Here is a 54,756-nt window from a genome sequence, read left to right on the forward strand (position 1 = left end):
CTGCCTGACCCGCTTTTTGTAATAGAACAGCATCGGTATATTCACGGAGTATTCGGTATCGACCTTTTTTTCCGGCTGCTGAAAGCTTTCTGCCTCGGTATTCCATTTATCCTTGCCGAGGCCGGAACGGATGATCTTCGATACGTTATCCATCGAAAGGCTGGTCAGTAAAGCGCCTGTAAAAGAGCTGACCAGATAGATCAGGTCCCACCAGGTGGTGTAAGGCAGGATCAGTGGGGATGCTCTTCCGAAAATGAGCATGCTTCCAAAGAAAAGCAGGACACCCGAAGCAAGCGGCAATAAAATATCCCGCCTCGGGTTGATCTCCAGATCCTTCTTTGCCAATGTGCCGATGCTGACCAGGCAGATCAGTGTAAATGAAAAAAGCTTGCTGTTGAGCAAGCTTTTGTAAATGATCAGTCGGGGTAGCTTATGCAATGGATCGGAAAATATCCCCCATTGCGGCAGGTCACGATAAATGAAAACGGCGGCTTCGATCATGACCGATATATATATTGCGGCCCGTAGAAAGTTATGCAGCTTTTGCTGCTCCCTTGTTTCTTCCATAAATGTTTGTGTAAAGTGAACCCCGGTCGCTATTGACCGACCAGGACCGTTTCATTCCTGCAGGTAAATGGCCATGGTGCTTCGGACCTCTGCCATAAGTGCTTTATCATTCGCCCGGAGGCCTTCCAATAAAGGGCGGCAAACCTCAAAAAAGCTGGAGAGTTCGAACCTGAGCGCGCCGTTCCTGGTCAATTTCCGGTAGTAGGCAGGAAAATTGGCTGCCATGACCGAGCGCAGGTAAACGTAAGCGGTTGTTTCGGTCATAGCTCAATTATTCGACAGGTACGATATCTGCCTGAAGCAGTTTTTTGTAGCTTACCGGTATCGTGATCACACGGCCTGATACAGGTTGCTCGCTCAACTCAATATTCAGGACCTTGTTATCGGGGAAGGTCATTTTTCGAAATACGAGGATATTCCGGTAGCGGGTAGCGAATGACGGGGTACTCATTAAGCGGTAAAGAGGTTTAATTTCTATGGATTGGACATTGGAGGCCTTGGTCACTTTTTTATCATCGATACTGAACCTGATACCGGCGATGTCGTATTTTATACGCGTTCTATTCCTGAAGCCAAGGTCAATGAACATATAATCGCCAAGGGTGTACAACCTGTTGACCTGTGCTGTCATGCCAAGATCGCTTACCTTTTTGACAGGATGTTTTTCGGAGCTGGTGATCAGTCCGAGGCAGATCTTTCGCAATTGATCTTGCGTCAACCCGGGACTCGTAATATCCAGCGGCCGGCAGTTTTCAGGTCCTATCTCGATCATGGCAGGGCTTTCGTCCGTCCCGGCAACAATGCGGTATTGCGCGATAAAATCCTCTCCGGTGATCGTGACGACCGCATCTTTGAATGAACTGACCGTATCACGGAATTTTAACCGTAGGATATTTGGCACCGGCAGGTCACCAATAATGTCTTTTGATGAAATATCAACGTATTTGACAGGCTGCGGGGAGATAAAATGCGCCGTCGAATGCAATGGCAGCGCAATTTGCGGTAATGTATTTTGTCCATAAACGGTGTGCGCCAGCAACATGGCCAGCATCATAATGATCTTTCGCATATTAATAGGATTTTTGAGCGTTCTGCAACGCCTCGTTATCAATTAGATAGATAAATGAATTATACTTCAGTTTAGCCTTGTTCTTTCTGATCAGTTCAGCGATGGCCGATGAGGTCGATTGGAAAAGCTTGCCCGCAGTACTCATGACGAACTGGTTATTACCGGTTCCGCCATCAATTGTGACTCCCTGGACAGAACTGCTGCCGAGTTCTTTGGTGAACTCTCGGAACGAGGAAGATGGTATAAAAAGGCCGGGCAGGCCGTCCGTATCGTAAACTTCTAATTTTACCGGTAGTATCTTGCCGGATGAAAGGATCGATGTTATGCTAAGCGTTACACGCTGCTCCGAGAACCCGGATATTTGCGCATAGAGCAAGGTTCCCTTTTTTACTGTTTCTCCACCTGCCCGGATGTCCTCCAGGAGTTTGAGCCTGAGCCTGGAACCCGCGTACCCGGTCATATTCTCATCGATCACAGCGCTGATGAAAGAATCCTCAGCTTTAGGCATTACCGTATTGAAATCAGCATTAGCGGTTGAGTACCGTGTTACCGGTAACCTGACGACCGCAGCAGCAATGGCCGCTTTTTTCGCTTCAGCCTCCTGTTTTCTTTTTTGCTCCTTGTAATCAGGATCATTCTGTTTGCCGATACTATCCACATAAGCCATTTGTTTCCGGAAAAGCGCCATTGGATCTTCAGGCTTATCACCCGTTTGCAGCACATGGCTGTTGTCCGTTAAAGGAGGCCGGAATGGTTGTTGATCGATGGCCAACTGTTTGGCTGGTTGGGAAAACGAGGCTGCTGCCGCTTTGGCAATAGAGTCAAGTGTCCTTTGCTGGCGTTCCCTGTTGGAATAAGTATCGATATAGGCGGGGTTACTTGAATTCTCACGCGGAATGGCGGTTACAGCTGTTTGGCCATAGGCTTCTTTGTAGGTGTTCCTGTAGGCATCCAGCTTATCCTGAAGCTGGCCCTTTTTTACACCCGAAGCGACCTCGCCGACAGATGGGTTTAGCCCGGCATGAGCTGCTGCCTCCGGCTTCTCCTCACTTTTGCCTGATCGCCATATATAGAAGAACAAGCATAAAAACGGCAGGATCAGCACCGGCAGCACGTACTTGGGCTGTTTCAGATCGATTTTCATGATTTTTAGATTTTATGGGTTAAGTTTTTTGAGGCTGTCCAATGCCCCGTTGAGCGCTGTAGAGTCGCCGGATGATAATTTCTGCTTGACACTCAGGCTGTCTACCAGCCGCTTATAGCGGATGGTGGTTTGCAATTTCCCGGTCAGGTCCATGATCTGACCGAAGCCATTATCCAGAGGCGAAACCGGCACTGTGGCAGGCGCTTTTTTCTCCGCCGGTGCGCGAAAAACGGTAATTGACAACACAAATGAGCCCAGTAGCAGGAAGCACATCAGGCCAAAGGTTAATTTGGGGCGTCGGTTCAATAATGCGGTACTTTTATCGCTGAGTTTTTGAAAGGCAGAGCTGAACTCTTTTCGCAGTTCGCTGAATAGCGTATCCTTCGGGTCCCGGTTAGAATGAATTCTTTTCAACATCGGATAGATCTTTATTTTCCAGGGTCTTCCATCCGGTGATGAGTACACCGTGCGGGTTATTGTCGCTCCTTGGAATATCCTTCAAATAACCGTCTGTGATCAATGACCTGATCACGGTCGAACTTCGACGGTCGATCTTCAGTTTGCCATAGTACCGGAAATACTGCTTATCCATGTCGACCGCTATGGAGTCGGTCTGTAAGGTCAGTACGGAACTGGATGACAGTATAGAATTGAAAAAACCGTTCTCTTTAAGATCATTATACTGTTGCATACCTGATTGATCCACGAGATACATGGCTTTTTTCATTTGGTGTTCCATATAGTTATCATCCGGTGTAAGCGAAAAGAACAGACTATGGAAAAGATCGACATGTGCCTTGTACTCGGCCGGCCTGTTGGTCTGCGCATCGGTCTGTCTCGCCAGTATCGGTACACCATGGTCGAGGATGTAAATGTTCTTTTGAGCGTTCGCCACCATTTGATAAGCACTGAACGCATTGATACAAACGATCACGACCGCTGTCAGCAGACTACCCGCAGAAATGAAAGTAGCCAGCTTTATTTTCGACTCAATATTTTTTATGATCATAATAGTAAAATAAAAGGCAGCCCGGATGGAGCTGCCTTCAGTAATTGCTGGTAAGCCGGTCAAAGCATACTGCCTGCCGCTTTTTTTGCTGCCGTGGTGACCATGCCCGCACTTCTGCCGAAGGTCGAGGTCGCTGAGCTTATACCCGAGGTAGATATGATCCAGGTAGAAATGCTCGGTACGGTGAACATACAGATAGCCCCGATCAGGAATACAATGATCACCGTACCGAATGACAGCACACCGTTCCCCGCGAATACGGTCATTTTGGCCAGATCGGCCGACATACCGTTCTCGCCGACGAGTTCCTTGTATTTGCTGATCTCAGAGTTTAGTGCGAATTCCTGCATCAGGCTGCACAGGTACATGATCAGGTAAGCGATCCCCGAATAAAGATTAACGGATATGAACCTGGCCACCCAGGTGCTGAAGCTATCCCGGAACGCCGGGAGGATACTTGCAGCGACCGCGAACGGTCCAAGTATGATCAGGATGCTGGAATAGATGATCTGGATCATGAAGATGATATAGGTCGCTATCCGCAATATCCAGATCCCCATCAGTTCCAATAATTGCGTAAAGAGTAGCTGCATGCCGATCTGTAGCCGGGCTTTCAGTTCCAACAATGGGGAAACTACCGTGCTGATACCTTCCTTCACCGTGCTGGTCACGGAATCCCAGGCCTGTCCATACCAGGTATCACTTTCCTTTTCGGCGACCTGGGTCTGCGCCTGAAAAGTATACAGGCTGTTTGCCACTGATAACATGAGGTCTGCCCGGTTTAGCCGTAGTTTGTTGACAAGGTTCTGCTCACTTTTGAACATCACCTCCGTTTCATTGGCCACGAGGTCGGTCGGAAAAGCTATGACCTTCACGAATATCCCCCACCATAAGATCACCATGGCTAAACCGAATGGCCGCAAGAGCGGCATGATCTCCAGTTTTTTATCACCTACCATCATTTCGTATGACCTGATGGCGAAAAAAATGATCATAAAGATGGCGGCCAGTGCTTTCGCATCGGCTATGAACATGCCGAAATGTGACCATATCGAATCCTTCAGGCCTTTCAGAAAATACATCATCCCGGATTCGTAAACACCATCTCCCTGAAGGAATTCAAGGGTCTTGGTATTATCCATACCGGGCGACTGCGCGAATGCCGCCTGGCTAACTATAACCAGGCAGAGCAATAAAAGGATGTATCGTTTCATTTGACTTTTAATAAGATCTCTTGTGCGATCTCTCTATCGCGTTGCGGCGGCCAACCACTGAAATTTACCCCGCCGCTAACACTGAGCTGGCGCTGCGCGGTCATTCTGATCGTATTGCCGGAGGCTGCGACCCGTGCCGACCACAAAGCACTCAGTTTACGGTATTCCATCAACATCCGGTGGTATGCCATGATCCTGGAACCCCGGTCCATATCTGCGGATCGGGCAGCAGTTAACCGTTCATGCAAGGAATTGACCTCAGCCGCGTACCAATCGAACACGCCTTCTTTCAACAACTGACCTGCAACAGCGGGCGAAAGCCCGGCCATAAGTGCATTGCTGTTATTTTCGGTCACCGGCCGCAATTCCCGTGCATAATAAAGATTCCATAAGGGATCAGCAGCCGACAACAGGCCAGATTGGTTAATGATCTCGGATTCTGCGGTTTTACGAACGGTGTCCGATTGTAATTTGTACCTGTCGTCGATGCTGCTCATCGCGGCAACGCTGGCCAACCGAATGGTTTGTGGCCCATCAGGCTTAAGCGGTCTCCTGTCCGTTTTGTTGTAATTCGGATGGAATAAACCCCAGGTCAGCCAGTAATACGGGTTGAGGCTAAGGAAGCCGGCCTTTGGGGTGAACTTATTTTTATCCCATTGCTGGTAGACCATTCGTTGCTGCTGATACCGTACACTTTGGTCATCGGCGTAGGTCTGTGCACCTGACATTTTACTGAACAGTAAAAAGAAAGGCATTAATATGAATGTCGTTTTCAATCTTTAAGGTATTTAGCGTTTTGAATGATCCGGTCGATCAGCGCCCGGTCCTGGCTGATGTATTCGGCAAATGGATTCAGCGAAGCGACAATGCCCCGTTGTTTTGCCCAAAACACCGCTTTCCATGCCCCATAAGCCAACCCATCAATGATCTGCAAATGTTCGGTGATCCTGCGTAACAACGCGTCACGGGCATTGTAATCGGCCAGCATATTATTGCCCTCCTTAAGTGCGAAACCGGATACATCGTTCAAAAGGGCCATAGCTCTTTGCCGCATCTCGGAAGTCATCTGACCGGCAAAAACGAGTAGGTATGGTTCGTCTTTGGAAAGAGAGATCAACTGGTTGCTGTACGAAAGTATATCCGATACGATCACACTTATGTTGCGGACCGCGATACCATTTTTCAGGGCCGAGTTCACATTCGACAAACCGTTATAGATAATGGTTTGCGCGGTCACGACCACACCTGCGTTCAGGTTAACATCTTCGATATTGTCATTGATCTTATTCAGGTAGCGTTGATGGGTCGTTTCCGCGCCGCTCCTGACAGCTGTATTCTGAACGACCGCCGCAAAATGCTGAGGGTCGAAAACGACCATTTGGGCATAACATAGATCATAGACCCATAGCAGGGCAATTAAGAGAACGGTTCGTTTCATGGCTTCAGGTATTTGGCATTCGTTAAAATGTCATTGATCAGATCTTTATCAATGTCCACGTAATCCTGGAACGGGTTCAGCGAACGGAGCGCTGACACCGCTGATGCGTTCTGCATCATGCTAAGCATATTGCCGGAGAGGTCCTGCACATTACTGAGTTCCAAAAGCGCATAGTCAAACAGGATCTTTCTGTCCGAGGATCTCATTTGGTTGATATCCCCATAGCTGATCACCAACCCGGCCAGGTACCGTGATATGCTTTCGGCTTTAGCGGAGAAATCGATGGCAGCCTGGTAGCCGATCACTACCAAAGCCGGATCTCGGCTGGCGAGCGAAATGATCTGTGATTGATTACTGATGATACGCTGTACCATAGGTCCTGCGGAATACCCTGCCTGTGCTGCCTGAAGTGCAGACCCGAGTACGTTATACCTTTGTTGAAGTTTACGATAAACGGCCTTCAGTTTTTCCAACAGGGTCAGGTTAGCCTGTTCGTTGGCTGTCGCTACCGCCTGCCTGTTTCGTGCCGTGACCTGCCGGTTATATTCCGTTTCGGATTGGGCGACGAGTTGATGAAGTGCCGGGATATTCAGCATCTTCATTTGCGCCTTAGCGGTCATCTTACCAATGACCAGTAAGGCAAGGATCAGGTAGCACTTCATGGTTTAAGATATTTAGCATTAGTGAGTACCTCGTTGGCAATACGAACATCCTGGTTCTGCCATTCGGCCCATGGGTTCAGGGACCGGAGTATCCCATTCATTTTTGCCCAATAAATGCTTCGGTTCATCCCATAAGCCAGGCCACCAAGGATATGCATCTCCGATGCGATATGGTTGAGCAATTTTCCGCGCTCCCCCGAATCCATCAGGTTCTGGGTACCTCCCTGAAGTATGAAAGTGCTGACATCCGCCGCAAGCGCCGTCGCCCGTGTCTGAAAATCCCTGGCACCCCGTTCGGCGAATAATAACAATACCGGGTTGCTTCTGGCCATCGTGACCGCGGCTTGTACATCCTTTACGATATCGATACCGCAATCCGCGATCTCTTTGATCGTGCTGAGGTTATTGATGACCGATGCGACCTGACTTAGCCCCTGATAGATCCTGTTTTGCAGATTATTGACCAGAACAAGCTGCCCGCTCACTGCGAGCTGACCTTTTTGGATCAGGTCGAGCCGGTTATTAGTCGTGTTGAGTTGTCCGTTGATCAGCGCTCCGTCGGCAACGATAGCGCCGGAAACGGCCGGGTCGACGGTAAGCGTTTGTGCGCCCGCCATTTGAAGAATGAGCAGCAAGAGAAAGGTGATAATAGCTTTCATTGAACTTTGGTTTGATTAACTCTGGTGACGAAAGCGGGCAATGAAAGGCCGCTTTGCTGATGATCGGAAACAAAGGCGTTCAGGCCTTGCTCATAAGAATTGAATTTGCTGACATAGTGCTCGACAGCTGATTTTTCGGGCTTTTCCGTCGTATAGGTCAGGTATTGATGCAGGGAAACTTCTACACCATAAACCTCTCCCGTCGAACCACGCCTGATATAGACCTCTTTGAACCGGCCCCGGCCTTCCTTATTGTCCAGTTGGTTAATGGTAAAGATCTTGCGGCGTTCTGTCTCATTGATGGATAGCAGCGCGGCGATCTCCAGGTAATTATCCTTGAATTTGGTTTGGTCAAGCAAACAGATCGTATCCGAATTATTAACGATACTGTCTTTCACAACCGCGTTGCCGATGATATCACCCAATTCCTGTGTGACCACGACGGCCTCGCCCCAGAATTTCCGAACGGTTTTGTACAAATAAAGGAGATACCCGGCCATTAAAGGACTGGCGATAGCTTTCCAGGCTTCTTCCACAACGAGCGCTTTGCGCCGGTCGGAACGATACCGCATCTTTTGGATGAAAACATCCATGATGATCAGGGTAACGATCGGGAACAGGACCTTGTGCTCTTTGATGGAATCGATCTCGAACACGATGAAGCGTTCCGTGAACAGCGAACTGTCGGCTTTCTTGTTCAGTATAGTTTCAAATTCACCACCGCGATAGAACTTTTTCAGCACATAGCGGAATTCATCAATATCAAAACTGATCTTTTCTGAGGAAATGATCGATGGTATACGCCCGACCGCAAATTCATAGAAGGAATTGAAATCCAATTCACCGCCACTCATGAACGCATCGCTGTAATATGCAGCGATCACATTGGCGACCACATCCCGTTCGACCTGGCTGAATGTGCCTTCTGCACCTTTCCATGCTACACCGATCAGGGTACAAAGGAAATCCTTCTTTTCGATATTGTATTCTTCCTCCGTGATCTGGAAAGGGTTCATCGTGATGGGTTTGGTATCCGAATACGTGATGTATTTGCCCTGGTAGTAGGCGCATAATCCCGAATAGGAATGACCGGTGTCCACAATGACCATATCCATGTTGTAGAGCATGTATTGCTCGATCAGGGCATTCATAAAAAAGCTTTTACCTGAACCGCTGGGTCCAAGGACGAACTTGTTTCGGTTGTTGATGCGGCCGGTCCTCATCGGAAGATCTGCGAGATCGATACCCACCGGGATGCCCTGCCTGTCGGTGAACCTGATCAGAAAGTCAGACGGATCATTTACCGGTAGTGATTCTTTAAAAAAGAAACACAATGCGGCATCGCCAGTGGTCAGGAACCAATCGTATGGTTTCAGCTCAACACTATTGCCCGGAAGTGCCGCCCGGAAAAGTTCCAATTGGTTATAAGCATTCTTACTTGGGATGATACCAAGCTGAAAAAGGGAACTTTCGATGTAATTCGTTGCCTTATTTAACTGATCCGGCCCGGAAACCACCAGCATATTGAAATGGCAATTGACCAATAGCTGATTTTCCCTTGCTACATCATTTAACAGGGCATCGATATCCTCCACACATAGTTGGTTGGCCGGGTCTGGTATCCCTGCGTGCCTTTTCTTCTTTTGTTCAAGCTTGCGGAGCGTTCCTACCTGGTTAGGTATCTCGATCAACTGATGATAGACGACCGAGGACGCACCGGGCACTTTGAACAGGAATGATAAAAGATCAACCGGAAATCCCCTGATCGCCTCCGTTTCATTCAATTCGATGTAAGGCCGGATATCAGGTGGCAGATCGATGGAGTCGATGTTGATCAGACTGACCGAGCGAACCCGCCGTTCACCCAACCGGATTTCATCATTCCCCGGGGCGATATTGTTGAGGACGATAGGCTTTCCGCTGAAGTCCATACTCAGGAATTCAAGGACCACCTTATTGAGTTCGGCTTCGTTCAATGGCCTGGCACCCGGAATGATATCGATGACCTTACCTATGGTCGATACGAACTCTGTAAGCACCCTGGGATCATACACAAAAAAAGCCCCCTTGCGGACCGGTTTGGTGATGGTCAGGTAAGTTCGCACGCTCAGGCTTTCACGGCCTGAAAAATGTTCGTTGTAGTGTTCTTGCAGGTACTCGGTAGCATGGCCGGGATCAAATGGTTTCCTGCTGATGATATCATGCTTTTGGAGAAGGTAATTATCACCCAATATCTTTACGATATTATTCAGCAGGCTATGGAATTCATCATATCCGGTAGCGTATGCGCAGAAACGGATGACCGGGTTGACCATACCGATGATGACGGAATATTCACCGCCCATACCGATCAGGATGTCAAATCCACCATGATGATCAATTCCGGCATATGGGATCTTAAATAAGTTTTTTGCGGGCATAATGATCGATGATTTGGATGGCGGCGTTTCGCTGTTTGCTGTATAGCCCGTCCTTCTGTTTTCCGGCTATGTACAGCAGGCCGCCAACGATAATTGAGATGAGGACGACAGCGCCTAACCACATATTGATCAGGGTCATGGTCAGTGCGCCAAAAACGAGTCCGGCAAGGAGCGCGCCGATACCCCAATAGATGAATTTCCCTTTAAAACCTTTGAAAATAAGGGGCTTTTGCAGCCCCTTATAAACAGGATACTTTCTGGCCATCTTATAGGCCGAAGAAAGCTTTGACAACCAATGCGGAAACCACCAGGAAAACGCATGAGCCGCCCCAGCCCATAAGTTCCTTGTTGATGTCCTGATCACCTGAGTTCCATTTGGAATACACGCGGATCGCGCCGACGATACCAACGATACCACCGATCACCAATGTGATATTGGTCACCGGAGCAACATAGGTCTTCAAGGTCGAGGTTGCTGTGTTAAGACCATTCACACCGCTTTGTGCGAAAGCAGGAACGGCCATGGCAAGCAGGATCACTGCAGCCAGGAGTTTTTTTGTTTTGTTAAACATTAAAAATGGGGAGAAAAAGATAGCGGAGACCTTTTGGTGCTATTCTTTGAAAGAAGAAAATAGCGGGCGTTCAGATCACGAATACGCCCTTGATCCGGCGGGACCGGTATCAATATCAAATGCCGAATAGTGCGCTGAGGAAAGCGCCGGCAAGTACCATGAAGATAGCGGCGTAGAACCACGCTGCGATCGCAGCATCGATCCTTCGTTCGCCCATCTGCCAGTTATTATAGATCTTCACTGCGCCGATCAGGCCAAGCAGTGTCGCCAGGACCAATGATAGGTCGAAGGCGGAAAAAAATGAAGCCCGCAGATCCTGGCTTGCCTGTTGCATTTCTGCGATACCAGGTTGTGCCAAAGATACCAGCGGGCCATACAATGCGATCATGCATGCCAGCAGCCGTTTCATATTAAAAACTGACCGCTTTCACATATTCGATCGCCTCATCGCGTGCCAGATTGAACATTTGTTTGAGGTTGACGCCCCCGGAGGAAAACAGTACATTTTCGCCACGGGGTTCTTCAGAAGTGCCGACCGCCACCGGTGCGACCGCCTCTGCAAGGGTCAGTTCATCCTGCTCGTCATCCTTTTCGGCGGATGATCGTTGTCGCAGGATATCCCATCCTGCGACGAGCAAATAGTAAACGATATAAATACCGCTTATCCATCCTAAAAACTTTAACCATGTCATAGTTCCGTATTTTGAATAAATTGTTTGATGATCGCCTTTAGTTCAGGCTGGCTGTCAAATAGGTATCTGACAGCGAAGGCGACGAATTTGGTCACATCGACATTGGTCGCCATCTTGAATTTTGCCATCGTATCGGCGGTCTTGGCATCGAACCGGACATGTACCATACTTTTATGATCAGCATTGTCGTATGCCCTGATCGCTTTCAGTATATCCGGTTCCGGCTTTTTCCCGTTCTCTTTTTTGCGTTCCTGGACCGGCGCTGCCACAGCCTTCGGATCTTTCTTCTTTTCCAGCTCATCCCGAAGCTGGTCAGCGAGGGACCTTATTTGTTCCATAAGCTTTTGTCGAATATTTGTTCAAATACAGGCGCGAGTACGGGCAAGAGGGACAACGGTGTTTGGTATGTCGTGATCCGCTGAAAATCTACCCTGTCAGGGATCGCGGCGGTCAATGTCCCGAATTTTTGAAGTTGCAGGTTCACTTCTTCCATAATTTCGAACTTCGCGTTCGCCTTGATCCTGTTAGGGATAAAGAACACCCTGGCTTTGGGATTCACCTTTTTGAGGACCACAGAGAACAGGATGGTCGATTCAAACGTGAACTCGTCATAAGAGAACGGGCAGATCACCAGGTCAGCCGAAGTAAATACCGGGATAAGTCCATCATCATCGAGTTTCCCGGGCAGGTCGATCAGGATCGCCGCATTCGCATTTTGCGAAAGCGCGTTGCTCAGTAATGAGTAATCTTCGAGGTTCGCCTGAAGGACCTCGTAGGGTTCTGTGTTTTCCAATAATTTTGCTTTTTGATATTTCTGCGAGATCGACTGCTGATAATCCATATCCAGGATGATCGCTTCCTTTTGCTTGGCAAGCGTCAGGTAGTTAGCGGCGCAGACGGTCAATGTGCTTTTTCCAACACCTCCTTTCTGATTTCCGATTAAAATGTTCATAGTGTAGTGGTTTATTTATCGTGTATTGGTTCTTGCTTTTTTCTTTTTTCGCCGGTTACGGCCAAGAACAGCCTCATCATCCACATCATTTGCGATCCAAACACCTGGTGTGGTGATAGCCGGCTGATGAGTACCCGCTCCGGTTGAATGTTCAGCTCTAAGCTCGCCATGATCTGTTCGGAGTTCCCGCAATGAAAGCACCTCGCTTCCCTTGAAGACCTGCATGGTCTCATGATCGATAATGGTGTATCCGTAAGGGGCACGCCCTGGTGCGGCATGGAATATCAGGTCAAGCCGGTGTTGCTCACTTAAGTATCCGGAAAGATCCGGGCGGCCTTGATGCCTCAGTAATATTTGCCTGATCGCATTCGCGCGCTCCCGGTCCGGTCGGTGTTCGGCGATCCGTTTTCCAAGTTTATCAAGGTTCATGTCACGACCTTCAAATCCTGCCTTTTCCAGTAAAAGGTAGAATTGCGCGACCGTGCTGAAGCGGTATTGCATACCATATTTATAACCAAGTGTCGCCTGAAGCGCATCGATAGCCCGTAGTTTTTCATAGGCGCTATTGATCTTTTTGCCCTCCCTGTCAACCCGGGTGCTGACCAGATGAATGTGATTGTTATCGGTATCCTTATGAAAAACGATGAGGTACGGTTGAGCACCAAAACCCATTTGCTCCAGCCAGGATTGTCCGGTCCGCATCAATTCCTGCTTGTTATAGGTCGCACCTTTCGCAGAAATCACCGCATGGAATTGCGGTTTGGAAACCCTTTTATTCTGTGCAGAAAGCAACTTCAAATAATTGATGTAGTCCTGTGGGCGCAGACCGGTAAGTCCCTGTAGTGGCCCGAAATTAGCGATCTTCAGCAATTCGCCTTTGTTACGTTCCACCTTATTGGTATTATAACGCACCCCGGGAAAGCCATTCACTGGTTTAAGGATCTTTACGATCATAGACGGAAATTGAAAGGGAATAGCCTGCCGGACGGTTAGCATCACTAATGCCTTAAAAAACCTTATCGGCAGCGCTGTATAGCTGTGTAACCGTAGAACAGACTAACGCAGTAACCATGGACCAAATAACCGGGTAACGAAATAACTTGATATCAGTATAGCGATATACCAACTGAACCTTGTATCCAAGGAGCTGTATAACCTGCTAACTTTATAACAGTGTAGCTCGGTAACCCTATACCATTATATCGACCTAACGACATAACATTCGAACCGGGTAGCTTTATAACTGTGTAATCATATAACGATATATCCATGTAACGATATAACCAACTGTCTCGTCCTAAAAAGTCTTTACAGTTAGGAGCTGTTAATACGATATGTTCTTTACAATAAATGATGTAGTCCTGATTAGGGTTTACAGTCCAAATGTAGAAAGTCCTAAAAGGCCTTAACCAGCTATTAGCCATAATCCTTGTCAGGCTTTACAAACCAGACTTTGATGATCCAAAGTAAACAATTCACATTATTCATCACAATAGATTTTATTATGTTTTTCTTTCCAATAGTTCTTCCATTGCCTGGTCAGTTCTCCTTCACCGGAGTGAGCTGCTTCAGGCGTAAGCATATTAATACTCAGGTGTGGCCTTCGGGTATTATATGCATCAATGATACCTGATAAGCGTAGAGCAGTTTCTTTCTTGGTACCCGGCGGGGCTTTATTAAGCCATTCGGTCTTCAAAGTGCCATTTACCCGCTCTGCTATTGCATTTTCCAACGGATCTCCATTCTCAGTCATACTAATGCTGATATGGTTAGACCTAAGTTTAGCAATGTATTTATCACAGCAGTATTGGACGCCACGGTCCGAATGATGAATAAGATTGTCTGCTTTATTATCAGATAAGCCTGAAAGAGCCATTTCTAAAGCATATACAGCACTATCAGCATCCAGCTTGTGGGATAGATTCCATCCAACTATTTTGCGGGAATAAGCGTCTGTGATCAGCGATAAGTATAAATACCCCTCACTGGTTGCAATGTAAGTGATATCGCTTACCCATAGCTGTTGCGGACGAGTCAACAAGATATCGCGTATCAGATTAGGATACCTGCGATACCTGTGTCTTGAATCGGTTGTTACTACCTTGGTTTTTCGATGGCGAACCAGAAGATGGTTTTCCCTTAATAAATCAAAAAAAGCGTCCCGGCCGATCTGTATGTTTTCTCTTTTCATCGGCATACTGATCATATTAAGCAACTTACGCCCGCCAATGCCAGGTAAACTGCTGCGTTCATTGAGCACCATTTCAAGCACGATCTGCGATTGCGCGCGGCATTTATATTCGTATTTCTGTAACTGGTAATAGGCCTGTCTGGTAAAGCCAAACAATCCACAGAGCTTATCAATACTTAGCTCCGGACATTGTTCCTTTATTTCCTTGACTGTTTGGCTCCAGACTTTTTTCTGATGGAGATGTTGAGGTCACGTTCTGCAACATCGATCATCTTGTTTGTAGCCAGGTTTGTCAGGCGCTCTCTTTCGAGGGCCTCTTCCAGTTCTTGAATACGGCGTGCCATGCCTTCCGGCGTATACGGCAGATCCGATTTCGGTTTTTGAGGAGGGGTATCCATTACAGGTGTTCTGAATTCTCCGCCAAATTTACGAACCCATTGTTGAATTGAGGAATGTGTTGCGATACCAAATTTGTCCGCAATTGCCTGTTGAGTGAGATCGGATGTTAAATAAAGTTCGACTATTTCACGCTTGAAATCGTCCGAATAACGCTTTACAATTTTCATGGTTTTGTTGATTTAAATCACTCCTAACTGTAAACCCATTTCAGGACAAGACAAACGATATATCCATGTAACCGCATAGCCAGATATCATGGTAACCATATAACTCGATAACCGTGTAGCCAGGCGTGAAGGATCGTTCATTTACCCATAGCGCGGATGATCTTCCGAAGGCTTATATCCAGGCGCTGTTGAATACCCAGGTAATTTTCGAACAAGCCATTAAAATCAATGATCAATTGCGGATGTAATCTGCCTTTCAGATTCAGGGTATTCCCATGGCGGGCAAGCTGATTGATATTATTTCCTACACGGTTCATTTCCGCGCCGATCCGGTCAAGCTGCATTAGGGCGTCTTTGGTATTCAATATCAATTTGTCCGCATCGCGGAATAGTCTCGCCTTGATGATATCTGTCCTGCTCAGTTTCAGGGTAGACTCCATTTCAAGCAATAAAGCCAATTCAGTATCGGTCAGCCTAAGTGTGATCACGTGGCTGCTTTTTCCGTCGGTCATCGGAGGTCTTCCGCTCTTTCTATTAGCACCCTCCATAAAAAACGAGTTGCGAAGTTTTCAGATCCCCCGAACGGGGCAAGATACTTTTTGTAATACAAAAAGACATCTTGCCCTGCCAAAAACAAATACCGGAACGGGATTTGTTTTTCTTAGATCCGGGAAGTATTCATTGGGTATACGTTTCGGGAAAAAGAAATTCCGAAACGGAATTTCATCTTTGGAACGACGGCCTGGTTTCAGGGGTGGTTCCTTCAACAACTTTCATGGAAGCCTTTAGTTTATCATTGTAGTCATTGAATCCCTCGTAGGTTGAGGAACGATCTGTTGCATAAGGTAGTTCTCTGATGAACTCTTTTGTTGCCCCTAAGCCAGGATTGTCCCTGTCGAAGAAAATATCTATAAAAGTGAAAGCCTTTGCCGACTGGATGGCCACCGGCAGCAAGGCCAATGAATTCAGGATAATAATGCTGCTATCGGAGGCAGGATTTTCCACCCGCCAGCTCAAGAAATTGATGAACCCTTCAAAAATAGTTACCTTTTTGCCGTGCCCCTGGACACAGGTTATTCCCTTGGGGCCAAGGCATCCCTTGAAGTACTTGTTGCGGACCTCCCATCCTTTATTCTCATTCTGCCAGCCGGCAGCAAAAAATTGTTTCCTTGCACCTCGCTGATCCTCAACAAAATAATAAACCTCACTGAGCAGGCCTCGGGCTACCTCAAAAACTCCCCGGCCACACAGGTACTCTGTGATCGCTGGATTGCTGCCAAGTTCTTTAACTTCGTTAATGATATAGTGAGGAACCTTGATCGCTTTTCGTGGCCTTTGCCCTTTTCGGACCTCCGAAATGGCCAGAGCACAAACCTCCTGTATCTTAATGACCACACTATTAAAATCGAGTTCCTTCCAGTAGGCCAATCCAAAGTCGATGATATTGCCGCCTTTTCGTGTACCATGGTCGAACCAAACCCCAAGATCATCATTTACGCTAAAGGATGGCGTTGAATCATCATCCCGTAACATACTCCTGTACATGGTTTCCCTTCCATATTTTTTTGCTGGCCGATAACCGAGCCGTTGGAGCAGATCAACGATCGAGGACCGTTCCTTCAGCTCCTTTGCTGTTAATAGATTTGACATAAATTAGTGGATTAATAGTGAAAAATTCAGTTCTCAGAAGCTTCCAGAATAGCTGTTAGGATATTCCTGAAAGCGATAAGCTCGATGTTCATCCGATCGATCCGCCAGGTAGCGGAATGGTCCCCGTCCTTGGTTACCCCTAATTCCCGCTGTTGTACCCATTCGTCCACCTGCTGTCGTCCAAATATTCGATAGGCTTCTGATTTTTTGAGATACGGCTTGATCTGGCCGCTTCTGATCAAAGTGAGGGTCGCGGAGAACTTGGCTGATAAGGAAATGATCTGGTCAAGCTGATGTAGCGATAGTTCCATGAACCGGCAGCGGGTAACGAACCCGGTAATTCAGTTCTGCCGGTTGATCTCGGGATTACTCACGTCGCATCCTACGATGCGGGCTTTCGCCTGCCTTTGCGCTTTCAGATATTGATATACTTTCAATCTCACCTTCGCAAAATTTCCTGTGGCTAACAGGACAATGCTTCATCCCTATACGTCAAAGAGCGCCGGTCCGGAGGACCGTATTACCTTTCTGCCACTGGCAGATAAGTTTGCCGGTTACTTCTGGCAGCTATGCGCTGGAGTTGTTTCCGGCTAATGCGTTTGTTGATGACGTTCAGCAGTCCTTCTGCGATCCAGCGGTCGATGATCGACCTGCCATGCATCCGGTAAGCTTCAGCTTTGGTACACTGATCGGGTTCCGCTGGCAGCATTGAGGTGGCCATTTCGACCGCCCTACAGGCGCTGTCAGCAATGAATGAAGCAATGTCCCGTGTTGTCATCGGGACAAAGGTGTCGGGTTCACAGATGGTCTTTTCGGTAGTTCTTCGGTACTACCGAAAGATTTTTTTGCAAAAAAAAAGCGGGCATTTGCCCGCTTTAGAAGATGAAAAGTGAATGGTTAACGTAAAAGGTCCTGTTCAGCACGCATATTGATCGCCTGGACCATTTGGTCAAGAAACCTGGTTATGGAGATCCTTTTCCGGCTTTCGATCTCGCCGAACTTTTTCTGAACATTGCCCATGTTCACAGCCAGGGAAGACTCCAGCCATCGTACGATCTGGCCGAGGCTGGCATTGCCATTGTTGACCTGCCCGGTAAGCCATACCCCGTAGGCGACCTCGATCAGGTTCACGATATCTCCGGTCCATTTTACCGGATTGTCGCTGTCCTCCAAATAAAATGTCCCCGAAGGCCCTTGTCGCTCGATCAGTTCGATCTGATTTAATATGTAAAACTGGATACGTTCATATGCAATAAATTTGGCGAAAAGGTATGTCATTGCCGTGGATGTATCCGGCGCGAGTTCAGGCAGGTCCGGCATAGGGATGGCTGCCTGGCCACCTCCCGGAACAAAATAAAGATGATCGAGTTCGGTGAAACCGTTCTTGTAATATTGGTAATAGAACGCGTTCATGCGAAGAAAGGCGGCCAGTGATTCCAATTGCCCTTCAAAATAATCGACCTGGGTCTCCGTCCGGCCGATAGGCCTGTTGATCACCAACGTGTATCTGAGCCCTTCCTCGATCCGGTGCGCATCAATATAGGGCTTGATATGCTTAAAGGCCGATATCTTCTGTTTAATATCAAGAAAATCCTCATTACTGATTAATTCTTTAAATTCCGCACCGAAAGGTTCGATGATGCCGATTGCGGCGTTAAACCTCTCCAATGGTGCTAAATCGTCAGGTAACGCCATCAACCGCTCTCTGAGGGTCGGTGGCAACGTCTCAATTTTCATGTTCATAGGATAGTATTTGATGTTTAAAGGCAATAGCATTCCAGCCCGGTATGAACCAGATATTGGAAATGAGGAATTTGCAGCTAACCGCAGAGTTCCCGGAACTGGCGACAGGCGTCGAACCCGGCTTCGATCTGTGGGAGAATACCGAAAATCCTTGATGGAATGGTAGAAATGTAAAAGCTGCCGGCAACAAGGGTTACCATTTCTGCGGGTGAAAGCGAACCTTCTTGAAGGTCAAGGACGGCGAGCAGGAAAGTTACCGCAAGGTAAAGGGTATTGATAAGTTCCAATTGAAAGGTGGCAGTATTGGTCCGCTTGCCAAAAGTGATGGCCTTTAGGGATAGCTTACTGAATGAAGCATTCTGCATTGAGCTAAGTCGCTCTGCATTTAATCGGCCTCCACCGCGTGACAGCATTTCATTCGCTTTAGCGAAACTCATTTCAAAGTTTTTCGCGTCAGCAGCAAGAGTGTTTAAAAAGGTATTATGATCATTGATCTTACGGGAAATAAATATACCTTGTAGGATCATCATTAGGCCTGTACTGACCGCGACCGCTTTAGATAGATAAGTTGCACCAGCTAAAAAGAAAAGGCAAAGTAACAGGTCGGGAAGAATAATTGAAGTAATCCCAAGCGATGACTGGGATATTCGTTGAATATCGCGCAATGTGTTTTTGATCCCTGTATCAGAAAGACGTCCGGCTCCCTTCCAAAAGAAAAAAATGTGATCGATCAATTTCCGGTTAAGCCTGTCGCTGGTCGTATTGGTCAGGTTCACCAGCAATTGCTGGCGAAGGTAATTGAGTAAACCACGGGATAAACTGAGGGAAACAAGGAGCAAAACCCAACAAAGAATGACTGGCCGACTTGCCTGGCCACCCGTATGTGAGGTTTCCTGAAGCAACCAGGCCAGGGCAATACCAAAGAAGATACTACTTGCAGACATCACCGGGACGATGAGCAACAAGCCACGTGACCGTTCAAATCCATTGAATATCACCCGTGCTTTCGCCAAAAAGCTTTGACCGGTATGGTGATACGCCAGGATCGGAAAATACAAGGCCGATCTGCTTTGCCAGCAAGCATCCAGTTCATTTTTGCTCATCAGGATCAGCCCGTTGGCAGGATCACCAATGACATAAAAATATGCTTTGCCGACCTTTTTCCTGCCGAAACAGACCATGAAATGGGTCGCACCAGTTGCTGATACGGTATGGATGATACATGGGGTATCAACTTCATTCAGATGATCAATATCCATTTCAATGGCTTTCGCGTTAAGATGGAGATCGGCCAGGGCTGCTTTTAATTCAAACAAAGAAAGTCCATCGGGGCCTATAGGGATCGCATCCGGTTCTTGAACCGATGGCTCCAAACCTGCATAACGCAGGATCATTGTCAGGCATGCATGGCCACAATCATTATCAGAAATTTGTCTTTTATAAATTTTGTTCAATTGTCGGATCGACGGCATAGATATTAATTTAAGTGAACGATAGGATCAGATGTGATCGGGGAAAACTACAACGGAGAAAAAGGATAAGGTCAAAGTCCAAAGGAAAAGGGCGGGTACATAGCTGCTGAGCACCATTTGCAATGACCGGTCAAATACACCGCCGATCAGGCGGTAAATGCCCCAGGCAAGCATAAACCAATAGGCTATCTCAAAAAGATTCAGGGTTTGCAATGGATAATACCAGCTTGCACCAACGTTGCCAATGATGGAAAGTGCGGAAAGCGGATGGAACCTGTGCCAGTCCGCCAATGTACCCGGATGGAACAGCTGTGTAAAAGCCAGGGATTTGATCAGCGCTGCCAACACGAAAATAAATTCTGCCCTCATCACCACCAACATCGTGTCCGTAAAAGTGCAACCGGCACCTTTCAAATACAACGCGGTATAGATCGTGATGGAAACCAATAAGATCTTGATCGAAAGGTAGGCTGCCTCTGAAAGGTAGATCCATCGTTGCAGGTCATGATAAGCGGTAAATTCAGTTACGGGATCTCCGGTCAGATATTCACCGCTACCATTTAAAAACTCAAGCGTCAGGATATTTTTGTCAGTTAACCATATCATGCAGAATGATAATAGTAAAAGTGCGCTGAATGTAACCAGAATGGTCTTTTTAGTCGTTTTCATTACCTAATATTTTTAGGTAAAATTCGGCGCGTAAAAGGCCATCAACAATAACCAGTACTTGTAAATTATAATCCTGAGTTGTAGAAAATCTACATAATTATGCCATTAAAAATTTATGCGATCCTATCAACAAAAATGAATTTGGTTGTGCTTACGCTTAGATATAGGGTGATCAAATAACCTTCAAAAGGCTGTTGTGGCCCAAAAGAATTAAAAGCAAAAAGAAGATGGCGCGTGAAAAGCTGGGAACCAGTATTGAAATAGCGAAGAATGGTACAGGCGGAAAATGAGGAATAATAATAAAGATAAACCGGGCCGAGGCCCGGCTTAATTGTTACCAAAGACCAAGGCAGGAAGGTCCCGTGGCAGCGGCTATGGCGCCAACTAAAGCACCCGCGCCGCCGAATAGACCGCCGAGAGAAGCACTTACAGCCACATTATATGCGCAATTACTTCCAGATTGGGCTCCGCCTTTTAATTCCTTGGCCTGTTCATCAGATAACTCTTTCATGATATAAAATTTAGTTCCTTCCATCCATTTGGAATTGGTTTAAAGGTCAGGGAGCTTAGTGACACCAGGTAGAACGTAAGGTTGTAATTTATTACTTTTGCTTATAGGAATAATACTTTAACCTATGGATACAATCGGAGAAAAAATAAGAATTCAGCGGGTTGTAAAAAAATACAGCCAGGAGTATATGGCATTCGCGCTTGAAATTTCACAGGCGGCCTATTCAAAGATCGAAAGAGGTGAAACCAAGTTAAAACTGGATAGAATATACGAGATCGCGGAGGTATTGGAAATATCCCCCTTTAAATTGATGCCCCCTTCCAAATACGATGGTGCAATAAATTTCCAGGGTATCTACGCGCAGTATTTTAAGATAAAGCGATTCATTATCACAAAAGTATTGCGTAGAAAATATTTGGTCGCTGTTGATGATGTTGATCAAAGTGACATATCAAATAATTAAAAAGAATAATTTACAATCCTCAGTTTTAGACATTTAAGCCAATTCTCATCAATTTCATTTCTGGTATTGTCGGATGAAATTGATGAGAGATGGATTTTTTGTCTTATGAAAAACGATTGGCTTATTTATTGGAACTGGTCACTAAAGGTCGGCTACGTTCTCTTGATGACGTTGCCGGAAGATTCGACTGCAGCACTCGTACCGTCAAGCGGATGATCAATCATCTTCGTGATCAAGGGCATCAGATTCAATACGATCGTCTTGAAAAAAAATATTTTTTAAAAAAAGATGAGTGACATTTTCTGTCACTTATGCGGATATATTTTTGTTACAACCTATGAGAGTTGCAATTATATATACCGCACAATTTTTATTGATCTTACTTTGGCTGTATACTGCCTCAAGTAAGCTGTTTCAGTATGAATTATTCCGTCAGTCTTTAGACCGACAGCATTTTTCTTCCTTATTAACCCATTTACTTTATTGGGCCTTACCTGCAGCTGAATTAGGATGCGCGGCATGCATTTTATCTACGCGGACTTTACGATTGGGTTTTTGGATATCCGAAACGTTGTTGACCATATTTACGGTATATATTATCCTGGTATTATTAAATTTTTTTGAAAATGTTCCTTGTTCTTGCGGCGGGGTGATTGAAATGCTTACCTGGAAAGGTCATCTTTTTTTTAACCTATTCTTTATAGTCGTAAATACCCTTGGTTTAATTTCATTAGCTGGGAAAGGAGGTCAGTTTTCAGACAGATAAACATCAGAATTGTTCACCGTGATTGTCAGGAACGATCCGGAAACACAGGATGTGCCGAAAACCCGCAAAAAGAGTAGGCATATTTATTTAATCACATAGTATTTATTATTTCAAACTCAAAAACACGATTCCATATGAAAAAGGTAATTATCCCTGCAGCAGCAGTTGCTTTAGCATTATCGTTTAGCGCATTCACTTCCGCTAAAAAAGTAACCAGCAATTTTTTTGAATACACGTCTTCCTCGTTAGCCGAAAGTGCTATAAAAAACCGAGCAAATTATCAGGCGGCCTCATCTGATGCTGCCTGCACAGCCAGCCAAAATGTCTGTGGCGTGGTTTTATCGACTGCAAAAGACATTGGCACGTTACCGGATGCGACCGAGTTTGCATCGCAAACTGCTGATCTTTGGGCCTCACAACAGGGGCATTCAGCAACCAATGGTGATATAGAAATGAAACCATAAACTGTGCAAGCATCTGATTCGTATCAAGGGGAAATCCCCCTTGCTACGGATTTTGTTCGAGTCCGCTGATATTAACAGCATTTTGATCGATAGCAAAAACGTACCTATCCGCATTTGGTGGTAATTGGTAAACCACATTATTAATATTCCTGGTTAACGTAATTTTATTGGTTTCACTTAAATTTAATCTTCTAAGGTCTATCCATCTGAGGGACCTAAACGGCAGTTCCTTTCGTCGCTCTGCAATAATAGCGTTTACAAGCGCTGATACATTGTTATAGGTCAATGGAATAAACGTTCCTTTCTTCCATCGATTTTGCAACAGCATGTTGAGGTCTGCGGCACCATCACTCAAATTACCGTTTCTTGCGTAGCATTCCGCCCTCGTCAGGTACAATTCGTTAGTGGCGATGCCTGTGAATAGGGCTGCTGTATTCAAACCAGTATAATTGCCCTTAAATGATTTGGAACCGTTTGCATTCGTTCTAAATAATATAGCTTTCCTTAAATCATTTGCCTGGTAGCTGCCATATAACACTGTGTCTACCTTGGCCCTTGAAGATAACAAAGCTGACGGGGCACTGGTCCTGGCATCATACAAAACCTCGTCATTAAATTGCTTAAAAGGAATTGTAGCGGTTGATGAGATGGCATTATAATCCATTAAAGTTCCATACGATTTAAGTGCGGAATCAGCGTAGATGCCTGCATCTTTAAAATCTGACATGGATAAATAGATTCTTGCCAGTAAACCCCAAGCGGCCGGCCGGCTTGGAAGATATTTTTGGGTAATTTTTATAGGTAATAATGGTAATGCTTGTTTCAGATCGCCAATTATTGAAGTATAAGCATCTTCAACTGATCCTCTTTTGGGTTTGACGTTAACATTAGAGGTGTTTCTGATAGCTATGCCAAGATCAGAGCCAGCTGTAGCTGAATTATACGGCTTTGAATAAAGTTGACTTAAGGAAAAATGATACGAGGCACGGATAAATAAGGCAGCCCCTTTAACATTATTTAATTGAGAATCAGTGGCAGGGGTGATTTTTGGTAAGGCATCCAATATAACGTTCATATATTCAACAGCATTGTATGCGGCTGTATAATCCCCAATGTTTAAGCTATATTTTGTCCATAGATAGTAATTGTTCTGGGGATTTGTAAGCGAGTTATAATCTGCAGTAGTCAAATAATAATCATCTGAGGCTACCTCAGAAGCAGAAGGATAACGGGCATTTACAAAATTGTAATTGTAAATGATCCCATACAGATCATCAATCGTTGATGGGGTTGAAATGCTTTGGTCAGGTTTACTGTCAAGATATTTTTTGCAACCGCTTAACGAACTAACAAGTATGCAAAGTGACATAGAAAGGTAAACCCGGGTAAAGGTTAGTATGTAAGTCTTTTTCATTTTAAAAATTTGCTTTAAAACCTAAGGATATATTCATTGGATTTTTAAGACCATATAGGAAGTCTGGGTCTAACTTTGACTTATTAGCTTTCCAAACCATCCAATTTAACTGGTTGGCATAAGCATATATCTCCAGCCGTTTTAAGCTGGCTATATTTATAAACTTTAGGGTATAACTTAAATAAATATCATTGACCTTTATATTGTCAGCTTTTTCAGCATTTATCGAAGCAAACTGGTAAAAATTATCGCGCTGCCAATCAGAAGGATAAACAAAGGACGGGACATTGGTATGAGCTTCATCACCGCTTTTTTGCCAGCGGGAGTCATAATCAGGATAGCCCATGCCGGTGTTATAAAGGACATCTGAGTTAGTGGTTGGCTTAAGGAACCAGTATTTAAGTCTATACGTCAAATTGACTACTAATGACAAATCATGCCAGCTGAATGAGTTCCTGAAATTGCCGTAGAATAAAGGCACGGCACTTCCGATGATATCTTGCTTATCAATTGAATTGGAAAGTATCGCATTATAATCTTCACTGACATTTCCGTTCACGTAACCTCGCGGATTACCATTCTGGGGATTAAGCCCGGCCCATTTGAAGGTTACAATCTGGTACGGATTATATCCGACGATCGGAAATATATATGTTCCGGAACTTACCAGGCCCTCCGCAGAAGGCGGATTAAGTAACTTGGTGGTTTTATAATTTGAATAGTTAAATAGAAAACTTGAAGTCCATTTTAGACTACCTTGCAGGTTATCTGAATTGAGTATTAATTCAAGGCCTTTTCCAAAAATACTTGCAGAATTTAAATTAGCAGAATTAAATCCTACCGTCGGGTCCAATAATACGCTATTAACCAAGTCTTTTGAGTTTTTAGTATAATAATCAATGGACCCTGAAATACGTTTGTCTACGAAGGCAAAATCAAGCCCTGCGTTAAACGTTTTAACCTGTTCCCAACGAAGATTGGGATTTTCCGGTGAGCTGATATTGACATAAGGCAGACCTATTGGGTTCCTTGACGCGGCTGCATAGGTGATCCTTGTCAACCCGGATTGACTTGGCGAAATGTTTCCACTGGACCCGTAAGAAAAACGGGCACTCAGGTCAGAAAGCCAATCAGAACGGAAGAATTTTTCATTTGATATACGCCATAGGAAACCGGTTGACCATAACGGCACCCATTTATTATTCGTTGATACCCCAAAGATATTCGACGCATCCCTACGCGCACTGGCGGTCAATGTATAGCGATTATCGTAACTGTACGAAGCATTGGCGTACGCTGAAACAAAGCGGGTCCTAATCAAGGTAAATCTGGTGCCGTCGGTAATCGCCGAACTCCCATAAATGTTATCATAAGTCGGGTGCAAGGTTGCATAATCAACTTTCTGAGAGGTCAGAGTGTTGGGGTTATAGCCATAAGTAGTGGCGTACTGAACAGAAGAAGTATTTTCTCTTATTTCTCCACCGGCAATTGCATGAAACTCATGCTTTGAATTCCAGGTTTTATCAAAATCGAGTTGTGCACGGCCCGCCTGTTGAAGAATATTTCCGTTTTGGGTCGAGAGAATGTTGCCTTTAGGTACATAGTAAGTTAACTGGTTATTCGTAACTGAAGTAAAAGTGTTGATATAATCCCTCACGCCATAAGTATTCATGTTCTGATCATTATTCACCCACGAGGAAGTCTTATCATACTGGTATTTAGCGTCCACTTTTAACCAAGGTAGAATTCTGTAAGTACTTGAAAGATTAACAAGGACATCGGTCTGTCCTGAAGTATTGTTATTTTCATGAAGGTTTTGCAGGGGGCGATACTTCCAATCCAATAATTTCCCGTTGCCCGCAGTATCAGTAAATGCTCTGCTGTAATAGAGGTCGATTGCTGCCGGACTGCCGTCAGGATTAATTAAGCGCGCATATGGAGCTATGGCATTCGTACCGGTGCTGTAACTGCCGAATCCTCCCGGACTATTTTGACGAGCAGTATTTTTGGTTAGAATAATATCCGATTGAATCAGCAGATCCTTCGTGATTTCGATGGATTGATTGGAGCGGATAGTTATTCTGTTGTTATCATTTCCAACCAGTGAGGCAAGATTTTTATCATATCCTGCGGAAAAAATATACCTGTAACTCCTGGCTGAACCAGAAATATTGGCATAATATTGTTGCTTAACCTCACCGCGGTACAAATATTTTTCCATATCGGATCTCACATCCTGTCCGCGAAGAACATTAATGGCACTTTCAGCCTGGGCATTGGTAATCTCCCCGTTCTTGGCCCGGTTTAAGATATCCGCTACGGGGGGTATTGGGCTAAAGTAAGGGCTGTTAATATTGCTATCATAAAAACCCTGTGTAAACAATTGCTTTTGTAGTTCGATAATATTATTTACCGATGCTGTTCGCGCTGAATAAAGATTGATCTTTGGAGATAGTGTAATGTTGGAACTCAAGGTTAATGATAAGGGTTGATTTGCTTTTGCCTTTTTTGTATCGATAACGATAACACCATTTCCAGCTTTAGCGCCCCAGATAGAAGTTGCTGCCGCATCTTTTAAGACCGTTATACTTTCGATATCATTTGGGTTGATATTGTTTATATCCCCTGCATATGGAAAGTTGTCAAGGATAATTAAAGGACTCTGGTTTGCGTAATTATGAGAGCTTAAACCTCTTATCTGGATCGTTTGGGCATTGGCATCGTGGTTGTCAAAGAGTACTCCACTTGAAACACCATCGAGCCTGCTAATAATATCCGGTGAAACCCTTTGATCCAGCAGCTTTTTATCTATCTTGAAATAAGATCCCGTTGCCCGCTCTTTTGGAATCTCCTGATAGCCACTACTGACTACAACCTCCTTAAGATTAGTCGTGATTGGTTCCATTACGATATGAACCGGTTGTTTTGTGTCATCTGAAATGGGCTTCATTGCGGTTTTAAAGCCGACATGAGTTAATACAAGCGTGTCTTTAGCGTTCTTTGAAAAAATCCAAAAATGCCCTGAAGAATCTGTAGAAGACGTAGCACCAAAGTTTTTTAAAGTGATCGAAACCCCGGGAAGTGGTTTTCCTTCAAAATTCACATCTCCATATAACCTGAACCCATTCTGCCCAATTACCGATTTTGATGAAATGATCAATAACAATAATATCGTTATACGTGTAAATACCTTTTTCATAGTTTGACACGTTTATCGTTATTATCAACTGCAATTAGTTTTTCTCCGGCTAAAGCCCGCTCAATATTTTCGGGTGTTACTTCAGGTTTCCCTGTTAATGCCAGTATTTGTCCGTTTTGGGATATCCATACGACATAAGGGATGCCTCTAAATTTGAATTTATTAGTAATCGCAGTATCGCCGATAGCAATGGGAAGGCTAAATTTCTTCCGCGTCCATGAACGATGAATGTCTAACATTCTCATGACCTTCCTCTCATCATCAAGGAACTTTTCTGAATCCACGAGCAGTATATTTATTCTATTTTTATAAACCTGTTGCAGGGAATCCATTTCAGGCATACTTTGAATGCAACCGCCGCAGGTGGTAGCCCAAAAGTCCAGGATCAGTATCTTTCCTTTGAAGTCAGAGATTTTCGCGGATTTGTTTTTTGAATTGACAATATTATTTATGGAAACATCTGGCATGTATTGTCCTGGAAATAAGCTGGTTTGTGTGTCCGGTGTTTGGGAATAAGCAGGAAATTTTAGGCATAGAAATGCCATTGAGCATATTATGAGCTTCATTTTACAAGTTTTTAGTTATTGATTATTGAATTTATTGGAACGATGGAGCGAACTCATTCCGGAGGTGAGATAACCAATAACCAGATATTGACAATGTTCTTAAACACCGCCAAGCCCTTTCTGGACAACTGGTGTAGCCCCGTTCGCCTGGTGTACTGTATAAGCCGCAGCCACCAGGTCTATTAACTGATCAAAGAACAGGGCAACTTCTTCATCTGAAACTTCAGCTTTAATCGTGCAGTCCTTCAATGCCCAGCATTGAAATAATTTCCAGAACATGAACTTTGTGGAATCAGGTGTATATCCTTTAAAAAAGGATTCGATCACCTTTTGAAGAGGGGAACTCTGATGTAGAATGTTGTGTTGTTTTGCTGCTTCCATACTCAAAGGTTTAATGTGGTAAGTCGCAGCAAAAACGCCATAGGCGTGGACTCAACTTACCGACTTAGAGGCCCTGAGAAGCCCACCCACGATAAGAGAGCCCACACCTATGGCGTGGGCATATCACTCATCGTCTCGTGGGATAAAAATTTCTCAGGTTTCTAAATCGAGACTAAAAAGCGAATGCTTTATTCTATCGAATAATAAAGTATCGCAAAACAAATATAAACAATTATTTGAATTGTGGACTTAAAAGTCCACAATTTTTAACGGTTTTTATGCGATTTTCAGACTTTTAGTTAAACATTGAAGAAAGACTACTCAGAATTACAGCAAAAGTTTGGAAATCACCTTAAAACTATAAGGGAAAAACAAAACATTTCACTTAGGGAACTTGCAGCCAAATGTGATTTAGACCATAGTAAGATTGGCAAGATTGAAAATGGCCAAACAAACTTACAACTTTCTACAATTTTTGAATTAGCGAAGGGTTTAGGCATAAATCCCAAAGAGCTTATTGATTTTTAAAAGAGAGTGATTTATTCTTTTATAGGATACTCGCCGGTTTCCTTTAGTTTTTTATAATCATAGGCATTTGCCACATCCAGTTCAGCCAGTTTTTCATAAAGCTCATTCGCCTTTTTCTTGTATAGTTCAAAGCTATTTTTCCTCCCAACTCCAGCCTTCCCGTTGTACTTCCATCGCTCGTCCCCTAAAAAGCGATAAGCAAGGTCTTTATAGATCTGCGCCCGGAGTACCTTTAATTTAATATCCTTCATACCCAGGCTATCTGCCCGGTTCGCATATCGTTCTGCCGTGCGCAAACCCTGTAAAGCTTTTGGCTCATCTTGCTTGGGGAAAGCCTGGATGTTATTGAATTTATCCAGCAACAGTGCCCGCTCAAACAAGGCGATCGTATCATTATGGTCAGCACTTAGGGCTTTATCGAGCCGGTCAATATCCCGTCGATATTTTTCAAGGCTTGGCCTAAAGGTTTCATTGTTGAGCAACAATTGACCATATAAGATATTGGATCTTACCTGCGCTACGGCAGTTTCGCAGATGTTGAAAATGATGATGAGAGCTGAAAAAAAAAATGATCTTACGCATATCAAGGTTGTTTTTCTCAAAATTAGAGGATGCCGCTTAACGTACATAGCTAAAAATTATAACTGAAGGTTATAGAAATCTCTCGATTTTGGTCATAACAACTTGAAATACCAGGCGACGAAAACCACCAACCACAACAAGACTAAAGCGAATCCAAAAGCCCGGTTACGCTTTGTCCGTGAAAGTGCAGTTGCGTCAGGTGTACAGTTAGTGGTCTGATCCTTCATATTGGGAATTTAGGTTAATATTGTTAAGGAGCCTTTACCGTGCAGTTAAATTTCTTGCCCGATTCAAGCAAAAGTAATAAAAAGTGTTGTGTTTTAGCACAACACTTTTTAACCTAAAAACCGTGTTTTTTGATCTTGATCTAATTTCACAATGTCAGAAAACGCGCATCATCAAGAATATTTCCTTCGTTTCGGGCGTCATCTGAAAGCATTACGAACATCCAAAAATTTGTCTCACCGAAAGTTAGCTGCCAAATGCAATGTGGAGTTCGCTGACATCGTACGTTATGAAAAAGGAGAAATCAATCTGACAATGAAAACACTGATCGAACTTTCGATCGGCCTGGATATCCCACTTAAGGAGTTAATGGACTTTTAACTACCGGTGCCGGTTTGACAATGGCCAGCGGCGCATAAAAACCCCCATCGCAAAAAGCATCATGGTCAGCAAGGGCGAACAGAACTACCGAGCGCCAATGATTGATGCCGAATCTTTCCTGAAGGCTCTTGCCGCTCTTCCTGAGGTCAAGTTTGACGGCTTCCTTTCCACCGCTTTTATAATTTTCATCCAGATATCGGGCTATAGAACTCAGCTGTATATTCAGGGCTTTCCGCAGCCGTTTGTTCAGATTCACCCGTTTCATTTGGAAGTTCATCTGCGTCACCAGGCTGCTTGACAGACCGGCTACAGGACGAACCTCTAATTTAATGCTCAGTCCTTTACCGTGCAACCGCACTTTGGCGAACAGAAATTGTTGATCGTCAGGTATGTCGTCATAATACACGTTAACGAACCTTTCGTGCGGTTTTGAACCATCCAGAGATCGTTTTTTATTGTTGCATTTGTGACAATAAGGGATCAGGTTACGGCTATAGATCGACAGTGGTTGATAATCTTCCTTAGGAAGATAATGATCAAGTTCGTCCGCCTCGCCGATGCCGCAGCACGGACAGGTATCCGCGCCCATTAAAAGTTTATCACGCAGTTTTTTCAGGCGTCCTTTGATCTGTACCTCATCGTAGGCGTTTTTCATCGCCTCAAGCAGTCCTGCGGATAAATATTTACCCTGAAGTGCCGGTGAGGTGATCCCTTTGGCTGCATCATAAGCCCGGTATATTTTATCGATCGCTTCCTTTTCCGCGGCTGTGATCGGATATTTCATTACACCACTTTTTTTCGTCAATGCTTTATCGATGTTTTTCATCGAGCCGTTACGGGGAGGTAGGTCAAGTTTCCACATATCAGCCGCGTTTAAAAATTTTCGACAACAGGTAAGCGCGGGCCTGAGTGCTCAGTCCGTGTTCAAAATAGCCTTCGATCCGCTCAAGCAATGCTTCCGGCGCAGGCCTTTCAAAAAAGTCATCAACCGTTTCTTTATAGAGGGCATCCAGCGTATTATGAAAGTCGGTGGCTTCAGAGGTCAAACCAAAAGCCATTTCGGTCAATGTACCGATATTTTCCCCGAAGGTTTCCAAAGGAGGCTGTTCGATCTTCATTTCGGAGCCGACCCTCCGAACACGATAAACGTGTTCGCTGAGTGTTTCCTGAAGAACAACGGGCGAATGTGTCGCCACGATCATGAAAGCGTTCAATTCACCAAGCACAAAGCGCACGGCGGTCATCAGCGCTGCGAGCATGGGAGGATGAAGGTGTGTTTCAGGTTCGTCGAACAGCAACAATGACCGGATCGCCGTGTAGGCAATGATACTGGTCAGAGAGTGTATCACGAACTTATGTCCTGTGCTTAATCCCAGGAAAAATTCCAGATTATCCTTTTCGTCTGTGTTAAGAAGATCTTGCCCGAGAATAAGGTGCATGGAGACCTCAGCAGACAATATCTTCATGGCTTTATCGAAGATCGTATCCCGGCGAAACTCCTTGATGATCGCAAGGTTACCGATAAATTCCTCACCCAGTTGATTGATGGTCTTAAGCTTGGTATTTTCGATCTTGTCCCGGCGTATTTCTGCCGGATCAAGTTTGCCTGTTTCTTCATCAAAATGCATGAATGGTATCATTTCTTCCAGTTCGGAAACAATATCCCTAACGCCGATAAATACGTACCTGGCGATCCCTTTTCTCATTTCCTCAACGATGATCCTTTTATCCTTAACATATACACCGGGTGTGTTAAAGGCATCAAATGCGCTGTATGAAAGCACCAATATGCGTGGGAACCCAAGTCCGGGCGGATCCATTATGCCAACCTGTTGAAGCGTTTCGTCAAGTCGGTCGGTTGCAGAAGAGAAAGCCACCCTTGAGATCCGGGACAGCAACGTACTTTTCCCGGACCCGTTCCTGCCGATAATGGCGATTATACGGTTTGGCAGCGAAAGATCATTCCAGCCATATTTGTTTTTTGAGTCAAATCTGAACGTGACAGGTTCTTCAAATTGAGGGAACTTAAATTTGAAACTTTGGTCCAGATCGAGCAAGCCATGATAGTCCCTTTCGAGCAATAGCGGGCCTAAGGTGAACAACTGATCGTCCGCCTTGAAATTTCGCATCATAGCAGCTTTAAAGCCTGGTTCTTCTAAAAAGTCCTCCTTAAATTCCGGGTAAACTACCGCATCCCGGAGGGCTGTTAATATCTCTTCTTTATACAAGGGTAACTGGGAGATCCGGGAGTAATAGTCAAGAGATGTGCCCATTGAACAGTAGTCATCATCGAGGGCGCCGATCGGACCAGTGCCCAGTAAGAACATTTTATTTTCAGGTTGCCCCATCTTTAATATCCTGACATGTCCGATCATAAGTGGTTCCCCTTTAGTTACCAGGGACGAGGCATGGAGGTAATAACTTACATAAAAACCCTGGTCGTTCCAGTTATCCTGTTCAAGGTAGAACTGGGCATCTTTATCGGAGTTATAAAACTTTTTCCGCCTCCAGGGGACAATAGTGATAAACGGTATCTCAGTTTTAGGCATCAACGAATTTAAGAAATGCAGTGTGATCCCCAAATTCAATTCAAATAAATGCGCCGCATTTTCGCCACCCAACGGAACACCCGCGAAAATGCGGCGACCGGCCCCGGCTCCGTCCGGGGCGCGCCACGCTCAAAAGCTGTAATTGGAACCCGTCATTTGGTTATAGGTTTCCCCAAGGCGTTCATGGGTCATGCCTTTCAGGTTAGCCTGTGTGATGAATGATCTGATCACCGTCTCACGGGTGCGCCAGTTGAAGGCATAAATAAGGGTCTTCTTATTATAGGTCACGGAAAGGGAAATAGGCATCCGCTGGTCGTGGGCATTTTGCAGGATGGGGATCATGCAGCAGGCTTGATGGTATTCTTGTTCGGTAGTTTCGGGATGGCTGAGGCGTTGCGCATATTTCTGCATCTGGCAGCGGCGCAGGTCTACGATGGGTTTGTGTTTTTTTTTCGGGATGCGTTTTGACTTTCTGCTAAGGTCAAAACCGAGCATATCTTCGGTATATTCGGGGTATCGCTGCCTGATCTCCTCCAAAGCGAAAAGCTTGTTGGCCGCATAGACCCGCCGCACGAAATTCCGCCTTGCCCCTTCAGCGGCGATCCTGACCTTGCGCTGTACCACCGCTTCTGTAACCGTTACTTTTTGCTCTTGGGCGGTATTAAGGTATAGCAAACGGAGAGCGGTCAGCATATCAGGGCGTTTGTCCTCCTGTTGTTCCTTGTCCAGTAACTTGCTGATCTCGGTCGCCGTCAATTCATCCGAATCTGCCAGTAATGTAGTTAAATTGTCCTCTGTAGCTGCGGGAACAGCTTCGGCGGCCTGTGGTTCTGAAGATCTGCCACCAAGCAGATACCTGCTTCGGAACGAACGCAGGGTATTCAGGAACTGCGTACCCGAACCTGCGTTCTCCTTGTCCAGTTCATCCGCTTCCTGTTGTTCGGCATAGATCAGTTTATCCCAATCCTCATACTGGTGGTAGCACAGGCGGGTATCAAAGTGATGATACTCTATTTCCTCACGGTTCATCGGACGGGTAAGAAAAGGGAATGCGGTATGCAATCCCATTGGCCTTCGGTTACGGTCACACCATACTTCCGAGTGCATGAAAATGTAGATGCGTGGCGGGTACTTGGTTTGCGGTTTATAGTAATATGCCGCAAAGCCTTCGGACTTTCGTGGCAGCGCATTCATGCGCTCATATTCGACCTTTTCCCGGGCGTTCATCACGTAACCCTCTTTGATCTTGACCATAGCTTTTGAATTTAGGGTTGTTGTTGGGGTAAGGCGATCAGTTTCTGATAGAGGTCTTCCCAATAGGCATACAGGTGTAACTGCTGTGCCGATGGGTTGGCGACCCGATAATGGCGGTAATCATCCGCCTGCATGATGGCGAGTTGGAGGTTGGTGACCACGACCTTTTCGCCGTTCAGATCTGTAATTTCCATTTCTTCAATATTAAGCGGCTATCTTCATCGGTTGCGCCCTGTATTCTTTCAGGTTCAGGAACAGCGCATCATTATAAATGATACCCTCACGGAGCATTTGCCAAAGCAGGGACGAACCGAAATTTACCAAGGTCGAATTAATGAACAGATCCTGCTTGGCCAATGCCTCGGCAAGCGAACAGCTTGGTGTTTCATCGGTAGTTTCGGCAGCGATCAACAGGTCAGCATACTTCTCGGTCACAAAAGGTAGTTTGCCAACGGGCAGGAACTGTTTCGAGGCAGGTTGTTTGATCTCACCCACGGTCGATAATACCACCTGTCCTGTGTCCTTACTATTCCCGAAATCCATCCAATACAATGGTTTGTCCCGATGGCCTCCGCTGTTCTTATGGTAGATATTAAGTATCTCGGCGATGCAGAAACGAGCCTTTACGGTATCGACACAGGAGATCGTAATGGCGGCCATGCCTTGTGAAATAGAACAAAAGTCTTTATCGTACCGAGCGGTTTCAGCTTTCCAGTTCAGTCCGAAAAAGCGGTTTACCCGATTGATGAGAGCGACCGATTTATATTGCCCCAATTCGGAGGTGGTAAATAACTGTCTTGCCAAGTTCGGCCTTTGCACGGTATCGTCGTCATAAAGGGTCACGGACAGGCCGGGATGGTTCAACCCGTTCAATGCCTGGCTAATTCTTGCCAATGCGGTCAGCATTTGGCTGCCTGTACCACCCGCCCCGATAAGGTTGACCGAGATCGGGTTGTAAGGGGCTAATAGTTCTTTTTGAACGATATGTACAGCGGTAACTGGTTTCGCTGAATTAAGGTCATTGCGCTTTTTCATCGGATCAGGTTCTTTAGTGTAAGGTGGTTTTGTTTGTTAAGTACATCGGTCGGGAATGCCTTACCCGTGCCGACCTGCTGTTGCCAAAGGGTCTTCAGGTCGATGAATGCGCCCTGATGGTTGCCGATGGTGTGGCTGAAATAACTGTTAAAGAAATATTCCTGCCATAGGTTGATAAAGTCCTCCAAGCGGGTAAAGCGGTCGATGCTGATCTGTACCGTACCCATGCACACGTTACCGCTTTCATAGATATTGAAAAACGGGGCATGGTATAGGGCGGTATTCGCATTGGGCTTGCCTTTTCCTTTCAGGGCGTAGATGTGAAGGCTTTCCCTGCTTGCTTTCCAAACCAATGCAGGGAGTTTGGCCTTACCTGCGGGGATGCCCAAACCCTCTACGAAATAAAGTTCTCTTTCCATCGGTGGCGTGTACCATACGACGAAGCCGTCATTTTGGGGGTCGAGGAACAGGACATTCGGCGAGATCAGCCCCTTTGGTTTCAGGAAGTTACCTTTCAGTTCTTCGGTCGCCTGAAATAATTTGCTTAGCGAGGTCAGTTCGGTCAGGCTTAAAGGGTGTGCATTAATGGGTTGCCCACGTTTACCAATATCATAACTTTCCACATACACCTGTGGGTTGCGGTCGGCTTCGTGGCCATATTGGTCTTTGATATTCAACTGGCTCTCATAGATCAGCAGGGCTTTAACGGGGACATACTGGTTATTGAATTGCTCGGTAATATTTGTCATGGTGTTGTTGTTAATGGTCATAATTTTCAAGGAACTCAGCAAGCTTTCCTAAGAGTGGAAAAAGGCGGCTTTCAAAGCCGAAACGTTCGGTATCGTTAGTAACAGCCTTATCGAATATTTTCACATCGATGGGTTCATCCGTGATGCCCATTTCCTGAAAACTGCAATTGATCATTTCCATTACGTTATCGACCAATGTGTCATTCCCGCTCCAATAAAAACTGATATATTCTTCGACCCTGATGCGTTCCTCCACTTCGGGGTAATAGAGGTCAGGCCGTATATTATCGCAAAAACAGCGTTCGGGGTACGCTCGGTAAAGCTGTACGAACTCGATCGCGAGTATGGCAAGGTCGTTGTCCCGCTGTTCGGAATTGGCATAGTTCAGGACGGTATCGGCAAAGGTTTCGACCTTTACTTTGTCGTTCATCGATCTTTGCAGGTGCATCCCCGAGGTCTGCAAGCGGTAGATCTCATCCAGTTGTTCCTGCCGACAGCCTTTGGCTTCTTCATCCTCATCCGCTTAATCATTGATCATATCCTCTATGTAGCGGTATTGCTGTCCGATAAAACTTTCGTATTCGGTGTACATGGGTATCTGCACCACTTGGAACAGGTAAGCGAATATCCCTGTTACCACCTCGGCAACTGCCTGATGACCGGGTTCGTTGACCCATTTCCATAACGGTTTTACGGGTATATAGTACAAAGTTCTGCCCGTATCAAAATTGCTGATCGTCGCCAGTACCGCTTCGTGGGTGTCATCGTTAAGGATGATAAGATCCAGTTTTTTATCGATGGCCTTGATACGTTCTGCCGTCACTTTCCAAGCGTGGTAGATATTCTGCGGAAAAGCCGACCCGCTTACATCGGGCAATAGCAGGTCATAATGTTCGCAGAGGTGGGTAAGCGAGCGGAAGAACTGTTCTTCCGCTTTTTCGCCGTTCCCGCTAAATAACCAAAAGGGTTCAAAGGCATGGTTCAGAAAACCATTTGTACCATTTCGGGTGGTGCGCTTCTTAAAGAGTTGCGCCTTATTTCTCCTGCATCGGGCAACCTGTTGAGTTTCCCTGCGAAAGTTCCGAACTGTGCGTATATCCTCCATAACTGGCTGTGTTTATCGATCTTGACCGTTTTTTTTACCTTGTTTTTCATATTCATCCTTTTGTGCCCATCGTGGTTTCAAAATGATATTGCATTTCGTCGTCCTTAAATTCAGGGCCACGTATCTTGGCGGTGGTCAGTATCGGGTAGATACTGGCGTAAAAGTTCTTTACATCTTCCTTGGTCAGTTGCTGACCGGGGTCGGCAAGGCGAATTTCCTGACCGTTCTGTTTATGCAGGAAGATCCTGCTGATCGTTGTAACTTCCATCTTTTGTTCCCTTTCCTTTAAATATCTTTCATCAGTTCATCATACTGCGCTTTGCGTTTGCGCAGTTCCGCACCCTTGCGTTCGATCTCCTCGGCATGTTCAGGGTATTCCTCGGCAGTTGGTAACAAGGCGAGGGCATCCTCGTACTTGCATTGCTTATTGAGTTCGGATATTTGGGCGATGGCCTCGGCATAGCGTTTCTTCTTTTCAGCTATGGCCTTTTGCTCATTCTCCTGTGCGGAGAACAGGTTCTCGGTATCGGGGGTATCATCATCGTCGTCGTCGTCCGCAGGTGTGGCGGCGGCGGTGGTCTTTGCCTTGCCTTTGTTCTTTTTATCCTGTTCTGCCTTGGAAAGTTCAGCGGCCTTTTTCAGGCTTTGCTGATAAGCCTCCATATTGGCGAACAGGCTTGCGGTCTGTTGTACAGGGACGGTTATCGCCCCGAAAAAGCCCTCATCCAGTTCGGTCGCCTTGCCTTTGAGGATCATAGGCGGGATCACTGTACCTGCGGCATCGGTGGTTGCGTTCGGCAGGTAGACCGAAACGGTCAGGAGGCCATCGGTATTCTTTATCATATTGAGGTTAAGTGCGCCCTGAAATGCAAGGGCGCTGATCTGTTCAAAAAAGTTCGTTGTCATGGTATTGGGTTTTCTTGTTCTTTAAAATTTTCGTTCCTTTTCCTTTGCGGTAATTGGCTGTGTACCCGTTGCTTTCAATGACCGACCGAAGCATGATCTCGGCATGCCTGATGGCGAAAGCATCTCTTGCACTGACGAAAAGCAGGTCGGTATCCTGAAAAAAGCGCAGGGTGTTAGCCAGTACTTTGAGGGCTTTACGTTCGGTTTTGTGGGCTAAGTAGCTCATGGGCTTAGTATTCTAAGTTGATGCATTGCTCTTTGGTGGCTATTAACAGGCGTTCGATCATCGGGGTAAATTCACCCTTTTGGATGAACCTGCACCAAGTGAAACTTTCAAAGGCATAGTCATCCTTGATGGTCAGCCACTCGTCACCGCCATCGATCTGATTGATAAAACAGAGGTTCATGAAGTGAAAACCCTGACCGAGGCACCAGTTGCCTTGCTGAAAGATATTTTCCAGTTCGGCAAGCGTGGCGATCCTGACAAGCTGTTGCTTATCGAACGGCGGGTCGTTGGCTTCCGCTATCCAAGGGTTAGCAAGGCCGAGGGCTTCCCAAACGGGTATCAGGTTTTTGGCATCAAAGTCGTTTTGCATGGGTTTCGTATTGTTTATGGGATAATTCGTTGATATGATAATTTGAAAAGCACCGCCACCGAAGCGGCGGTGCAAGGCTTGTTTAGAATGGCAGGTCGTCATCGTCCTCGCCACCTGCGGCAACGGCGGCAGGTTTAGCTTTCTCTTTGGTTTTGGCTTTTGCGTTTTTTTCGGTTTCGGCAGGTTTGGCGTTATTGCCACCGAATAGTTTGACATTATCGACCGAGCAGGTCAGGTTGGCGTGCAGTTCGCCATCATTTCCTTTCCATGCTTCGGCTTCCATCCATCCGTTGATCTCTACGATCGTGCCTTTGGTCAGGTATTCGGCAAGACCTGAATTGATCCAGTAAGCACAGCGGATAAAGGATACTTTTTCTTGTTTTTCGCCCGCTTTGTTCTTAAAGCGTTTGTTGACCGCTACGGTAAATGAGGTCACGGTTCTGTCGCCTTTAACGGTTCTAACTTCGGCGTCTGCGGTAATTCTTCCTGTGAATAACATAACATTTAAAATTTTTAGTGAATAATTATTTGTTTGTCTTTCCTTTTGTCCTGATTTGCTTTTGTGATGATCTTTTAAAAGAAAAAGGGAAAAAAGAAAGCCATAGGAAGTGCCGCTTCATAGCCAAAAGGAAACGGAATAATTGGAGGGGACCCTTTGGGGAGGCAGCCGTTTATGCCGTAGTCTTTTGGCGTACTCCAATGACAGAATACGGCAAGACCTTAGCTGCCCTTTTTACCCGTTTCGACTAAAAGATCGTTCGGAGAACTTCATTTGACCGGCCGAAGGCCAGCCAAAAAGATATCTTAGATAATTCCATGTGGAGATATTCTTATCCCAGAGATATACGGTTTTGATCTTCCGGCCTTGAATTAGACCTTAAGCTTTAAAACCATCGGTTGTGCCGCTTGTTAAAGCAATAAATCAAATATTAAAACCTATGTCAGATAATAAGAATAAGAAAGATGCCCGCGACCGCAATAAGGTGAGCGGCAGTGAAAATTACGAGATCCAGTATTTCAAAGATAAAATGGGTGTAAGCAGCCAGGCCGTCACCGGTGCCATCCGCGCGACCGGTTCCAATGACCGTAAAGTATTGGAGAAATACCTCAAGGACAAACAGAAATAAATAATGGTGATCCATTTTCAAAGCCCCGTAAGGGGCTTTGTCGTCTCAACCAATGAAGATCGCTACCTACAACATCAATGGCATCAACGGCCGTCTCGATATCCTGCTGCGCTGGCTTGCGGAAGCCGACCCGGATATCGTTTGTTTACAGGAGCTTAAAACCGAGCAGCATAAATTTCCCGAGCGGCAGCTGAAGGCAGCCGGTTACCACGCCGTTTGGGTAGGCCAGAAAAGCTGGAACGGCGTCGCCATTCTGTCCAAAACCGAGATCAGGGAACTCATCCGCGACCTGCCGGGCGAAGATGAAGAATTTACCCACAGCCGCTATATCGAGGCATTCATTAACGGTATCGTCATCGGCTGCATATACCTGCCCAATGGCAATCCCTGGCCAGGCCCGAAATTTGACTATAAGCTGCGTTGGTTCGAGCGCCTGACGGAGCATGCGCAAAACCTTGTTCACCGGGAGCTACCTGTGATGCTCATCGGTGATTATAACGTCATGCCAACCGATCTGGACACCTATAAACCTGAAAAGTACCTGAAAAATGCCTTGTTCCGGCCTGAAACCAAAGTTGCCTTTAAGATGCTTGTGGACCAAGGCTGGAAAGATGCCATCCGCCACCTTTATCCCGACGAACGTATCTACACTTTCTGGGATTACCTGCGTGATGCCTACGGGCGCAACGCCGGACTGCGGCTCGACCATTTCCTGCTCAATCCCAAAATCGCCGGAAGGCTGAAAACTGCGCAGGTCGACAAACACGTACGCGGTTGGGAAGGCAGCAGTGACCACGCGCCCGTCTGGATCGAACTTGCTGACCACGACCTGCCAAAGAACGACCAGGCTAAACAAACCGGCAGGGCCATGAACTCACAGTTAACAAAAGCCACGAAAGCTCAAACCCAACCCCAAGCCGGGACCAGCGACGTGCGGGCGATCTTAAAAGAAGCGCCCAAAGCCGAACTGCCGCGGAACATCAAACCCATGAAAGCGACCCTCGTCGACACCCCCTTTGATGATCCCGGCTGGGTTTACGAGATCAAATGGGACGGCTACCGCGCCATCGCCAGCATTGCGCAAGGCAGCGCAACCCTCATCTCGCGTAACAATCTGCCCTTCGGCCAATTCGGCCCGATCAACCAACTTATGGAAAGCTGGTCTATGAACGCCGTACTGGACGGAGAGATCGTCGCTTTGGACGAACAGGGCAATGCCGACTTTGGCGCACTGCAAAACTGGCGAAACACCAAAAGCGCCCGGCTGGTCTATTATGTTTTCGACATCTTATGGTACGAAGGCCACGACCTTACCAAACAGCCTTTGCACCAACGCAAAGACATCCTGAACGCCGTTTTACCAACAGACAGCGAACTGGTCAAAGCCAGCCCTTCTTTCGCCGTAAACGGTATCGAGTTTTTTGAGACCGCTAAAAAAATGAAACTTGAAGGTATCATCGCCAAACGCGCTGAGAGCGTTTACACTTCCGATGCCCGTTCGCGCGACTGGCTCAAGATCAAGGCGAAACGCCGCCAGGAAGTCGTTATCGCCGGCTTTACCAAAAATGAAGGTACCGGCAAATACTTCAGCGCACTGGCCATCGGTGTTTATGACCCGAAAGGTGTGTTGCGTTATATCGGCAAAGTCGGCACCGGATTTAACGATGCCCAGCAGAAAGAAATGATGGCACAATTCAAACCGCTCATCGCCGCCGAAAGCCCTTTTGATGTGGAACCCGACGTGGACGAACCATCGCAGTTCCGGCCGCGCAGACTGGGCGCAAAGGCCACATGGCTCAAACCCGAGCTGGTTTGTGAGATCGAATTTGCCGAGATCACCGGCGACGGCAAGGTCAGGCAGGCCTCTTTCAAAGGCATGCGTAGTGACAAGAACCCGAAAGAAGTGATCATGGAAACCGAAGCCGACACGACAAGCGTAGTCGAGGCGCAAAACCTCAAGGCGGACATCCAGGAGATACAAGCCGATGGAACCGTAAAGGCTAACGCCCGACCGTTCAAGCCGGCAAAGGCCATCAAGGCCAAACCAACCAGCAATCCGCTGCTTTCGTCAAAAAATGATACCGAAGAAAAGAAAGTCAACGGGCATTTATTAAAATTCACGCACCTGAACAAGCTTTACTGGCCAGAGGATGGTATCACCAAACGGGACATGTTCAACTATTATCATCAGGTCGCACCTTTCATGCTGCCTTATCTGAAAGACCGGCCCATGTCGCTCAATCGTTTCCCCGGCGGTATCCATGGCGAAAGCTTTTACCAAAAGAACGTTCGTGACAAAGCGCCTGAATGGGCAAAGACCATGGCCCATACCAATAGCGAAGGCATCGATAAAGACTACCTGCTGGGGGACGACGAAGCCACCTTACTTTGGATGGCCAGCCTGGGCTGCATTGAGATCAACCCCTGGTTCAGCCGTGCACAATCGCCGGATAATCCCGATTACTGCGTCATCGACCTTGACCCCGATAAACAACATTTCGACCAGGTGATCCAGGCCGCGCAGGAAGTCAAAAAAGTACTGGATGCCATCGATGTGCCCAGCTATCCGAAAACCTCCGGTTCAACCGGCATACATATTTATATCCCACTCGGGGCCAAGTACACGTATGACCAAAGCCAGTTGTTCGCCAACATCATTGTGAAATTGGTCCACCAGCAAATACCGAAATTTACCACGCTTGAACGCATGATCTCCAACCGCAAAGGAAAGATGTACCTGGATTTTTTACAGAACCGGCCCGGCGCCACCATTGCAGGCGTGTATTCCCTCCGCCCCAAACCCGGTGCCACCGTGTCCATGCCTGTGCACTGGGACGAAGTAAGACCCGGCCTCACCATGAAAGATTTTACTATACACAATGCCCTGGACCGTCTCAAAGAAACCGGCGACCTGTTCAACGGTGTATTGAGCGAAGGCATCGATCTGGCCAAAACAGTACAGAAAGCGCAAAGTGTATTTTAAAGATCACCATCCGTTAAAACAATTGATCGATCTGTGAAATGTAGGTTAACAATGCACAACTTCGACTACAATGATTTATCCATATAGTCTTCTAAATAAGTGATATAGAAACTGTCTAAAGTGAAGAGTTAGCATATTTTAACTCTCAAAAACTTCGGGCCAATCAGAGGGGATTAACTTATCATTTGCGATTTTCGGCCATTTGTATTTGGTTGCTTTTTTATACGCCTCGTGGTAGCTAAGATAGGCATGCTCTAAAATGATAACTTGGAGTCCTTTCTGCTCCTGAACTTGTTTGAATATAAAATTAAAATGCTTTTCAAGAGCAGCACTGTCATCATCATTATTAATATCGACCTCCTTAATGTCTTTTTCGTCGTCAGAATCTTTATTAGAATAATAGGGCCTGCTGACTTGATCTAAAATCAAGAGCCCTGGAACAGAAGATTTTTTCTCAGATAAGAAACGTTGGAATGCAAAAGCAAAAGACAAATGAAGGCTCAAATAATTCTCGTCCGATCCAATGTTCGCAAATGGTGTCTTGCGTTCAGTTTCAGCATCAGTAATCACAAGCTTGGGCTGTTTGGAGAAAAAGTTGACCTCGCAGTTTTCTATTGGTATCCCTCGCGGCAATTCTTTAAGGTTCGCGGTCGCATACTTAGAGATCTTCCTCTCAGCCAGTGCAATTCTTTCCTCTTTATGGCTTTTGCCATATTTGCTATTTATCTGCTCAATTTCCCGGTTATAATCATTTAGTTTTTTTTGATCGAAGGCTTCAACTGCCGTATGGTTATCCAAAAAGTAAGATATTCTGCCTATAATTCGGCTAATATTTTGATTTAAAACCAGTTGATTTTGAGCAACTTCCGATTCTTTTATAAGATTTCGGATTTCGTTGTCAGATTTATTTATGTTGATTTGTAAGCCGTCAATTTTTTCGTCGATTTCCTTAACGAACCCGTTCATAGCCGGCTTGTGGTTTTTAACTACCTTTCTTTCACGTCTTAGTTCGACAATGGAGTTTTCGATCATTTTTGAAATTTCATTCGGCTCCTTAAAATCTGAGCTACATACAGGGCATTTTTCCTCGGTATGCTGAAAAAATTTACTTAAATCAAGTTTTGATAGTTGCTTTTCAACGACTTTATCATAATCGTCCGTTGTAGAATTCATTTGGATTGCTGCAGTTTTTTTGCGCCTGAGAATGTTAAGTTCCGCCAGTTGATTGGATTTAATAATCTGCAGAGATTTTAAAACGTCATCATTTTCAAAGTTAACTGCGCTGTATTCCCATTTGGTTAATCTTTCAAGGATATCAATTAAGGTATCTTTATTTGCAGACACAACAGAATCATCCATTTGGAATAAACCTACCTGAGATGCTTCCGCCAGCAAGGATCTGCACTTCTCTAAAACATCGATTTGGTGTTGTTCAAATAATATTTGCTTTCTTTCCTCGCTTTCAATACCCTTTTTCAGCCCCCGCAACCTTCGCATAGCTTCAAGTTCCTTTAAATCTATGGCACCCAGAAAATATGGCAGTGAATCAATGATACGTTTAGAAGCATTTTGATCGTCTAAACCATACATTAAAGTGGTATCACTATCAATGACCTTTTTATCCAGGTAAATGAATGGTGTGATTTGTCTTATTGAAATCTTATTAACGCTTAATACATTATCACTTTCATTAACTACTGTGAACCCAAATAAATTTTCTAACAGTGCTTTAATCTCTTCAATATTACCTCTACCATTTAAATCATTAGCGGAAATTGGAACATCAACATCTGCACCATATTCGAAGTACATATTTCCTGATGCTTTTCCAGATTTCGATATTTCTCTACCTATAACAAACTCCGTAGTTCCGTCAGACCATTTCGTTGCAATATGTGTAACACGCGCCGATACAAATGCCGGAATGTTGTTTGTAGAGGACCCAAGGCAGTAGTCAATTGCAGTTATGACCGCTGATTTTCCAGTATTGGACGCACCTGTTATGATGGTCACGTCATTTACGTTGAACTCTATTGTCCTATGCAAGTTATTCTTACTATAAAAAATTAAGTGGCTAATATTCCATCTGTTCATATTTCCAATCCTAAGTGGTTAAATATGGTTTTAGTTGATTTAATTTGGCCGATCCAACTACCGAGCCTTTTTGCATTCTTAAAATGTCGTGCAATCGATGAAGAACCATAAATGTTTCCGATATTATCAGAGTGTGCAACCAGGTTACTGTAACTGTCAAAGCCGATTATCTTTTTGGCTATACCGTAAGCCATGGCGGGCTGTATGTATTCGATCGAATCATTGATCCGAGTATTCAATCCTATAAGGATTTGCGGATTCTGTTTAATCCATGAATAAAATCCGGTTTTAATATTGGTTCCATCAAAAGTAGACTCTAAATCGCCTGATAGAATGATTGGTATTGGTAACACCAATAACGAAAATGGCAACCCACTTCCGGCCTCCTCAGTATATCCTTCCAAATAGCCAAGCAGCACCAATGATAAAAAAGCGGGGTTCGTTGCTGCAAATACGTCAATGCTTTTATTCATCAGTTAGATCAGTTATCAAAGTTAAAAAATCACAGTGCCAACCAACTTTCCTATTTGATGACAGCATTTGGTAACTTCCTCTAATTAGGTCCGGGTTGTCATAAGTTTTTGAAATTTTTCCGACCTGTTGATGAGCAGTATTGTGTGTCCAATCCAAAAGTAGACGACCTTCTTCTTTAATCTGATCATCAGAAAAATTACTTTTATTATCGACGATCTCTCCAAATTTATATGACCATTCTTGAATTAAAGACTCATCGTATTTTTCCAACTTTTTAGCAGCTGTTAAATTATCCTCGATCCATTTCTCACGTTGTATCCTGGCTCGGATTGCCGTTTGATATGACCTAATGATTTGAGTTTTTGATGCATCAATTATCTCAAGTTGCATTTTTTGGATGGGATGTGGACTTGTAATTGCTGGAATTTCCAAATCCGGGAGGTCGTCAGTAAAGCCATCTGTAAATAATTCAGCGGTTTTTCTACTAATGAACTCTTGAAGTTCCGACATGTATATACATTCGTGACGTTCACCCGTAAGCGACTGAACTGCTTGTCTATCCCACCATTCTAAAATTCTCTCTGCTAACGGGAGTTGAATATTGTGATCAGTTGTTGGCCTTATTCTTTCTACTACTATAGCACTGGCTTCGGAAACAGTAAAAGAATCGGTTTGCATTCGAATATTTTTCAACAAGGCTTTTAAGGTCGGTTTTGAAAGTTTCAACAATGCTTCGCAACCTTTGGACTTTTTCGAATATGGTAGAGCAATTTCTTTTTCGCCGTTGGATAAGCGGATAATATTTTCGGCCTCCACCTTTTTCCGTTCAACAACAACCCGCTTGGCTTCCATCATTAGGGCATTTTCAAGTTTGTCGCGAGGTGCTTTTTCGTCAAGTAAAACTGTTAAATCACTGTTTGGGTCTAAAGACGAAACGGTTGACAGTGTAAAAATCCCGTCGTTCGCATCATTGGATATCAAAAAATCGCACCAAACTTTAAGAGTTTTCCATAATTCATCACTTTTTATAGAAATGGTAGTATTTTCTTGAATAGAGTGCTTTAATTGATGTAATTCACGTTTAACCCCATCATTTAAATACACATCGTCAAGAGTTTCAATACTAACAAAGGCTCCGGGATTTTTGGAATCAAATAATGTGACAAGCGCATAAATAGCTTGATAGTAATAACCCAGAGCGGGGCCGACAGCCTGATGTCCAGCATTTGTCATATCATTAATTGCGATTAAATGTGGTTTAGATGAATAAGAATTACAAATTATCAATATTAAACTAAATTAAAAAAATATACTTATTATCTGGTAAAAATACTCCTGCCCCAGATGTAGCCAACTTTAAATGACAATATAAGACTACCCGTTTCGCCTAAAAGATCGGCTATCAATCACCCATTAAAACCAAGCAAGAATTTATTCCCAAAAGGTCAATTATATTGCTAAGGATGTTAGCGTTGATTATATTTATGGTTTCAAATATTTCATGGATATCAGACGTACAATTGAGGATGTCATCGACATTGAGAATGGTTTAGAGGTCAGTGCAAGCGAATTTTTCCGAAAACCATTTGACGTTTTGATCCAGGCCCGGGAAGAACAAGAATTAGCGAATAGCGGAAAACGTGAAAAATGGCTGGTATGCGCGACCTGTGGAGAGAATATTCGTATCCTCGGCGGTAAAAGGGAGGATCAGCCCATGCGTGCGGGAAAGAATTTTCATTTTGCACATCTGCATAACAGTAAGGACTGCCCGATCAAAACGGATTCTAAATACAGTAAAGATGATATTAACAGGATGCGGTACCGTGGTATCGCGGAGGGTAAACCGCATATCGAATTAAAGGAAAAGCTTTATCAGGGGCTAAATCTTAATGCCATCCATAAAGGTCAGGTGAGCCATTTGCAGTTAGAACGGGTCATTCGCAGCCTTGATGAGTTCGAGTGGCGCAAACCGGATATCAATTTGATGTTCAACGGCCGAAGACTCGCGGTAGAATTACAACTATCTACCACCTGGTTGGATGTGATCGTTGGCCGCCAGGCCTTTTACCGTCAAGAGGGTATTTTTATCTTATGGGTCTTCAATGAGTTCGACTATAAGGACAACTCCAGGAAACTGGCGTTTTCGGATATTATTTACACCAATAATTACAATGCCTTTATTTTCGATGAGGAGGCCAGGGCGGCGACCGTATTAAGGAAGGACCTGGTACTTAAGTGTTATTTCCAGCACCACTATGCCGTTGAGGATACCGTTTATAGCAGATGGGAGCATGAACTTGTATCGCTTGACCAGTTGACGTTGGATACGAATACGATGAAGCTTTATTACCGGGATATAGCCAATGAAAAATTTAAGGCCTCCGAATCCGTTAGGAAATTCAAGGCCAAAAAGCAACAGGAGATCGATGAACGGCGGCGTGAACGCAACAGACTTCGCAGGGTGCGATCAGGATACCAGGATGACCATAAGGAGATCAGGGGTAACATGACCCTTGTCGACAAGGAGATCGAAAAACTTAACAGGGAGATCGGCGACCGCCAAAGATCGCTCAATAAGGCCCAAAGCGAGCTTTTCAATATAGAAGTAACTGTACAGGGGATCGCAGAAAAACTCGATGGCTATTGGGTGGCACTACCAAAGCCAGCAGAACAACTAAAAAGGGAACGGAAAGCTGAGCAAAAGCAATTGAACGATGCGATCAAATCACTGGAAGAACGGCAAAAAAAACATATTGCAAAGGACACCTACTACCGCAAAGGCCGGGTGAAAAGAGTGGACGGGAAAGAATACCATGTACTTGACCGTACGGATAGCTGGGATTATATCATCAGTAACCCGGATAAAATATTGGCGTATCCTAATGACCAGGCCAATAATTTGTTCGCCTCCCCGGTTTTACAACCGTTGAACAGCCATAAGATCATGCAAATGCGACACGATCAAAAGGTGGAATTTGTGATCGATCTTTCCAATGAGTTTGCCGAGAATACATTGACGCTGGAAAGCATCCAGAAGGAAATAAAACAGAGATCAGAGGAAAAAGCGAATTTTGAAAAGCTCCTTCCAGAACAATTCAGGAAAGTGCTATTGGAAGAATATAATAAAAGTGTTACTGGCTTAGAGGTAGAATTGACAGGTCTACAAAACCAGCTTGAAACAAAACGGACCGAAAAAGAGCAAATGGAAAAAAGAGCGGATGAGATCTTTTACGAGATCATTGAACTCGATTATCTTGACGATTGGGAAGAGGAGGACAGGTATCACTAAATCTGAGTCGTACCAAGCAAATTCAATATGGCTAAGCATCATTACCTACCAAAATTTTATCTGAAGGCCTTTACCAATGACGACGGAAAGTTTTTTATCTGGTCAGTTAAAGACAGCAAGTTCAAAGGGAACGGAAAGTTCTTTTCCCCATCCAGTCATTTCTTTCTACCGGATGATAACATTGTCCGAACCGACGGCATGCCGGATGACTACCTTGAAACAATTTATAGCGGAAACGAAAGCCGTTATGCGCGAATATTAGAAAAGATCCGTGCGGTCGATCAAGGATTTGGTTTAGACAACCAAGATGTTCTGTGGCTGAACTATTTCGCGGGCGAAACGTTTTGGCGGGTGCCGGCTCAGCGGCCTGTCATCAGTAAGACTACCGGCATGAACCGATTGAACGAACTTGGAGTCGCCGTCATAGACAGAAAAACACATCAGCAGGTCGACCCGGCACAATTTGCAAAATGGGTGGAATCTGATCGGGGCTATTTCCAGCGGCTGCGGAACGTTTTACCAGCAACGAATTATTGGAACCTGTTGGATTGTAACTGGCCCTGTACAGTTAAAACGTTTACCGACCCATTCCCCGCGATCTGCAGTGATAACCCTGTGATCTTGCGTCATCCTGACAAGGCGGACCCCTTCCTGGACGATCTGATCTTCCCATTAGGCCCCAACAAGGTGTTTTTCAGGATCAAGGATATGAGGGACGTGTTTTCTCCAAACATTAAGTTTTACATCGATATGCTTATGGTACTTCAGGCTAAAGAGTACGTTTGTTGCATCGACAAAGATCATATTCAAAGGTTGATCGCTTTTTATGAGCAAAACTTTGAATCCATTGAGGGGGTAATAGATTTTGTTTTTACCCATTTGACGACCTCTTCATAACTGAAACATTGGATGTGCAATCCATATTTGATGTTCATTTACGCCTATTTAAACACCACTTTTATTCAGGAGATACAGGATTTTCTCAACACACGACAGTTAGAGAAACCGAGCTTACTTAATGCTAAAAAAGCGGGCGGCATTATTATAAAAAATATCGTCCTTCTGTTTTGGATCATTACCGGGGACTATTTAGCACTTGCTTTCAATTTCAATGCATAACCTTTAAAAAACAATTGGATTCCATGTAGGACAAAGCTGAGCGGTTATTTGATATGGAAAGCGAATAGTTTGAATATCAAAGGAGCGACCGGGGCACACACTTTATTTTCGGGAAGAACAATCCGCAACACTTATGAAATATACAGGCGCGTCGTTATGGAACTACCAGAACATGAATTTTCGCGAAAGATCTTGGGTGCCCAAAGAGCCGAGGGCGGTCATCGTACTCATTCATGGCATCGGTGAACATACCGGCAGATACGCCGGAACGGCCGCCTTTTTCAACGGGCATGGTTTAGCGGTGACCGGCTTTGACCTATACGGACATGGTGAAAGTCCGGGTAAACGAGGCGGGACACTGGGTATGGAAAATACCCTGGCACAATTGCAGAGTTTTGTCCACATGACCACTATCGAATTTAAACTTCCGGTGGTCATTTATGGCCACAGCATGGGTGGCGGTTTGCTCGCGGCCTTATTATTAAGGCGAAGGCCACCTGCCATGGCGGCGATCCTCAGCGCACCAGGGCTGCGGATCACCAACACCCCGCCAGTCAAAAAAGCCCTACTGCGTGTATTGGACAAGGTTATACCCAATATGCAGATCAGCCAGGGCTTTGATGCCAGCAAGTTGACAAAAGATACCGTAGAACTTGAACGTTATACCCGGGATAAACTCAATCATGGATTCGCAACGGTCAGGCTTGCCCATGAAATGATCAGCAGCGGGGAATGGTGCATCGAACATGCCGATCAGCTCCATATTCCCTTATTGATCATGCACGGTACAGCAGATGCCTTTACAGACATCGAAGGGTCCAGACAATTCAATGGCAAAGCGCCCCGGGCACTTGCCTATATGCTGGAATGGCCGGGTGCTTACCACGAATTACATAACGAACCGGAACGGGAGGAAATACTCGGTGCAGCGGTAAACTGGCTGGAAGCCATATGGCCTGACTGATCCCGTCTCAGACCGCTTTGTTGATCCTGTTCATCCTGCCGGTCAGGTCACTGACCATATTTAAGAATGCCATCAGATCGAATGGTTTGCGGAGAAAACCGTCACAACGGTGCTGGTAAGTACTGCAGCCCGAGCAGGCATCTATACTGGCAAGAATGACCGGGGTGCCCGAAAGCTGCGCGTGTGATTTGATGTTTTTGCAAAGTACCCCACCATGAATATCCGGTAAGCGGGTATCGATGATGAACAGGTCCGGCTGCCAGAACTCCGCTGTTGCGATCACGGCGTTGCCGATACCGTAGGCCGCCACCTGGTAATGTTCATCGTTAAGAATATCATAGAGCAATTCACGCAATACCGGATCACGTTCAGCGACCATTATACGTAAAGGCATATGGCGGTATACATTCATCGGAGGGGCTTATCAGATAGTGTGCGAGGTCCAATTAAGCGCGGGGTGATCAAGCATCAGGGATAGCAGCGGCATCCTTCGGAGAAGATACAGCGAATAGCCCGGCGGCCTGCCGGATGCCCGGAAACATTTTTCGGTCATTTTACTTCAGCAACATTACAGGGCGGTCTGCATGCAGTGCAAAATCCTGTGTAACACTTTTGTGGAGCACCTGCTGAAAAAAGCCATGCTTACCCGGCAAGGCAAATATCATATCATGATCTTCCTCATCGGCGTAATTCAATATCTCCCGGCTTATTTCGTGTTTGATACATTCCCGGAAGTGAAACTTGATGCGGTGCCCCTGCAAATGTCCGTAGACCGTACGTATCTGTTCTTCATATTGTGAGGCAGCATCAGGAGAACCCGCGTGAAAAACATGGATATGGGCATCCTTCCATATCCGCGAGCGGAACAGGTCCTTAAAAGAAGACAATCGTTCGATATTATCAAACGAGGTCGGTATCATCAGTTTCTCCGGTTTTCGGTACCGTGCTTTGACCGGCACGAGCAATACCGGGACCGTACTCAGTTTGGCCAGAGCGATCACTACGCCGCTCACTACATCCTCCGGCTCCCTGTTCTCTGGGTCGTTGCCGATCATCAGCAGATCAGGCCTTTCATTCGTTATCGTATCGCCAAGCGCATTTTCCATACTGCCATCGACCACCAGGGTACGTACCTTCACGGGCCGGGAAACCGAGCTTTTCAAAAGTTCAGCAAGCTGCTCGGCCCTTTCCTCGGCACTTTGCTGTACCGCCTGGATCTCGTTCGGGGTCATCAGCAACATATCAGCGGAAGGTAAAACGCGGGCAACACTGCCGATGTGAAAGGTTTTTAGCAAGATGATCTCTTCGACCAGAAAATCACCGTTCATACCGGCTGCAAAGGCGATGAGGTTATCGGAAATGGTCGAATGGTCGACCGGGATCAGGATCTTACGCATATCTATAAAGTTTATTGGACCTCTGCAAAATTATCCAAGCGACAGGGAAGCCACCTTTTAAAATCAACGGGAACCCTGCAAAAAACAAATCAGGTCATAACCAATTTTTAAGGAGAACACCCAGGACAAGGCCCGCGGCACCGGAATAAAAATGAAGTTCATGGTTGAATACCTGCTGGTCCTTGAACTGGAGCCTGATGAGCATGACGATGAAGATCAGGCCCGCGAAAATATTATTGACCGGTCCGACAACAGGAACATAAAAAGCGACGACATCCGGCTGAATGACCATATAGCAGAAAAGGCAACCCATGATACTGCCCGAGGCACCGGCACTTGAAAATCCAAAATCACGGTAATGCCTGATCGTTATGAGAATGATACCGACGAAATGGGAAACAAGGTAAATGCCGGAGAAGATCAGGTGGCCAATCGCACTTTTTTCAGAAAGGAAACCTTCCAGACCGACGCAACCGGCGTAAAGCATCAGGAGATTAACAAGCAGGTGGACCCAGTTCACATGTACCAGGTCAGAGCTTAGCAGGCGGTAATATTGGCCGTCATTGACCACGCTATAGGGATGAAAGAACAGCTTCATAAAGAATTTCCGGTCCAAAAGTCCAGCCAGGCTGCACCCCAGGATCGCCAAAAACAGTACCACGCTGACAGCGGAATTTTCCAGGTGTAGGCATTTGATAAGGCTCATCCATTATTGTCTTAAGTTTAGGGGCCGGCCTGTGAAACAGACCGAGCGACAAATGAATGAAAACAATGGCCGGAGGACCTTTTAAAATCAAATAAATAGGTATTCAAATCAACGAATACCGCCATTCTTAATCGATACCATGAACATCAGGGGTCATTTACTATCCTGATCGCCGAACAAGATCCGGTTATTTTGCCAGCCTTCACTGTTCAGTTCGTCATTGATAAAGTCGCAAACCTGGTATAAAAATGTGCGTACACCCTGAGTAATATTCCTGCTTCGGTAAAGGCCAAGAAATTTCGGTTCCTTGTCGCTCAGGCGGTATTCAAAGAAAATGACCGCCTTGATATACTCATGGTCAAGTAAGATCCCGTTGCGTTCTAACCTGCCGTCAAGATTTGCACTGCCTTCAAAATTTGGCTGTTTATAGATCGGGTCGCCCTCGCGACCAAATGCGGTATGCCATTGAACACCACTGATCAGGGAGTACATCTGACGATCAAAAGTGACCGGGACACCTCCCTCGGTTAAATAGGTCGGGATAACCAGTTGTTTAAGGTCTATCAGGAGCACGGTGTCACCCATGCTGTACTGATCTTTTTTAATATTCTGACCGATCTTTCGATCAGGGTCTCTATGGCATATCGGGTGGAAGAATGATCATAATCCTTATTTCGTTTGTAAAGCGGGCTAATGATATATACCCCCTGAGATACCCGGTTGCCATTTGCCCGCTGTTTATCCATTTTGATCTGTTCATCCAGCGCGTCCTGCATTACCTGCTTATAGTTCAGGTTGCCATCTGCGAAGGACATTGATTTCAGTTCGGCATATACGATCTGATCGGCCTCCTGATGGCCCTGATCCGCATTTACGGTAACTTTAAAGTCCGGGGTTTTAATTTTTGATTCCGGTACGCGTTCGATATTCCTGACCTTCTTTTTCAACCATATCCAGGTAAGCGCCTCACTGTATTCGTCGTAAGCACTTTTAAGTTCAGGATCAAAATCGACACCGTGCCTCATGATATGTTTTAAAATGAGTTTCTTTTTCTCGCGAACAAAATCGTCGACCGGGGCCGTTCTGTCCAGCAAGGCAAGGTTTCCCTGTTCAAAGGATTGCAGCAAAGGATTATAGCTTAACTGAACAAGTACCTGTTTCAGCTTTAAAAATTCTTCTTCAAGGGAGGCATCATATCTAACCATGGCGAAAGTTAAACATTCGCCTATAAAAATATATCACTGATCGTCAGTATGTATTTTAAAGAACCGGGCAAGGTCCGAGATTTCAGTTGGATAGATACGAACACCTGTTTAAATTAGCCGCCGATGAAACTGACCGAGCAACTGAAGAATGAAATGACCAGGCTTTACAACACCGGTGTGAACCTGATCAACGCTATGCAGGTGGAACAATTCCCGGCGGAAATGGAAGCCCATTTTACCAATGTGCTCAAGAAGGATTTTGGTCATTTCCGGCAGAACCTACCGAAATTCAGCGATACTTACCAGGCCTGGTACTCGGAGGCACAGATCGTGATCGCAAAATACCTGCCGGGCAGGTTAAATGATTTCACCAGCCTGTACGAGATCAAGGGCCGAAAAGAGATCCGTAAGGACAATTATGTGATCGAGGACTACCTGAGATCCACGGTTGTCACCGGAGGTTTTGATAAGAAGGTCGTTGCTGGTCCTGCCGACGCGATACCGCTGATGCAGCAACAACTCAGCATCCTTAACGCGATCTATATCCGTTTTGAAAGCCAGCTTGCCGAAAGCGAATTGCTGATGCTTGGCGAATTATCTGATCAGATGCTGATCAGGGCGTCGGAATTGCTGAAGATCCAGTTCGGCCGGTCCGCGGGTGTGATCTGTACCGTGGTGCTGGAACAACATTTGGAGGAGGTCAGAAAGAACCACCAGTTGAAGGCGACCAAGAAGATCATGACGGTGAACGATCACAATGAATCGTTCTATAAGGCGGGATTATATGATGTGGCAACTTACAGGCAATTACAATACCTTGGTGATATCCGCGACCTTTGTCTCAAAAATAAAAAGAGCGCCCCGACGGAAGAGCAGATCGCCGATATGATCAACGGCACACAAAAAGTACTGAAGACCATATTCTGACAGGGCATTTACGACACGGTACTTAAAAAGAACAATCCTGAGCAGGGCGAATGCCCTGCACGTCCCTTTCAAGCGTCCTGACACCGCCGGAGATGTTCACGATCCAGA

Annotated in this window: 68 protein-coding genes (2 of these 68 only partly in view); 12 read left to right on the forward strand and 56 right to left on the reverse strand. The window is 45.4% G+C overall.

All coding sequences use genetic code 11. The annotated features are described in order from the left end of the window. From MusilaSJ_RS02130 to MusilaSJ_RS02270, 29 genes are all read right to left on the reverse strand, one after another. Positions 1-567, reverse strand: the 5' end (the start) of a protein-coding gene (locus MusilaSJ_RS02130; RefSeq protein WP_274988426.1) for a type IV secretion system DNA-binding domain-containing protein. Its footprint begins 1,428 nt before the window's first position; only the first 567 of its 1,995 coding nucleotides appear in the window; it begins with the start codon at positions 565-567; its stop codon lies beyond the left edge, outside the window. Positions 568-618: 51 nt separating this feature from the next. Beyond that, entirely contained in the window at positions 619-831 is a 213-nt protein-coding gene (locus MusilaSJ_RS02135; protein WP_274988427.1) for a hypothetical protein, read from the reverse strand. Between the two features lie 7 nt (positions 832-838). Next, positions 839-1,636 (reverse strand): DUF4138 domain-containing protein, encoded by a 798-nt coding sequence (locus MusilaSJ_RS02140; protein WP_274988428.1) that lies wholly within the window; start codon positions 1,634-1,636, stop codon positions 839-841. Position 1,637: 1 nt separating this feature from the next. Beyond that, entirely contained in the window at positions 1,638-2,780 is a 1,143-nt protein-coding gene (traM, locus tag MusilaSJ_RS02145) for a conjugative transposon protein TraM (RefSeq protein ID WP_274988429.1), read from the reverse strand. Positions 2,781-2,792: 12 nt separating this feature from the next. Further along, on the reverse strand, positions 2,793-3,197 hold the full coding sequence (locus MusilaSJ_RS02150) for a hypothetical protein (RefSeq protein ID WP_274988430.1): 405 nt from the start codon (positions 3,195-3,197) through the stop codon (positions 2,793-2,795). Further along, positions 3,175-3,789: a conjugative transposon protein TraK gene (traK, locus tag MusilaSJ_RS02155; protein ID WP_274988431.1), complete on the reverse strand. Its 615-nt coding sequence runs from the start codon at positions 3,787-3,789 to the stop codon at positions 3,175-3,177. The genes MusilaSJ_RS02150 and traK overlap by 23 nt, the downstream gene beginning before the upstream one ends. A gap of 59 nt (positions 3,790-3,848) precedes the next feature. Beyond that, positions 3,849-5,003, reverse strand: coding sequence for a TraJ family protein (locus MusilaSJ_RS02160; RefSeq protein WP_274988432.1), 1,155 nt, complete (start codon positions 5,001-5,003; stop codon positions 3,849-3,851). Next, positions 5,000-5,779 carry a hypothetical protein gene (locus tag MusilaSJ_RS02165; RefSeq protein WP_274988433.1) on the reverse strand — a complete coding sequence of 260 codons (780 nt, stop codon included), beginning with the start codon at positions 5,777-5,779 and terminating at the stop codon, positions 5,000-5,002. Before MusilaSJ_RS02165 ends, MusilaSJ_RS02160 begins: the two co-directional genes overlap by 4 nt. Continuing rightward, positions 5,776-6,441 carry a hypothetical protein gene (locus MusilaSJ_RS02170; RefSeq protein ID WP_274988434.1) on the reverse strand — a complete coding sequence of 222 codons (666 nt, stop codon included), beginning with the start codon at positions 6,439-6,441 and terminating at the stop codon, positions 5,776-5,778. The genes MusilaSJ_RS02165 and MusilaSJ_RS02170 overlap by 4 nt, the downstream gene beginning before the upstream one ends. Continuing rightward, positions 6,438-7,103, reverse strand: a complete 666-nt coding sequence (locus tag MusilaSJ_RS02175; RefSeq protein ID WP_274988435.1) for a hypothetical protein — start codon at positions 7,101-7,103, stop codon at positions 6,438-6,440. Before MusilaSJ_RS02175 ends, MusilaSJ_RS02170 begins: the two co-directional genes overlap by 4 nt. Further along, positions 7,100-7,762, reverse strand: a complete 663-nt coding sequence (locus MusilaSJ_RS02180; protein WP_274988436.1) for a hypothetical protein — start codon at positions 7,760-7,762, stop codon at positions 7,100-7,102. Before MusilaSJ_RS02180 ends, MusilaSJ_RS02175 begins: the two co-directional genes overlap by 4 nt. After that, on the reverse strand, positions 7,759-10,182 hold the full coding sequence (locus MusilaSJ_RS02185) for a TraG family conjugative transposon ATPase (protein ID WP_274988437.1): 2,424 nt from the start codon (positions 10,180-10,182) through the stop codon (positions 7,759-7,761). Before MusilaSJ_RS02185 ends, MusilaSJ_RS02180 begins: the two co-directional genes overlap by 4 nt. After that, a complete protein-coding gene (locus MusilaSJ_RS02190; RefSeq protein ID WP_274988438.1) occupies positions 10,160-10,447 on the reverse strand; it encodes a plasmid transfer protein in 288 nt (95 codons plus the stop codon). The genes MusilaSJ_RS02185 and MusilaSJ_RS02190 overlap by 23 nt, the downstream gene beginning before the upstream one ends. 1 nt (position 10,448) lies before the next feature. Beyond that, entirely contained in the window at positions 10,449-10,754 is a 306-nt protein-coding gene (locus tag MusilaSJ_RS02195) for a DUF4134 domain-containing protein (RefSeq protein ID WP_274988439.1), read from the reverse strand. A 115-nt stretch (positions 10,755-10,869) separates the two neighbouring features. Further along, a complete protein-coding gene (locus MusilaSJ_RS02200; RefSeq protein WP_274988440.1) occupies positions 10,870-11,163 on the reverse strand; it encodes a DUF4134 family protein in 294 nt (97 codons plus the stop codon). A gap of 1 nt (position 11,164) precedes the next feature. Further along, entirely contained in the window at positions 11,165-11,446 is a 282-nt protein-coding gene (locus tag MusilaSJ_RS02205; protein ID WP_274988441.1) for a hypothetical protein, read from the reverse strand. After that, the gene (locus MusilaSJ_RS02210; protein ID WP_274988442.1) at positions 11,443-11,784 is read right to left on the reverse strand and encodes a hypothetical protein; all 342 of its coding nucleotides are present in this window, start codon (positions 11,782-11,784) and stop codon (positions 11,443-11,445) included. The genes MusilaSJ_RS02205 and MusilaSJ_RS02210 overlap by 4 nt, the downstream gene beginning before the upstream one ends. After that, positions 11,772-12,398 carry a ParA family protein gene (locus MusilaSJ_RS02215; RefSeq protein WP_274988443.1) on the reverse strand — a complete coding sequence of 209 codons (627 nt, stop codon included), beginning with the start codon at positions 12,396-12,398 and terminating at the stop codon, positions 11,772-11,774. The genes MusilaSJ_RS02210 and MusilaSJ_RS02215 overlap by 13 nt, the downstream gene beginning before the upstream one ends. A gap of 15 nt (positions 12,399-12,413) precedes the next feature. Continuing rightward, a complete protein-coding gene (locus MusilaSJ_RS02220) occupies positions 12,414-13,352 on the reverse strand; it encodes a relaxase/mobilization nuclease domain-containing protein (RefSeq protein ID WP_274988444.1) in 939 nt (312 codons plus the stop codon). Positions 13,353-13,878: 526 nt separating this feature from the next. Next, positions 13,879-14,745 (reverse strand): IS3 family transposase, encoded by an 867-nt coding sequence (locus MusilaSJ_RS02225; protein WP_274988445.1) that lies wholly within the window; start codon positions 14,743-14,745, stop codon positions 13,879-13,881. Between the two features lie 41 nt (positions 14,746-14,786). Further along, positions 14,787-15,155 carry a transposase gene (locus MusilaSJ_RS02230; RefSeq protein WP_274988446.1) on the reverse strand — a complete coding sequence of 123 codons (369 nt, stop codon included), beginning with the start codon at positions 15,153-15,155 and terminating at the stop codon, positions 14,787-14,789. A 137-nt stretch (positions 15,156-15,292) separates the two neighbouring features. Then, on the reverse strand, positions 15,293-15,667 hold the full coding sequence (locus MusilaSJ_RS02235) for a plasmid mobilization relaxosome protein MobC (protein ID WP_274988447.1): 375 nt from the start codon (positions 15,665-15,667) through the stop codon (positions 15,293-15,295). A gap of 211 nt (positions 15,668-15,878) precedes the next feature. Then, positions 15,879-16,805 (reverse strand): DUF8464 domain-containing protein, encoded by a 927-nt coding sequence (locus tag MusilaSJ_RS02240; protein ID WP_274988448.1) that lies wholly within the window; start codon positions 16,803-16,805, stop codon positions 15,879-15,881. A gap of 26 nt (positions 16,806-16,831) precedes the next feature. Beyond that, positions 16,832-17,116, reverse strand: coding sequence for a hypothetical protein (locus MusilaSJ_RS02245; protein ID WP_274988449.1), 285 nt, complete (start codon positions 17,114-17,116; stop codon positions 16,832-16,834). 209 nt (positions 17,117-17,325) lie between these two features. After that, entirely contained in the window at positions 17,326-17,514 is a 189-nt protein-coding gene (locus MusilaSJ_RS02250) for a hypothetical protein (protein ID WP_274988450.1), read from the reverse strand. A gap of 188 nt (positions 17,515-17,702) precedes the next feature. Next, entirely contained in the window at positions 17,703-18,548 is an 846-nt protein-coding gene (locus MusilaSJ_RS02255; protein WP_274988451.1) for an RteC domain-containing protein, read from the reverse strand. A 77-nt stretch (positions 18,549-18,625) separates the two neighbouring features. Next, positions 18,626-20,020 (reverse strand): cysteine peptidase family C39 domain-containing protein, encoded by a 1,395-nt coding sequence (locus MusilaSJ_RS02260; RefSeq protein WP_274988452.1) that lies wholly within the window; start codon positions 20,018-20,020, stop codon positions 18,626-18,628. A 27-nt stretch (positions 20,021-20,047) separates the two neighbouring features. Beyond that, complete coding sequence (locus MusilaSJ_RS02265) at positions 20,048-20,689, reverse strand: hypothetical protein (protein WP_274988453.1); 642 nt, start codon at positions 20,687-20,689, stop codon at positions 20,048-20,050. Positions 20,690-21,023: 334 nt separating this feature from the next. Then, positions 21,024-21,224 carry a hypothetical protein gene (locus MusilaSJ_RS02270; protein ID WP_274988454.1) on the reverse strand — a complete coding sequence of 67 codons (201 nt, stop codon included), beginning with the start codon at positions 21,222-21,224 and terminating at the stop codon, positions 21,024-21,026. Positions 21,225-21,324: 100 nt separating this feature from the next. Here MusilaSJ_RS02270 and MusilaSJ_RS02275 point away from each other — a divergent pair, with 100 nt between their 5' ends. The 4 genes from MusilaSJ_RS02275 (at position 21,325) to MusilaSJ_RS02285 (ending at position 22,893) form a co-directional block, all read left to right on the forward strand. Then, on the forward strand, positions 21,325-21,663 hold the full coding sequence (locus tag MusilaSJ_RS02275) for a helix-turn-helix domain-containing protein (protein WP_274988455.1): 339 nt from the start codon (positions 21,325-21,327) through the stop codon (positions 21,661-21,663). 89 nt (positions 21,664-21,752) lie between these two features. Continuing rightward, positions 21,753-21,959 carry a DeoR family transcriptional regulator gene (locus MusilaSJ_RS02280; RefSeq protein WP_274988456.1) on the forward strand — a complete coding sequence of 69 codons (207 nt, stop codon included), beginning with the start codon at positions 21,753-21,755 and terminating at the stop codon, positions 21,957-21,959. 41 nt (positions 21,960-22,000) lie between these two features. Then, entirely contained in the window at positions 22,001-22,429 is a 429-nt protein-coding gene (locus MusilaSJ_RS28040; RefSeq protein WP_446725139.1) for a MauE/DoxX family redox-associated membrane protein, read from the forward strand. Positions 22,430-22,563: 134 nt separating this feature from the next. Further along, positions 22,564-22,893: a DUF6520 family protein gene (locus MusilaSJ_RS02285; protein WP_274988457.1), complete on the forward strand. Its 330-nt coding sequence runs from the start codon at positions 22,564-22,566 to the stop codon at positions 22,891-22,893. 43 nt (positions 22,894-22,936) lie between these two features. Here MusilaSJ_RS02285 and MusilaSJ_RS02290 read toward each other — a convergent pair whose 3' ends face one another. The 4 genes from MusilaSJ_RS02290 to MusilaSJ_RS02305 form a co-directional block, all read right to left on the reverse strand. After that, the gene (locus tag MusilaSJ_RS02290; protein ID WP_274988458.1) at positions 22,937-24,307 is read right to left on the reverse strand and encodes a RagB/SusD family nutrient uptake outer membrane protein; all 1,371 of its coding nucleotides are present in this window, start codon (positions 24,305-24,307) and stop codon (positions 22,937-22,939) included. 1 nt (position 24,308) lies between these two features. Continuing rightward, entirely contained in the window at positions 24,309-27,506 is a 3,198-nt protein-coding gene (locus tag MusilaSJ_RS02295) for a SusC/RagA family TonB-linked outer membrane protein (protein ID WP_274988459.1), read from the reverse strand. Continuing rightward, entirely contained in the window at positions 27,503-28,072 is a 570-nt protein-coding gene (locus MusilaSJ_RS02300) for a TlpA family protein disulfide reductase (RefSeq protein WP_274988460.1), read from the reverse strand. The genes MusilaSJ_RS02295 and MusilaSJ_RS02300 overlap by 4 nt, the downstream gene beginning before the upstream one ends. Positions 28,073-28,171: 99 nt before the next feature. Next, complete coding sequence (locus MusilaSJ_RS02305) at positions 28,172-28,453, reverse strand: hypothetical protein (RefSeq protein WP_274988461.1); 282 nt, start codon at positions 28,451-28,453, stop codon at positions 28,172-28,174. 306 nt (positions 28,454-28,759) lie between these two features. On the opposite strand from MusilaSJ_RS02305, the gene MusilaSJ_RS02310 reads away from it, so the two are divergent. Beyond that, entirely contained in the window at positions 28,760-28,981 is a 222-nt protein-coding gene (locus MusilaSJ_RS02310; protein WP_274988462.1) for a type II toxin-antitoxin system RelB family anti-toxin, read from the forward strand. A gap of 11 nt (positions 28,982-28,992) precedes the next feature. Here the strand turns inward: MusilaSJ_RS02310 and MusilaSJ_RS02315 are convergent, their stop codons facing one another. Beyond that, positions 28,993-29,583, reverse strand: coding sequence for a hypothetical protein (locus MusilaSJ_RS02315; protein ID WP_274988463.1), 591 nt, complete (start codon positions 29,581-29,583; stop codon positions 28,993-28,995). A gap of 358 nt (positions 29,584-29,941) precedes the next feature. Here MusilaSJ_RS02315 and MusilaSJ_RS02320 point away from each other — a divergent pair, with 358 nt between their 5' ends. Further along, complete coding sequence (locus MusilaSJ_RS02320; RefSeq protein ID WP_274988464.1) at positions 29,942-30,169, forward strand: helix-turn-helix domain-containing protein; 228 nt, start codon at positions 29,942-29,944, stop codon at positions 30,167-30,169. Here MusilaSJ_RS02320 and MusilaSJ_RS02325 read toward each other — a convergent pair. The 13 genes from MusilaSJ_RS02325 to MusilaSJ_RS02385 all read right to left on the reverse strand — a co-directional run bounded on the left by MusilaSJ_RS02325 (position 30,147) and on the right by MusilaSJ_RS02385 (position 38,862). After that, complete coding sequence (locus MusilaSJ_RS02325) at positions 30,147-31,031, reverse strand: HNH endonuclease signature motif containing protein (protein WP_274988465.1); 885 nt, start codon at positions 31,029-31,031, stop codon at positions 30,147-30,149. The two genes, MusilaSJ_RS02320 and MusilaSJ_RS02325, sit on opposite strands and share 23 nt — an antisense overlap. Before the next feature lies 1 nt (position 31,032). Then, on the reverse strand, positions 31,033-32,718 hold the full coding sequence (locus tag MusilaSJ_RS02330; RefSeq protein WP_274988466.1) for an AAA family ATPase: 1,686 nt from the start codon (positions 32,716-32,718) through the stop codon (positions 31,033-31,035). A gap of 129 nt (positions 32,719-32,847) precedes the next feature. Continuing rightward, the gene (locus MusilaSJ_RS02335; protein WP_274988467.1) at positions 32,848-33,945 is read right to left on the reverse strand and encodes a hypothetical protein; all 1,098 of its coding nucleotides are present in this window, start codon (positions 33,943-33,945) and stop codon (positions 32,848-32,850) included. Positions 33,946-33,983: 38 nt separating this feature from the next. Continuing rightward, positions 33,984-34,166 (reverse strand): hypothetical protein, encoded by a 183-nt coding sequence (locus MusilaSJ_RS02340; RefSeq protein WP_274988468.1) that lies wholly within the window; start codon positions 34,164-34,166, stop codon positions 33,984-33,986. 10 nt (positions 34,167-34,176) lie between these two features. Further along, a complete protein-coding gene (locus MusilaSJ_RS02345) occupies positions 34,177-35,007 on the reverse strand; it encodes a PRTRC system ThiF family protein (protein ID WP_274988469.1) in 831 nt (276 codons plus the stop codon). Next, positions 35,004-35,756 carry a PRTRC system protein B gene (locus MusilaSJ_RS02350; protein ID WP_274988470.1) on the reverse strand — a complete coding sequence of 251 codons (753 nt, stop codon included), beginning with the start codon at positions 35,754-35,756 and terminating at the stop codon, positions 35,004-35,006. The genes MusilaSJ_RS02345 and MusilaSJ_RS02350 overlap by 4 nt, the downstream gene beginning before the upstream one ends. Before the next feature lie 10 nt (positions 35,757-35,766). Continuing rightward, the gene (locus MusilaSJ_RS02355; RefSeq protein WP_274988471.1) at positions 35,767-36,204 is read right to left on the reverse strand and encodes a hypothetical protein; all 438 of its coding nucleotides are present in this window, start codon (positions 36,202-36,204) and stop codon (positions 35,767-35,769) included. A 75-nt stretch (positions 36,205-36,279) separates the two neighbouring features. Further along, entirely contained in the window at positions 36,280-36,861 is a 582-nt protein-coding gene (locus MusilaSJ_RS02360; RefSeq protein ID WP_274988472.1) for a hypothetical protein, read from the reverse strand. Between the two features lie 52 nt (positions 36,862-36,913). Further along, positions 36,914-37,129 (reverse strand): PRTRC system protein C, encoded by a 216-nt coding sequence (locus MusilaSJ_RS02365; protein WP_274988473.1) that lies wholly within the window; start codon positions 37,127-37,129, stop codon positions 36,914-36,916. A gap of 17 nt (positions 37,130-37,146) precedes the next feature. Beyond that, on the reverse strand, positions 37,147-37,767 hold the full coding sequence (locus MusilaSJ_RS02370) for a PRTRC system protein E (protein WP_274988474.1): 621 nt from the start codon (positions 37,765-37,767) through the stop codon (positions 37,147-37,149). Then, positions 37,748-37,993: a hypothetical protein gene (locus tag MusilaSJ_RS02375; protein WP_274988475.1), complete on the reverse strand. Its 246-nt coding sequence runs from the start codon at positions 37,991-37,993 to the stop codon at positions 37,748-37,750. Before MusilaSJ_RS02375 ends, MusilaSJ_RS02370 begins: the two co-directional genes overlap by 20 nt. Positions 37,994-37,997: 4 nt before the next feature. Then, complete coding sequence (locus MusilaSJ_RS02380) at positions 37,998-38,363, reverse strand: hypothetical protein (RefSeq protein ID WP_274988476.1); 366 nt, start codon at positions 38,361-38,363, stop codon at positions 37,998-38,000. Between the two features lie 82 nt (positions 38,364-38,445). Continuing rightward, positions 38,446-38,862, reverse strand: coding sequence for a single-stranded DNA-binding protein (locus tag MusilaSJ_RS02385; protein ID WP_274988477.1), 417 nt, complete (start codon positions 38,860-38,862; stop codon positions 38,446-38,448). 439 nt (positions 38,863-39,301) lie between these two features. Between MusilaSJ_RS02385 and MusilaSJ_RS02390 the strand changes: the two genes are divergently transcribed. Together MusilaSJ_RS02390 and ligD are read left to right on the forward strand one after the other, a co-directional pair. Beyond that, on the forward strand, positions 39,302-39,490 hold the full coding sequence (locus tag MusilaSJ_RS02390; RefSeq protein WP_274988478.1) for a DUF3606 domain-containing protein: 189 nt from the start codon (positions 39,302-39,304) through the stop codon (positions 39,488-39,490). 52 nt (positions 39,491-39,542) lie between these two features. After that, positions 39,543-42,473, forward strand: a complete 2,931-nt coding sequence (ligD, locus tag MusilaSJ_RS02395; protein WP_274988479.1) for a DNA ligase D — start codon at positions 39,543-39,545, stop codon at positions 42,471-42,473. A 138-nt stretch (positions 42,474-42,611) separates the two neighbouring features. On the opposite strand, the gene MusilaSJ_RS02400 is transcribed toward ligD, so the two are convergent. From MusilaSJ_RS02400 to MusilaSJ_RS02410, 3 genes are read right to left on the reverse strand one after another with little or no spacing between them, the layout of a single operon-like run. Next, positions 42,612-44,567 carry a DUF3732 domain-containing protein gene (locus MusilaSJ_RS02400; protein ID WP_274988480.1) on the reverse strand — a complete coding sequence of 652 codons (1,956 nt, stop codon included), beginning with the start codon at positions 44,565-44,567 and terminating at the stop codon, positions 42,612-42,614. After that, positions 44,564-45,040 carry a three component ABC system middle component gene (locus MusilaSJ_RS02405; RefSeq protein ID WP_274988481.1) on the reverse strand — a complete coding sequence of 159 codons (477 nt, stop codon included), beginning with the start codon at positions 45,038-45,040 and terminating at the stop codon, positions 44,564-44,566. Before MusilaSJ_RS02405 ends, MusilaSJ_RS02400 begins: the two co-directional genes overlap by 4 nt. Next, positions 45,033-46,274, reverse strand: coding sequence for an ABC-three component system protein (locus MusilaSJ_RS02410; protein WP_274988482.1), 1,242 nt, complete (start codon positions 46,272-46,274; stop codon positions 45,033-45,035). The genes MusilaSJ_RS02405 and MusilaSJ_RS02410 overlap by 8 nt, the downstream gene beginning before the upstream one ends. Before the next feature lie 268 nt (positions 46,275-46,542). On the opposite strand from MusilaSJ_RS02410, the gene MusilaSJ_RS02415 reads away from it, so the two are divergent. From MusilaSJ_RS02415 to MusilaSJ_RS02425, 3 genes are all read left to right on the forward strand, one after another. Then, on the forward strand, positions 46,543-48,330 hold the full coding sequence (locus MusilaSJ_RS02415) for a DUF6035 family protein (protein ID WP_274988483.1): 1,788 nt from the start codon (positions 46,543-46,545) through the stop codon (positions 48,328-48,330). 27 nt (positions 48,331-48,357) lie between these two features. Beyond that, complete coding sequence (locus MusilaSJ_RS02420) at positions 48,358-49,227, forward strand: DUF4238 domain-containing protein (protein WP_274988484.1); 870 nt, start codon at positions 48,358-48,360, stop codon at positions 49,225-49,227. A 355-nt stretch (positions 49,228-49,582) separates the two neighbouring features. Further along, positions 49,583-50,413 carry an alpha/beta hydrolase gene (locus MusilaSJ_RS02425; protein WP_274988485.1) on the forward strand — a complete coding sequence of 277 codons (831 nt, stop codon included), beginning with the start codon at positions 49,583-49,585 and terminating at the stop codon, positions 50,411-50,413. A 7-nt stretch (positions 50,414-50,420) separates the two neighbouring features. Here MusilaSJ_RS02425 and MusilaSJ_RS02430 read toward each other — a convergent pair whose 3' ends face one another. The 5 genes from MusilaSJ_RS02430 to MusilaSJ_RS02450 form a co-directional block, all read right to left on the reverse strand. Then, positions 50,421-50,807, reverse strand: a complete 387-nt coding sequence (locus MusilaSJ_RS02430) for a response regulator (RefSeq protein ID WP_274988486.1) — start codon at positions 50,805-50,807, stop codon at positions 50,421-50,423. Positions 50,808-50,967: 160 nt separating this feature from the next. After that, on the reverse strand, positions 50,968-51,810 hold the full coding sequence (locus tag MusilaSJ_RS02435; protein WP_274988487.1) for a universal stress protein: 843 nt from the start codon (positions 51,808-51,810) through the stop codon (positions 50,968-50,970). Positions 51,811-51,904: 94 nt separating this feature from the next. After that, positions 51,905-52,516 (reverse strand): rhomboid family intramembrane serine protease, encoded by a 612-nt coding sequence (locus MusilaSJ_RS02440; protein ID WP_274988488.1) that lies wholly within the window; start codon positions 52,514-52,516, stop codon positions 51,905-51,907. 153 nt (positions 52,517-52,669) lie between these two features. Then, positions 52,670-53,101, reverse strand: coding sequence for a hypothetical protein (locus MusilaSJ_RS02445; RefSeq protein ID WP_274988489.1), 432 nt, complete (start codon positions 53,099-53,101; stop codon positions 52,670-52,672). After that, complete coding sequence (locus MusilaSJ_RS02450; RefSeq protein ID WP_274988490.1) at positions 53,080-53,721, reverse strand: hypothetical protein; 642 nt, start codon at positions 53,719-53,721, stop codon at positions 53,080-53,082. Before MusilaSJ_RS02450 ends, MusilaSJ_RS02445 begins: the two co-directional genes overlap by 22 nt. A gap of 123 nt (positions 53,722-53,844) precedes the next feature. Between MusilaSJ_RS02450 and MusilaSJ_RS02455 the strand changes: the two genes are divergently transcribed. Continuing rightward, entirely contained in the window at positions 53,845-54,648 is an 804-nt protein-coding gene (locus MusilaSJ_RS02455; RefSeq protein ID WP_274988491.1) for a hypothetical protein, read from the forward strand. A 22-nt stretch (positions 54,649-54,670) separates the two neighbouring features. Here the strand turns inward: MusilaSJ_RS02455 and MusilaSJ_RS02460 are convergent, their stop codons facing one another. After that, positions 54,671-54,756: the 3' portion of a histidine phosphatase family protein gene (locus MusilaSJ_RS02460; RefSeq protein WP_274988492.1), read on the reverse strand. Its footprint extends 475 nt past the window's final position; only the last 86 of its 561 coding nucleotides appear in the window; the start codon falls outside the window, past its right edge; its stop codon occupies positions 54,671-54,673.

The organism is Mucilaginibacter sp. SJ (assembly GCF_028993635.1).
Taxonomy (GTDB): domain Bacteria; phylum Bacteroidota; class Bacteroidia; order Sphingobacteriales; family Sphingobacteriaceae; genus Mucilaginibacter.

Coding starts and splice junctions, on each gene's coding strand:
- MusilaSJ_RS02195 (WP_274988439.1), bottom strand. CDS start 10,754: ATGTTTAACAAAACAAAAAAACTCCTGGCTGCAGTGATCCTGCTTGCC.
- traK (WP_274988431.1), bottom strand. CDS start 3,789: ATGATCATAAAAAATATTGAGTCGAAAATAAAGCTGGCTACTTTCATT.
- MusilaSJ_RS02215 (WP_274988443.1), bottom strand. CDS start 12,398: ATGAACATTTTAATCGGAAATCAGAAAGGAGGTGTTGGAAAAAGCACA.
- MusilaSJ_RS02425 (WP_274988485.1), top strand. CDS start 49,583: ATGAAATATACAGGCGCGTCGTTATGGAACTACCAGAACATGAATTTT.
- MusilaSJ_RS02185 (WP_274988437.1), bottom strand. CDS start 10,182: ATGCCCGCAAAAAACTTATTTAAGATCCCATATGCCGGAATTGATCAT.
- MusilaSJ_RS02190 (WP_274988438.1), bottom strand. CDS start 10,447: ATGGCCAGAAAGTATCCTGTTTATAAGGGGCTGCAAAAGCCCCTTATT.
- MusilaSJ_RS02280 (WP_274988456.1), top strand. CDS start 21,753: ATGGATTTTTTGTCTTATGAAAAACGATTGGCTTATTTATTGGAACTG.
- MusilaSJ_RS02160 (WP_274988432.1), bottom strand. CDS start 5,003: ATGAAACGATACATCCTTTTATTGCTCTGCCTGGTTATAGTTAGCCAG.
- MusilaSJ_RS02350 (WP_274988470.1), bottom strand. CDS start 35,756: ATGACAAATATTACCGAGCAATTCAATAACCAGTATGTCCCCGTTAAA.
- MusilaSJ_RS02430 (WP_274988486.1), bottom strand. CDS start 50,807: ATGCCTTTACGTATAATGGTCGCTGAACGTGATCCGGTATTGCGTGAA.
- MusilaSJ_RS02390 (WP_274988478.1), top strand. CDS start 39,302: ATGTCAGATAATAAGAATAAGAAAGATGCCCGCGACCGCAATAAGGTG.
- MusilaSJ_RS02445 (WP_274988489.1), bottom strand. CDS start 53,101: ATGGGTGACACCGTGCTCCTGATAGACCTTAAACAACTGGTTATCCCG.
- MusilaSJ_RS02335 (WP_274988467.1), bottom strand. CDS start 33,945: ATGAACGCCCGGGAAAAGGTCGAATATGAGCGCATGAATGCGCTGCCA.
- MusilaSJ_RS02230 (WP_274988446.1), bottom strand. CDS start 15,155: ATGAAAATTGTAAAGCGTTATTCGGACGATTTCAAGCGTGAAATAGTC.
- MusilaSJ_RS02435 (WP_274988487.1), bottom strand. CDS start 51,810: ATGCGTAAGATCCTGATCCCGGTCGACCATTCGACCATTTCCGATAAC.
- MusilaSJ_RS02330 (WP_274988466.1), bottom strand. CDS start 32,718: ATGCCTAAAACTGAGATACCGTTTATCACTATTGTCCCCTGGAGGCGG.
- MusilaSJ_RS02265 (WP_274988453.1), bottom strand. CDS start 20,689: ATGAAAACGACTAAAAAGACCATTCTGGTTACATTCAGCGCACTTTTA.
- MusilaSJ_RS02365 (WP_274988473.1), bottom strand. CDS start 37,129: ATGGAAGTTACAACGATCAGCAGGATCTTCCTGCATAAACAGAACGGT.
- MusilaSJ_RS02245 (WP_274988449.1), bottom strand. CDS start 17,116: ATGGAACTATCGCTACATCAGCTTGACCAGATCATTTCCTTATCAGCC.
- MusilaSJ_RS02380 (WP_274988476.1), bottom strand. CDS start 38,363: ATGCAAAACGACTTTGATGCCAAAAACCTGATACCCGTTTGGGAAGCC.
- MusilaSJ_RS02250 (WP_274988450.1), bottom strand. CDS start 17,514: ATGCTGCCAGCGGAACCCGATCAGTGTACCAAAGCTGAAGCTTACCGG.
- MusilaSJ_RS02305 (WP_274988461.1), bottom strand. CDS start 28,453: ATGGAAGCAGCAAAACAACACAACATTCTACATCAGAGTTCCCCTCTT.
- MusilaSJ_RS02325 (WP_274988465.1), bottom strand. CDS start 31,031: ATGTGGAAACTTGACCTACCTCCCCGTAACGGCTCGATGAAAAACATC.
- MusilaSJ_RS02220 (WP_274988444.1), bottom strand. CDS start 13,352: ATGATCGTAAAGATCCTTAAACCAGTGAATGGCTTTCCCGGGGTGCGT.
- MusilaSJ_RS02410 (WP_274988482.1), bottom strand. CDS start 46,274: ATGACAAATGCTGGACATCAGGCTGTCGGCCCCGCTCTGGGTTATTAC.
- MusilaSJ_RS02420 (WP_274988484.1), top strand. CDS start 48,358: ATGGCTAAGCATCATTACCTACCAAAATTTTATCTGAAGGCCTTTACC.
- MusilaSJ_RS02180 (WP_274988436.1), bottom strand. CDS start 7,762: ATGAAAGCTATTATCACCTTTCTCTTGCTGCTCATTCTTCAAATGGCG.
- MusilaSJ_RS02200 (WP_274988440.1), bottom strand. CDS start 11,163: ATGAAACGGCTGCTGGCATGCATGATCGCATTGTATGGCCCGCTGGTA.
- MusilaSJ_RS02140 (WP_274988428.1), bottom strand. CDS start 1,636: ATGCGAAAGATCATTATGATGCTGGCCATGTTGCTGGCGCACACCGTT.
- MusilaSJ_RS02240 (WP_274988448.1), bottom strand. CDS start 16,805: ATGTCAAATCTATTAACAGCAAAGGAGCTGAAGGAACGGTCCTCGATC.
- MusilaSJ_RS02290 (WP_274988458.1), bottom strand. CDS start 24,307: ATGAAAAAGACTTACATACTAACCTTTACCCGGGTTTACCTTTCTATG.
- MusilaSJ_RS02285 (WP_274988457.1), top strand. CDS start 22,564: ATGAAAAAGGTAATTATCCCTGCAGCAGCAGTTGCTTTAGCATTATCG.
- MusilaSJ_RS02170 (WP_274988434.1), bottom strand. CDS start 6,441: ATGAAACGAACCGTTCTCTTAATTGCCCTGCTATGGGTCTATGATCTA.
- MusilaSJ_RS02300 (WP_274988460.1), bottom strand. CDS start 28,072: ATGAAGCTCATAATATGCTCAATGGCATTTCTATGCCTAAAATTTCCT.
- MusilaSJ_RS02205 (WP_274988441.1), bottom strand. CDS start 11,446: ATGACATGGTTAAAGTTTTTAGGATGGATAAGCGGTATTTATATCGTT.
- MusilaSJ_RS02360 (WP_274988472.1), bottom strand. CDS start 36,861: ATGGAGGATATACGCACAGTTCGGAACTTTCGCAGGGAAACTCAACAG.
- MusilaSJ_RS02210 (WP_274988442.1), bottom strand. CDS start 11,784: ATGGAACAAATAAGGTCCCTCGCTGACCAGCTTCGGGATGAGCTGGAA.
- MusilaSJ_RS02295 (WP_274988459.1), bottom strand. CDS start 27,506: ATGAAAAAGGTATTTACACGTATAACGATATTATTGTTATTGATCATT.
- MusilaSJ_RS02455 (WP_274988491.1), top strand. CDS start 53,845: ATGAAACTGACCGAGCAACTGAAGAATGAAATGACCAGGCTTTACAAC.
- MusilaSJ_RS02275 (WP_274988455.1), top strand. CDS start 21,325: ATGGATACAATCGGAGAAAAAATAAGAATTCAGCGGGTTGTAAAAAAA.
- MusilaSJ_RS02385 (WP_274988477.1), bottom strand. CDS start 38,862: ATGTTATTCACAGGAAGAATTACCGCAGACGCCGAAGTTAGAACCGTT.
- MusilaSJ_RS02320 (WP_274988464.1), top strand. CDS start 29,942: ATGTCAGAAAACGCGCATCATCAAGAATATTTCCTTCGTTTCGGGCGT.
- traM (WP_274988429.1), bottom strand. CDS start 2,780: ATGAAAATCGATCTGAAACAGCCCAAGTACGTGCTGCCGGTGCTGATC.
- MusilaSJ_RS28040 (WP_446725139.1), top strand. CDS start 22,001: ATGAGAGTTGCAATTATATATACCGCACAATTTTTATTGATCTTACTT.
- MusilaSJ_RS02255 (WP_274988451.1), bottom strand. CDS start 18,548: ATGAACATGAAAATTGAGACGTTGCCACCGACCCTCAGAGAGCGGTTG.
- ligD (WP_274988479.1), top strand. CDS start 39,543: ATGAAGATCGCTACCTACAACATCAATGGCATCAACGGCCGTCTCGAT.
- MusilaSJ_RS02345 (WP_274988469.1), bottom strand. CDS start 35,007: ATGAAAAAGCGCAATGACCTTAATTCAGCGAAACCAGTTACCGCTGTA.
- MusilaSJ_RS02355 (WP_274988471.1), bottom strand. CDS start 36,204: ATGCACCTGCAAAGATCGATGAACGACAAAGTAAAGGTCGAAACCTTT.
- MusilaSJ_RS02370 (WP_274988474.1), bottom strand. CDS start 37,767: ATGACAACGAACTTTTTTGAACAGATCAGCGCCCTTGCATTTCAGGGC.
- MusilaSJ_RS02415 (WP_274988483.1), top strand. CDS start 46,543: ATGGATATCAGACGTACAATTGAGGATGTCATCGACATTGAGAATGGT.
- MusilaSJ_RS02235 (WP_274988447.1), bottom strand. CDS start 15,667: ATGACCGACGGAAAAAGCAGCCACGTGATCACACTTAGGCTGACCGAT.
- MusilaSJ_RS02400 (WP_274988480.1), bottom strand. CDS start 44,567: ATGAACAGATGGAATATTAGCCACTTAATTTTTTATAGTAAGAATAAC.
- MusilaSJ_RS02375 (WP_274988475.1), bottom strand. CDS start 37,993: ATGAGCTACTTAGCCCACAAAACCGAACGTAAAGCCCTCAAAGTACTG.
- MusilaSJ_RS02440 (WP_274988488.1), bottom strand. CDS start 52,516: ATGAGCCTTATCAAATGCCTACACCTGGAAAATTCCGCTGTCAGCGTG.
- MusilaSJ_RS02450 (WP_274988490.1), bottom strand. CDS start 53,721: ATGGTTAGATATGATGCCTCCCTTGAAGAAGAATTTTTAAAGCTGAAA.
- MusilaSJ_RS02150 (WP_274988430.1), bottom strand. CDS start 3,197: ATGTTGAAAAGAATTCATTCTAACCGGGACCCGAAGGATACGCTATTC.
- MusilaSJ_RS02135 (WP_274988427.1), bottom strand. CDS start 831: ATGACCGAAACAACCGCTTACGTTTACCTGCGCTCGGTCATGGCAGCC.
- MusilaSJ_RS02260 (WP_274988452.1), bottom strand. CDS start 20,020: ATGCCGTCGATCCGACAATTGAACAAAATTTATAAAAGACAAATTTCT.
- MusilaSJ_RS02270 (WP_274988454.1), bottom strand. CDS start 21,224: ATGGAAGGAACTAAATTTTATATCATGAAAGAGTTATCTGATGAACAG.
- MusilaSJ_RS02175 (WP_274988435.1), bottom strand. CDS start 7,103: ATGAAGTGCTACCTGATCCTTGCCTTACTGGTCATTGGTAAGATGACC.
- MusilaSJ_RS02340 (WP_274988468.1), bottom strand. CDS start 34,166: ATGGAAATTACAGATCTGAACGGCGAAAAGGTCGTGGTCACCAACCTC.
- MusilaSJ_RS02405 (WP_274988481.1), bottom strand. CDS start 45,040: ATGAATAAAAGCATTGACGTATTTGCAGCAACGAACCCCGCTTTTTTA.